Below are 55,912 nucleotides of genomic sequence, written 5' to 3' on the forward strand. Positions count from 1 at the left end.
CTCCCGGCGCATGCGCGGCGGCGAAGGCCTGCTGCCCACCCGGGCCGCCCATCGGCGCGGCCGGCGGCGGCGCACCCCGGTAGTCGTTATGCACGTAGCTGCGGTTGTCGTAGTGGTTGTTGATGATGGTGGTGCGCGGCGCGTACACGCTGTTGCGGTAGACCACGTAGTTCGGCGCCGACGGCGGTGCGTTCCAGTTCACCCCCCAGTTGTTCCAGCCCCAGCTGTGCCACGGCGGTGCCGGTTCCAGCCAGCCGAACACGCTGTGGTGGTGATGTTCGAGCGCGTCGCCGACCAGCACGCCGACGCCGAAGGAAATGATGCCGGCGGTGACCAGGTCGCCGGTGTCGTAGTAGGGGCGCGGCGGGCGGTAGCGGTACTCGCGATAGACGTTGACCGGTGCGCCGTAGACCACGTCAGGGTCGTAGCGCGGCACGTAGACCACGTCGGGCTGCGCCGGTTCGATCACGATGGTGCGGGTGGGCGGCGGCACGGCGTCGGCATAGGCGGGCGCCGGCTCCACCACGGTGCGCTGCACCACCTGCACGCGCTGCTGCGGGGTGCTGCGCAGGTGGCCCTGCGCCTGCGCGCGCTGGCGCATCACCTGCACCGCGTCCAGCACCTGGTTGGGATCGTGGGCGTAAGCGTCGCCCAGCGCGCGGGTCCAGTCGCCGTTGCCGGCCAATTGATCGACCACGTCGGGGAAGGCGGTCAGCGCCTTGACGCTGGGATCCCAGGGCTGCGCCGCGGCCGCCTGCAGGCGGTCGGTGGCGGACAGGCTGCGGTTGTTGCGCAGCCAGTCCTGCGCCGACACCACCTGGTCCGGATACACCGAGGCGGCCAGCGTCTGCGCCAGCAGCTTGTCCGGGAACAGCGCGATCGGTGCGACCAGTTGATAGAGCTGGTCGGCGGTGGGTGCCACGTAGGGCGCAGGCGCGGGTGCTGCAGCGGGGGCGGGCGCATCGGCCTGGGTCGCGGGCGATGGCGTGTCTTGTCGCTGGCAGGCACTCAACGCCACCACGCTCAGCGCGGTGAACAGGGCCAGCCTGGCCGGGGGCAGGGGGCGGAGATCCATGCGACACCTCATCGGAGCGGGGCGAAGGTGGCCGCAGCATGCGCCGCCTTGGGTGTCTGCGACCTTTCTGCGCGGCGTTGTCGCACGGGCCAGCGAGCGCGCGTTCAGCCGGCGCCGGCGGCCGCCATCAGACCGGCGCGGACAGCCGGAACAGCACCAGGCTGAGCGCCAGCGTGGCCATGCCCGCGACCAGGCCGTACACCGTCTCGTGTCCTTGCGCATAGCGCTTGGCGGCCGGCAGCAGTTCGTCCAGGGCCAGGAACACCATCACCCCGGCGATCAGCCCGAACACCGCGCCGAACACCGCCTCGGACAGGACGCGCGCCAGCGCGACATAGCCGATCAGCGCGCCGATCGGCTCGGCCAGGCCGGACAGCAGGCTGGCGGCGAAGGCATAGGACTTGCGCCCGGTGGCGTAATGCACCGGCACCGCGATGGCGATGCCCTCGGGAATGTTGTGCACGGCGATGGCGAAGGCCAGCGGCATGCCCACCGCCGGGCTCTCCAGCGTGGCGAAGAAGGTGGCCAGTCCCTCGGGGAAATTGTGCGCGGTGATCGCCACCGCGGTGAGCAGGCCGACGCGCTTGACGTAGGCGCGGTTGTCGTCGCGAAACAGCGGATCGCGGCTGTTGAGGCTTTCGTGCGGATTGGGCACCAGCCGGTCGATGACTACGATCAGCACCATGCCGGCCAGGAACGCCAGGGTGGCGTAGGCCTGGCCCAGGCGCGGATCGAAGGCGGCGCTGAAGGCGGCGATCGACTTGCCGAGGATCTCGGTCAGCGACACGTACACCATCGCGCCGGCGGAAAACGCCAGGCCGAAGGCGAGCAGGCGCGGATTGGGTCCCTTGCTGAACAACACCAGCACGCTGCCCAGGCCGGTGGCCAGGCCGGCGGCGAGGGTCACGCCGAGCGCGACCAGGACATTGTGCAGTGGGATCTCCAGCATGCGCCGGCGGCTCCTGGGAAGAGGCGTCGATCAAACCCGGCGCGTTGCGGGTGTCGCGTGAAGGCGCGCTGCGTGCGCCCGTGGCTCAACCGGCCTTGTGCGCCTGCGCGTCCAGCGCGAAGCAGCGGTCCGGGCGCGGCTGCGGCGGATTGAAGTTGACCGGCACCTGGATGGTCCACGGCACCGCCTGGCCGTTGCGGGTGGCCGGCTTGAAGGTCCAGCCGCGCACGGCTTCCTGCGCCGAGGCATCGAGCTTGGCCTGCCCGCTGCCGGTGACCACGTCCACCTCGGTCGGCTTGCCCTGCACGCCGACCACCACCTTCAGCACCACCGTGCCGCCGAGTCCGGCGCAGGCCACGTCGATCGGGTAATCCGGCGGCGGCGTCTTCACCGCGGCGACCTCGGTCGGCGGCTGCGCCACGGTGTGTGTCTGGGATTGCTGGGATTGGCCGCAGGCGCCGAGCAGCACGGCGCTCAGGCAGGCCAGGGGGAGTAGACGGCGGGCGGTAGCGGTCATCGGGATCATTCCGGAAGGGCGGACGCCTTGGCGGCGCAGATGAAGTCGTTCTCGCTGAGGCCGCCGACGTCGTGGGTGGAATAGCGCACCACCACGCGGTCGTAGTGCACGCCCAGGTCGGGGTGGTGGTCCTCGCGGTGCGCGATCCAGGCCAGCGCGTTGACGAAGGCCAGGGTGCGGTAATAGTCGGGGAAGCGGAAGGTGCGGCTGATCGCATTGCCGTTCTCCACGACTTCCCAGCCGGGCACCTGCGGCAGCAGTTCAGCGACGCGCGCCTGGGTCAGTTTGTATTCGCTGCCCTTGCAGGGCGAGCAATGGGCCTGGGCGAGGGGGATCAGGTCGTTCATGGAGGGTCTCTGCGGTGGAACGGACAAGGCCGATCAACATACCGCCCGCGATGAGCGCAGGGCGTGGAAGGGTCTAGAATACCCCGCATGATCCAGATCTCAGACAACGCACAGGCCCATTTCCGCAAGTTGCTCGAACGCGAGGCCGTGCCCGGCATGGGCGTGCGCCTGAGCGCGGTCGATGCCGGCACCCCGCGCGCCGACGCACGGCTGGAGTTCGCCGAGCCGGCGGACCTGGCCGGCGACGAATGGGCGATCGATTGCGCCGGCTTCACCTTGTACGTGGCGGCCGACAGCGTCGGCTGGCTCGACGGCGCGGAAATCGACTACGTCACCCAGGGCACCGGCCAGCAACTCACCATCAAGGCGCCGAAGATCAAGGGCGAAGCCCCGGGCGAGGCGGCCTCGCTGGTGGAGCGGGTGCGCTGGGTGGTGGAGAACGAGGTCAATCCGCAACTGGCCCAGCACGGTGGCCGCGTGGCGGTGCAGGAAGTGTCCGCCGATGGCGTGGTGCTGCTGCGCTTCGGCGGCGGCTGCCACGGCTGCGGCATGGCCGACGTGACCTTGAAGCAGGGCATCGAGAAGACGCTGATGGGCCGCGTACCCGGGGTGACCGCGGTGCGCGACGCCACCGACCACGACAGCGGCAGCGCTCCCTACATTCCGCGCGATTCGGCCGCCTGACCTTCCGCTGCCGGTGACGCGCGCCACCGACATCCTCGACGCGCTGTTGGCGCGCACGCCGCGCAAGCTGCTGCGCGATCGCCGCACCGGCCTGCCGTATGGGTGGGCGCACTGGATCGCCGCGCAACCCGCCGTGCCGCGGCCGTTCGCGGCCCCCGAACTGATCGCGGCAATGCCGCCGGTGCAGCCGCCTGCGACCACGCGCCTGCCGGCCTTGCCGCTGTGGCAGGCGTTTCGCCGGCTGTGGTGGCAGCACTGGGATCCGGCGCCCCACGACCAGCGCTGGTGGCGGCGCATCGCCGTGCTGCTCAGCCTGCTGCTGCATCTGCTGTTCGCGGTGTTCCTGCTGTGGGTGGCCTTCGTGCGCTGGCTGCCGCCGCGCACCGCCGCGGACCAGGCAGGACGCGTGCAGGTGGAATTCGTCGGCCGCGGCACGCCCGCCGAGAGTGGCGGCGGGGCGCCGGCCGAGGCGGCTGCATCGATGGATGCGGCGTCGCCGACCCCGCCACGTGCGCAGCGTGCCGCGTCCGCGCGGCCGCGCCCGACGTCGCCAGCCGCGGCAGCGCCTGCGCCGGCAGCGGCCGCAGCGCCGGCACCTGTTCCGCCGGTGCCCGCGCCGGCCACGGCCAGTGCGCCACCACCGCCGCCAGCGGAACAGCCGCTGCAGGTGACCGAAACGCCCACGCCCACGCGCGACTTCGTGCTGCCCCCGCCGCCGAGCGTGCGCGTGCCGGTGCCGACGCCGCGTGCGGTGGTGCCGCCCGACGTGCAGGTGCCGGTGCGCGAGGTCGAGGTGGTCACCGACGTGCCGACCGTGGCGCAACTGCGACCGCGCGACATCGCGGTGCCGCGCCCAGCCGCGCCGCAGGTGCAGGTGCGCGAACGCGAGGTGCCGGCAGCGCTGCCGCAGGTACAGATTCCCGCACCGCAGATGCGCACGCCGGCGCCGACGCCGGTGCTGCGCAGTGCCGAGGCGCCGCAGGTGCGTCAGATCGAAGTGCCGACGCCGAGCACCGCCACCGCGAGCGCACCCACGCCGGCACCGCCGGCTGCCACGGCCGCCAGTCCGGACACAGCGCCGCCAAGCGTGCCGACCCCGCAGCCGGCACCGGCCGCCGCTGCCGGCGCTGCGGCCAGTGCCTCCGCCAAGCCGACCGCGCCCGCGGCCGGCACCGCGCCGCCCGGCAGCCAGGCCGCAGCCCCCGGCAGCGGTCCGGCACCGGTCGCCCGCGACGGCGGCTGGGCCACGCCGCAGCGCGGCGACGACTGGGGTGCGGCCGCCCGCAACCGCCCCGGCGATGCCGGTGCGGGCGCCAGCAAGGGCGGCGGTCTGTTCAATGCCGACGGCAGCGTGCGTCTGGCCGATGGCCGCGGCAACGACCAGGCGCCGGCGCGCAGTGCCCCCGGCGCCGAGACCGACACCTGGACCCGCGAGCGCATCGAAAAAGCCGGTGAGTGGCTCAAGCGTCCGCCCTACGACTACACGCCGACCTCGTTCGACAAGTACTGGCTGCCGAACGCGACGCTGCTGGAAGAGTGGGTGCGGCGCGGCATCAAGTCGGTGAAGATCCCGATTCCCGGCACCACCAGCAGCATTTCCTGCGTGATCTCGATCCTGCAGGTGGGCGGCGGCTGCAGCATCACCGACCCCAATCTCAACGAGCAGCCGGCCGGCGCACGGCCGCCGCCGAACATACCGTTCAAGCGCGAGTTGCAGGAAGACAACGGGAGTCGCTGAGCGACGGATGCGGACGCAGTATGGCGAGAGGGCGCCGCAACTCGGCTGCTTTCGGTGCGCGCGAATCGGGCGCGGCTTGCCTTGAGTGCGCGGGCTTCAGCCCGCACGCCTTCGCTGGGGAGGACTCGTCGCGGCGAAAAGGCAGTTCCAAACACCCTGTCGCGCACGGCGTGCTGTTTCGTAGGAGCGGCTTCAGCCGCGACGGGCGTTCCCGATAAAGCCATCGCGGCTGAAGCCGCTCCAACGCGTGTGCCTCACGTCGCTGGATAGGGTCGGAGCGACACCGGATTGCGCACGACGCGAAAGTGGCGGCGAGCTGGTCACGCGTCGACGGTGGCGCATCCGGAGCGCGCGCTGTGCGCGGTCCCGTCGCCGCTGCTCAGCGCAGCGTGGTGGACGCGACCACGCACGTCGTCAGACATGCGTGGTGCGTCGGACGTCGCCCGCTCAGTTCACGCCGTGCAAATCGCGCAACTGGCTGCTGCGCGAGCCGAAGTAGGCGGCCAGGTCGGCGATGTCCTGGTCGCTCAGCTGCGCCGCCTGCGGGCTCATCAGCGGATGCGTGCGCGTGCCGCCGCGGTAGGCCTGCAGCGCGTGCGCGAGGTAGTCGCCGTACTGGCCGCCGAGCTTGGGATAGGTCGGGTCGATCGGCGCGTTGCCGTCGGCGCCGTGGCAGTCGATGCAGCTCTGCCCGGTGGCCTTGCCCTTGGCGTGAGCGAGCTTGTCGCCGGCCTCGATGCGCCCGCCGGGCAGGCCGGCGGAGGAGCCGGAACCGTGCTCGCCGCTGGCGTGGCCGGGGTCGCCGGCGGATTTGCTGGTGGATTCCACCTGCGATTGCGAACAGGCCCCCAGGCACAGGGCGGCAAGCAGGACGAGGGCGGGACGCAAGGCGTACGCGGCGTTCGGCATGGGAGGCCTACTTGAGGGTGGACAGGAAAGCGGCGATGTCGGCGATCTCCTGGTCGGAGAAGCTTTCCGCCTGGGCCTGCATGGTCGGATGCTTGCGCTTGCCGAGCCGGTATTCGGTCAGCGCCTGGGTCAGGTACTGCGCCGATTGCCCGCCGATCTTGGGGATGCGGTAGCTGGGATAGGCGTTTTTGTAGCCGGTGACGCCGTGGCAGCCCTGGCAGGTGTAGGTGAGCACCCGGCCGTTGGCGGCATTGCCCTGCACAGGGGCGGGCGCCGCGGCTGCGGCGGCGGGAGCGGCGGGCGCCGGCGCGGTCTGCGCCATGGCCGGGGCGGCCCCAACAGAAACGAGTACGGCCAGAGCAAAACAAGCGGCTAGCGGCTGCGTGCGCATGGTTTCGTGGTCCGGAGGACGGATTGGGGTTCCGGCGTGGGGGAACACGGAACGGCCCGAGTATAGCCTCACCTTTCGCGGCTCCGAAACTGGCGGCGGTGGGCGACCCGTGACCTTTGGGGCATACGGCACGACGTTGTTTGGTGATCTACTTATCTACAACACCATTCACGCCATCCACCAAGGACACGACGATGACGCGACCGCTCACGCGCCGCACTGCCACTTGCGCCGCCGCGCTGCTGGTCACCACCACGCTGCTGCTCGGCGCCTGCAAGCCGGCCGCGGAGGCCAAGGCCAAGGCGGCCGACAGCGAGAAGGCGCCGGAGGCGGTGCCGGTGGAAGTGGCCGCGGCCAGCCGCCGCGCGGTGGCGGCCAGCTACAGCGGCACCGCGGCGCTGGAGGCGCGCGCGGAGTCGCAGGTGGTCGCCAAGACCTCCGGCGTGGCCCTGGCGGTATTGGCCGAAGAAGGCCAGCAGGTGCGCGCCGGGCAACCGCTGGTGCGGCTGGACCCGGACCGCGCGCGCCTGGCGTTGGCGCAGAGCGAGGCGCAACTGCGCAAGCTGGAGAACAACTACCGCCGCTCGCAGCAGTTGGTGGGCCAGCAACTGGTCAGTGCCGCCGACGTCGACCAGATCAAGTACGACCTGGCCAACGTGCGCGCACAACACCAGTTGGCGTCGCTGGAACTGTCCTACGCCACGGTGGTGGCGCCGATTTCCGGGGTGATCGCCTCGCGCTCGATCAAGACCGGCAACTTCGTGCAGATCAACACGCCGATCTTCCGCATCGTCGACGATTCGCGGCTGGAGGCCACGCTCAACGTGCCCGAGCGCGAACTGGCCACGCTCAAGACCGGGCAGCCGGTGACCCTGCTGGCCGACGCGCTGCCGGGCAAGCAGTTCCGCGGCCGGGTCGACCGCATCGCGCCGGTGGTGGATGCCGGCAGCGGCACCTTCCGCGTGGTCTGCGCCTTCGACGAGGGTGCCGAAGCGCTGCAGCCGGGCATGTTCGGCCGCATCCGCATCGACTACGACCAGCGCACCGATGCGCTGGTGGTGCCGCGACTGGCGCTGCTCGACGATGGCGAGCCGGCGGTGTTCCGCGTGGTCGCCGGCAAGGTCGCGCGGGTGCCGGTGACGCTGGGCTATGCCGAAGGGCCGTGGGTGGAGATCCGCCAGGGCCTGCAGGCCGGCGATCAGGTGGTCACCGCCGGCAAGGTGGCGTTGCGCGACGGTAGCCGCGTGCAGGTGATCGCGCCGCAGCGCGAGGTTGCCGCGGCCGCTCCGACCGCCACCGCCGGAGCGCGCTGATGCACGGCGCCGGTCCCGACGCGCACGAACCTCCTCCGACTGCCGCTGCGCACGGCAGCGGCCTGGTCGAATTCGCCACCCGCCGCCGCGTGACCATCGCGATGATCACGCTGACGATGCTGCTGTTCGGCGCGATCGCGCTGCACGGGCTCAAGGTCAACCTGTTGCCGGACCTGAGCTATCCGACGCTCACCGTGCGTACCGAGTACGCCGGCGCCGCGCCGTCGGAGATCGAGACGCTGGTGACCGAGCCGGTGGAGGAAGCGGTCGGCGTGGTCAAGAACCTGCGCAAGCTCAAGTCGGTGTCGCGCACCGGACAGAGCGACGTGGTGCTGGAGTTCGCCTGGGGCACCAACATGGACCAGGCCAGCCTGGAGGTGCGCGACAAGATGGAGGCGCTGTCGCTGCCGCTGGAGGCCAAGGCGCCGGTGCTGCTGCGCTTCAATCCCTCCACCCAGCCGATCATGCGCCTGGTGCTGTCGAGCAAGACTGCCGCGCACAGCGACGCCGAGGCGGTGCGCGCGCTGACCCAGTTGCGCCGCTACGCCGACGAGGACCTGAAGAAGAAGCTGGAACCGGTGGCGGGCGTGGCCGCGGTCAAGGTCGGCGGCGGGCTGGAGGACGAGATCCAGGTGGATATCGACCAGCAGCGGCTGGCGCAGCTCAACATGCCGATCGACACGGTCATCGCGCGGCTCAAGGACGAGAACGTCAATCTCTCCGGCGGACGCCTGGAGCAGGGCTCGCAGCGCTACCTGGTGCGCACGGTCAACCAGTTCGCCGACCTGGACGAGATCCGCAACCTGTTGCTGACCACCCAGGGCGCCGGCGGCAACGCGGCCGACGCAGCCTTGCAGCAGATGTATGCGATCGCCGCCTCCACCGGCTCGGAAGCCGCGATCGCGGCGGCCTCGGCAGCGCAGAGCGCAACCTCCAGCACGACCACCACCGTCGCCGGCGGCATGCCGATCCGGCTCAAGGATGTGGCGCAGGTGCGGCAGGGCTACAAGGAGCGCGAGGCGATCATCCGCCTCGGCGGCAAGGAGGCGGTGGAGCTGGCCATCTACAAGGAAGGCGACGCCAACACCGTGGCCACCGCGGCGGCGCTGCGCAAGCGACTGGAACAGCTGCAGGCGCAGATTCCCGCCGACGCCGAACTGACCACGCTGGAAGACCAGTCGCGCTTCATCGAACACGCCATCGGCGACGTCAAGAAGGATGCGGTGATCGGCGGCCTGCTGGCGATCCTGATCATCTTCCTATTCCTGCGCGACGGCTGGAGCACGTTCGTGATCGGGCTGTCGCTGCCGGTGTCGATCGTGACCACGTTCTTCTTCATGGACCGGCTCGGGCTGAGCCTCAACGTGATGTCGCTGGGCGGGCTGGCGTTGGCCACCGGCCTGGTGGTGGACGACTCGATCGTGGTGCTGGAAAGCATCGCCAAGGCGCGCGAGCGCGGCCTGAGCGTGCTCGACGCGGCGATCGTCGGTACCCGCGAGGTGGGCATGGCGGTGGTCGCCTCGACCCTGACCACGATCGCGGTGTTCCTGCCGCTGGTGTTCGTGGAGGGCGTGGCCGGGCAACTGTTCCGCGACCAGGCGCTGACCGTGGCGATCGCCATCGCGATCTCGCTGGTGGTGTCGATGACCCTGATCCCGATGCTCAGCTCGCTGAAGGGCCGTGCGCCGCTGGCGTTCCCGGTGGAACCGGCGCCGTCACGCTGGCAGCCGCGGCACGGCTGGCTGAAGCCGCTGGCCTGGAGCCGGCGCGGCGCCGCTGCGGCGGTGCGCGGGGCGTTCTTCGGCGCGGCCTGGTTGGTCGTGCGGCTGTGGCGCGGTGCGGTGGCGGTGATCGCGCCGGTGATGCGCAAGGCCAGCGACCTGGCGATGGCGCCGTACGCGCTGGCCGAGCGTGGCTACCTGCGGCTGCTGCCCGGCGCGCTGGCGCGTCCGGGCTGGGTGCTGGGACTGGCGGCGCTGGCCTTCGCCGCGACCCTGGCGGTGGCGCCGCTGCTGGGCGCCGACCTGATCCCGCAGCTGGCGCAGGACCGCTTCGAGATGACCGTGAAGCTGCCGGCCGGCACGCCGCTGCGGCAGACCGACGCGCTGGTGCGCGAACTGCAGGAGGTGCACGGCAAGGACGCGGGGGTGCAGGCGCTGTACGGGGTCAGCGGCAGCGGCACCCGGCTCGACGCCAACCCCACCGAGAGCGGCGAGAACATCGGCAAGCTGACCATCACCATGGCCGGCGGCGGCAGCGCGCAGTTCGAGGCGCAGCAGAGCGAGCGCATGCGCGCGACGATGCGCAACCACCCGGGCGTGCAGGTCGGTTTCAGTCGGCCGGAGTTGTTCAGTTTCTCCACGCCGCTGGAGATCGAACTGCGCGGCCAGGACCTGCAGACCATCCAACACGCCGGGCAGAAGCTGGCGGCGCTGCTGCGCGGCAACGGCCACTTCGCCGACGTCAAATCCACGGTGGAGGAGGGCTTCCCGGAGATCCAGATCCGTTTCGACCAGGAACGTGCCGGCGCGCTGGGGCTGACCACGCGGCAGATCGCCGACGTGGTGGTGAAGAAGGTGCGCGGCGACGTCGCCACCCGCTACAGCTTCCGCGACCGCAAGATCGACGTGCTGGTGCGCGCGCAGCAGAGCGATCGCGCCAGCGTCGACAGCATTCGCCGACTGATCGTCAATCCGGGCAGCAGCCGGCCGGTGACCCTGGACGCGGTCGCCGACGTGGTCGCCACCACCGGCCCCAGCGAGATCCACCGCGCCGACCAGATCCGCGTGGCGATCGTCTCGGCCAACCTGCGCGACATCGACCTGGGCACGGCGGTGCGCGAGGTGGGCGAGATGGTGGCGCGCGATCCGCTCGGCGCCGGCGTCGGCATGCACATCGGCGGGCAGGGCGAGGAACTGGCGCAGTCGGCGCGCTCGCTGCTGTTCGCGTTCGGCCTGGCGGTGTTCCTGGTGTACCTGGTGATGGCCTCGCAGTTCGAGTCGCTGCTGCACCCGTTCGTCATCCTGTTCACCATCCCGCTGGCGCTGGTCGGTGCGGTGCTGGCGCTGCTGCTGACCGGCAAGCCGGTGTCGGTGGTGGTGTTCATCGGCCTGATCCTGCTGGTGGGCCTGGTGACCAAGAACGCGATCATCCTGATCGACAAGGTCAACCAGTTGCGCGAGGACGGCGTGGCCAAGCGCGCGGCGCTGATCGAAGGGGCGCGCTCGCGGCTGCGGCCGATCGTGATGACCACGCTGTGCACGCTGTTCGGCTTCCTGCCGCTGGCGATCGCCAGTGGCGAGGGCGCCGAGGTGCGCGCGCCGATGGCGATCACCGTGATCGGCGGGCTGCTGGTGTCCACGCTGTTGACCCTGCTGGTGATCCCGGTGGTCTACGACCGCCTGGATCGCCGCGCCGACGCGTACTACGCCGAGCGCGGGCGCCGCGCGCGGCAGCGCGAGCACGGCGAGCAGCGCCTGCAGGACGGTGAGGGCGCACCGGCATGAGCGTCGCCGAGTTCAGCATTCGCCGTCCGGTCACCACCATCATGTGCTTCGTGTCGTTGGTGGTGGTCGGGCTGATCGCCGCCTTCCGCCTGCCGCTGGAGGCCTTGCCGGACATCTCCGCGCCGTTCCTGTTCGTGCAGCTGCCGTACACCGGCTCGACCCCGGACGAGGTCGAGCGCAACCTGGTGCGGCCGACCGAGGAAGCGCTGGCGACGATGACCGGGATCAAGCGCATGCGCTCGACCGCCACCGCCGACGGCGCCAACATCTTCATCGAGTTCTCCGACTGGGACCGCGACATCGCCATCGCCGCCTCCGACGCGCGCGAGCGCATCGACGCGATCCGCGCCGATCTGCCGGCGGACCTGCGGCGCTACAACGTGTTCAAGTGGTCCAGCAGCGATCAGCCGGTGCTGAAGGTGCGCCTGGCCGGCGCGGCCGACCTGACCGGCGCCTACGACATGCTCGATCGCGAGTTCAAGCGCCGCCTGGAACGCATTCCCGGCGTGGCCAAGGTTTCGGTGTCCGGCGCGCCGCCGAACGAGGTCGAGATCGCCATCGCCCCGGACCGGCTCAGCGCGCACAACCTCAGCCTCAACCAGCTCAGCGAGCGCCTGGGCAAGCTCAACTTCTCGCTGTCGGCCGGGCAGATCGACGACAACGGCCAGCGTCTGCGGGTGCAGCCGATCGGCGAACTGCGCGACCTGCAGGAGCTGCGCGATCTGGTCATCGACAGCAAGGGCCTGCGCCTGGGCGACATCGCCGAGGTACGGCTGAAGCCGACCCGGATGAGCTACGGCCGGCGCCTGGACGGGCGCCCGGCGGTGGGCCTGGACGTGTTCAAGGAGCGCAGCGCGAATCTGGTCGAAGTCTCGCGCGCGGTACTGGCCGAGGTCGAGCAGATCCGCAAGCAGCCGGCGCTGAGCGACGTGCAGATCAAGGTGATCGACAACCAGGGCAAGGCGGTGACCTCGTCGCTGGCGGAGCTGGCCGAAGCCGGCGCGGTGGGCCTGCTGTTGTCGGTGACGGTGCTGTTCTTCTTCCTGCGGCACTGGCCGTCGACCCTGATGGTGACCCTGGCGATCCCGATCTGCTTCGCGATCACCCTGGGTTTCATGTACTTCGCCGGGGTCACCCTCAACATCCTGACCATGATGGGCCTGCTGCTGGCGGTGGGCATGCTGGTGGACAACGCCGTGGTGGTGGTGGAAAGCATCTACCAGGAGCGCGAGCGCATGCCCGACCAGCCGCAGCGCGCCTCCATCGTCGGTACCCGCAACGTCGCCATCGCGCTGTCGGCCGGCACCCTGTGCCATTGCATCGTGTTCCTGCCGAACCTGTTCGGCGAGACCAACAACATCAGCATCTTCATGTCGCAGATCGCCATCACCATCTCGGTGTCGCTGCTGGCATCGTGGTTGGTGGCGGTGAGCCTGATCCCGATGCTGTCGGCGCGCATGCGCACCCCGGCCCTGCTGCATTCCCCGCATGGGCTGATCCCGCGCCTGCAGCGCCGCTACGCGCGGGTGCTGGCCTGGTCGCTGGCGCACCGCGGCTGGAGCGTGTGCGCGATCGTGCTGATCAGCGCGCTGAGCGTGATCCCGATGCTGCAGACCAAGAAGGACATGTTCGGCGGCGACGGCGGCGAGCAGGTCTTCATCGGCTACCAGTGGAAGGGCGCCTACACGCGCGAGCAGATGGCCGAGGAGGTGACCCGGCTCGAGCGCTTCATCGATGCGCGGCGCGCGCAGTACCACGTGACCCAGGTGTATTCCTGGTTCAGCGAGGAGGAGGGCAGCAGCACCACGCTGACCGTGGACCTGAAGCAGGTCCGCGACCTGCCGGCGCTGATGGAACGCATCCGCAAGGAGCTGCCGCGCTCGGCACGGGTGGATTTCCACGTCGGCAACAGCAACGGCGGCGATGGCGGCAACGGTGGCGGGCAGACCGTGCAGGTACAACTGGTCGGCGATTCCACCGAGGCGCTGCGCGCGCTCGCCGACGATGTGGTGCCGCTGCTGGCACGGCGCAAGGAACTGCGCGACGTGCGCGTGGACAGCGGCGACCGCAGCACTGAGCTGGCGGTGCGGGTGGACCGCGAGCGCGCCGCCGCGTTCGGCTTCAGCGCCGAGCAGGTCGCCAGCTTCGTCGGCCTGGCGCTGCGCGGCGCGTCGCTGCGCGAGTTCCGTCATGGCGACAACGAGGTGCCGGTGTGGGTGCGTTTCGCCGGTGCCGAGCAGACCTCGCCGGAAGACCTGGACAGCTTCAACGTGCGCACCCAGGACGGGCGCAGCGTGCCGCTGCTGAGCCTGGTCGAGACGCGGCCGCGCGCAGCCGCGACCCAGATCGCCCGCACCAATCGGCAGACCACGCTGACCATCACCGCCAACCTCGGTGCCAAGGTCACCGCGCCGGAAGCCAAGCAGGCGATCGAGGACACCCTCAAGGCGGTCGACTTCCCGGTCGGCTACCGTTACAGCTTCGACGGCGCGGATGGCCAGGACGACGACCAGGCGAGCAAGCAGATGCTGTTCAACCTGCTGATCGCGCTGGTGATGATCTACGTGGTGATGGCCGCGATGTTCGAGTCGCTGCTGTTTCCCGTGGCGATCATGAGCGGCGTGCTGTTCTCGGTGTTCGGCGTGTTCTGGCTGTTCTGGATCACCGGCACCAGCTTCGGGATCATGGCCTTCATCGGCATCCTGGTGCTGATGGGCGTGGTGGTGAACAACGGCATCGTGATGATCGAGCACATCAACAACCTGCGCCGGCGCGGCCTGGGCCGCACCGAGGCGCTGATCGAAGGTTCGCGCGAGCGTCTGCGGCCGATCATGATGACCATGGGCACGGCGATCCTGGCGATGGTGCCGATCTCGCTGACCACCACGCAGATGTTCGGCGACGGCCCGGCCTACTACCCGATGGCGCGCGCCATCGCCGGCGGCCTGGCGTTCTCGACCGTGGTCAGCCTGCTGTTCCTGCCGACCATCTACGCGATCCTGGACGATCTGAGCAATGGTGTGGCGGGCTTGGTGCGGCGCGCGCGTGGTGTCGCCGCACCGCAAGCCGCATGAGCTTTTCGTAGGAACGGCTTTAGCCGCGACAGGCGTCCCAGGGAAGGCCCGTCGCGGCTAAAGCCGCTCCTACGAGGTCAATGCCTTCGGCTGGTTTAACCCGCCAGCTTGCCGAAGATGCGGAAGCCGGCCAGCCACACGCCGAGCATGCTGCCCAGGTTGGTCAGCAGGAAGGTCAGCACCACCCGCGAGACGCGGTTGCGGTACCAGCCGCGCAGGTTCTGCGCGTCGTCGCGCAGCGCCAGGAAATCGCCATAAGCCGGCTTGCGCATGTGCACCTCGACCAGCGCGCTGAACGCACCGGCCGGCACGCCAGGGCGGAACGGCTTCAGCGGCGCGGCGATGGCGCCGGCTATCACGCTCAGCGGATGGCCGCCGGCCAGGATGCAGCCCAGCCCGGCCAGGCCGCCGGTGAACAGCACCCACTGCAGCAGCAGGTCGGTGCCCAGCGCGAAGCCGCCGTGCCAGTAGCCCCAGGCCACGCCGCCCAGCACCAGCGCGGTCAGGGTCAGGGTGATCCACGGCACCTTCTTCTTGGTCGGCACGTCTTCCAGCGCCTTGCGCAGCGTCGCCGGGTCGTCCTGGTCGCCTTGCAGATGCCGCGCCAGGCCGGCCAGGTGGCCGGCACCGACCACCGCCAACACTTCGCGCACGCCGGTCGGCTGCGCGCCCTCCAGCGGTTCGGCATTGCCGGTCAGCGGCAGCGCGCGCTGCTGCGCCTGTTCTTCGCGCAGGCGCGTGGCCATGTAGCGGTCGCGCTCGGCGATGATGGTTTCGTACAGCGCCGGGCTCTCGCTGGCGAAGTCGCCGAAGCTGGCTTCGAGCATGTCGCCCTGCTTGAGCTTCTCGATCTCCGCTTCGCCGACCTCGTCGGAGGCGAACAGGCCACCGAGCAGGCCGCTGGCCAGCTTCAGCTTGCCGAAGAAGCCGAGCCGGCTGGAGGCGCGCTTGAAGGTCAGGCCGACTTCGCGATCGACCAGGTACACCGGCAACTGCCGTTCGCGCGCCAGCAGCACCGCGCGCTTGAGTTCGGCACCGGGTTCGATGCCCAGTTGTTCGGCCAGGCGCCGCTGGTAAGCCGCCAGCGCCAGGTTGGCGGCGAACAGGGCCACGCGGCCCTTGCGGATCACCTGCACCAGGTCCAGCTTGGTCAATGCGTCGGGATCGGTCAGCGCCTGCAGGCGTTGCGGATCCAGTTCCACCGCCACCGCGTCGAAACGGCCGCTGCCGATCGCCCGTTCCACGGCGGCGACGCTGGCCAGGGACACGTGCGCGGTGCCGAGCAGGGTGTAGCGGATGCCATCGCGTTCGACGATGCGGTACGGCTGGCCGTCGAACAGCGCATCGTCGCCGTCGGCCTGGGAAAGTTCGTTCATTCCATCACTCATCGGAGGGCGCCTCGTCGGCGCCGGGGCTCAGCGGGCATGGGGGTGTGAGGGCATCGGCCGCGACGGGCGTGGGCGCCTGCGGCCGGGTCGCGCTGCGCCGCAGCCAGCGGCGCCGCACACGCACAGACCCGGCACGGCGCTGCGGGTCAGTCGATGTAGCGCTTCAGCAGGTCGCCGTAGGCATCGATGCGGCGGTCGCGCAGGAACGGCCAGATCCGCCGCACGTGCTCGCTGCGTTGCAGGTCGACGTCGCAGACCAGCACGGTCGGCTCGCCGCCGGCTTCGGCAATGAACTCGCCCTGCGGACCGAGCACATGGCTGTTGCCCCAGAACTGGATGCCCGACGCGCCCAGCGGCGACGGCTCGTGGCCCACACGGTTGCAGCTCAGCACCGGCACGCCGTTGGCCACGGCATGGCCACGATGGCTGAGGATCCAGGCATCGCGCTGGCGCTCCTGCTCGGCCTGTTCGTCGTTGGGATCCCAGCCGATCGCGGTCGGATACAGCAGCAGTTCGGCGCCGGCCAGCGCCATCAGCCGCGCCGCTTCCGGATACCACTGGTCCCAGCACACCAGCACGCCGAGGCGACCGACCGAGGTCTGGATCGGGGTGAAGCCCAGATCGCCCGGGGTGAAGTAGAACTTCTCGTAGAAGCCCGGATCGTCGGGAATGTGCATCTTGCGGTACTTGCCGAGCAGGCTGCCGTCCTTTTCGAACACCACCGCGGTGTTGTGGTACAGGCCGGCGGCGCGGCGCTCGAACAGCGAGCCGACCAGGACCACGCCATGGCGCTTGGCCAGCGCACCCAGGCGCTCGGTGCTGGGGCCGGGAATCGGCTCGGCCAGGTCGAATTCGTCCACCGACTCGTGCTGGCAGAAGTACGCGCCGTTGTGCAGTTCCTGCAGCAGCACCAACTGCGCGCCCTGCGCGGCGGCCTCGGCCACACGCGATTCGATCGCTGCCAGGTTCGCCGCGGCGTCGCCGTGGTTGCGCTCCTGGATCAGCGCGACGGAAAGAGTGTTTCGGCTCATTGCGGAATCAAGGTTCGCGGTAAACCGGCATGGTAGCGCGGATGGCCGCGCGGCAGGTTCCAGGGAGATGAATCCCGCGCCGCGCGTGGCGGCGGCACGGGCGTGGTCGGCGCTGCGCCGGCGTGCGGCGCAGCGGCGGCGGCTCAGTCCGCGAGCAGGCCGGCCGGCAGCTGCATGGTGATGCAGTGCAGGCTGCCGTTCTGCCAGATCAGCGCGCGGCAGGGAATCGGCACGATCTCGTGCTGCGGGAAGGCCTGCGCCATCACCGCCTGCGCCTGCGCGTCGGCCGCGTCGCCATAGGCCGGCATCAGCACCGCGCCGTTGACGATCAGGAAGTTGGCGTAGGAGGCGGCCAGGCGCCGCCCGTCATCGATCACCGGCTGCGCCCACGGTAGCGGGAACAGCCGATAGGGCGCGCCCTCGGCAGTACGCAACGCGGCCAGTTCGGCGCCCATCGCCTGCAGCTCGGCGTAGTGCGAGTCGCTGGCGTCGTCGCAGGCCTGGTAGACGATCGCGTCGGTTCCGGCGAAGCGGGCGAGGGTGTCGATGTGCGCGTCGGTGTCGTCGCCTTCCAGGTAGCCATGATCCAGCCACAGCACGCGCTGCTGCGCCAGCCAGTCGGCCAGGTCGTGGCTGAGCGACTCGCGGCTGCGCTGCGGGTGGCGCTCGTGCAGGCACTGCCAGGTGGTCAGCAGGGTGCCGGCGCCGTCGCAGTCGATGGCGCCGCCTTCCAGGGCGAAATCGATGCGGCGCACGTCGCTGTCGGCGAACAGGCCCTGCTCGGCCAGCACGCTCACCAACTGGTCGTCGCGGCTGGCCTGGAACTTGCCGCCCCAGCCGGTGAAGCGGAAATCCAGCAACTGGAAGCCGCCACCGTCGCGCGCCAGGGTGATCGGGCCGGAATCGCGCAGCCAGGTGTCGTCGTATTCGGCCTCGACGAAACGCACCCGCTGCATGTCCACCCGCGCCGAGCGCAGCCGCGCCTCGGCATAGATCTGCAGGTCGGCATCGGCCACGCAGATCAGCACCCGCTGGAAACGCACGATCGCCGCGACCAGGGCGATGTAGGTCTCCTCGACCTCGGCCAGGCGCTCGGCCCAGTCGGTGCCGGCGTGCGGCCAGGCGATCAGGATGGCGGACTGGGGCTCCCATTCGGCGGGAAGGCGAAGACGATCAGACATTGCGACCACTACTCACGTGCTGCCGGGGGAAACCCGGCGGTTATGTACGCCCCGCACAGGAATGTGCGGGTGTTTGCCCGGGACACGCGCTAGCGGATCGCCGGCTTCGGACCGATCTCGTTGGGGTCGGCCTTGTTGGCGACCACGTCCACCACCTTCTGCTTCTCGAAGTACACGGTGAAGGCCGGATAGACCCAGCGGTTGATGGTCGGCCATTGCCGCTTCTGGCCGCCGCGCGGCTCCAGCTTCTGCTGCGGGGCGCCGTAGCGCGCCTGCACCTGGGCCATGCTCAGGCCGCGGGTCGGGAGCGCCGCCGCGGGCTCTTCCTTGACCCGGTCGACCAGCAGGGTCTCGGCGTGGGCGCCGCCGGCCAGGCCCAACACGGCCAGCAGCGGCAGGACGGACAGACGATGCTTCATCACGTGTACTCCCCAGAGGACGAACGCCGATTACAGCAAACTTCGGCAACAAAAAACCGCCCGAAGGCGGCTTTCGTCGACGACCGGCCACCGCTGCGCGCAGCGCGGCAGGGCAGGCCGGGTCGGATCAGCGCTGACGCGCCTTGAAACGGGGGTTGGACTTGCAGATCACGAAGACCTTACCGCGGCGGCGGACCACCTTGCAGTCGCGGTGACGGGCCTTCGCCGACTTCAGGGAGGACAGGACTTTCATGGCACACCTCGGCGTAAACTTGTGGATTCGAAGGAGGGCGGCATGGCCGAAACCATGGCGCGGGATCAGTAAGCCGGCGATTGTAGCCTGGTTTTCTTCATGGTTTCAACTGCTTGCGCCAGCCGGGCCGGCGTCGGCGCTACAATGCGCCGCCCCCCGTCCGAGGAACCGCATGAACGAGCCCGCTCCCGTCCTGACCATTGATGGCCCATCCGGGGCCGGCAAAGGTACCGTCAGCCGCATCGTCGCCGCCCGCCTGGGCTGGCATTACCTGGATTCGGGGGCGCTGTACCGGGCGGTCGGGGTCGCGGCCAGCTGGGCCAATCTGGACATTTCCGACGCCGCCGCCCTGGTGCGCTGCACCTTCGACACCCGGGTGGACTTCGACGAGGTCGCCGGCGGCGGCCTGCGGGTCCGGATCAACGGCGCCGACGCCACCGACGAACTGCGCCTGGAGACCACCGGCGCGGTGGCCTCGGCGATCGCCGCCATTCCCGAGGTGCGCGCGGCGCTGAAGCAGCGCCAGCGGGCCTTCCGCACCCCGCCCGGGCTGGTCGCCGACGGCCGCGACATGGGTACGGTGATTTTCCCCGACGCCCCCTACAAGGTGTTCCTGACCGCCAGCGCCGAGGAGCGTGCCCAGCGCCGGCATAAGCAGTTGAAGGAAAAAGGGGTTTCGGTTATATTTGACGACCTGCTGCGCGAGATCATGGCCCGCGACGCACGCGATGCCCAACGCGCGGTGGCCCCGCTGAGGCCGGCAGACGATGCCGTCCTCCTCGATACCACCGGCATGGACATCGACCAGGTGGTGGGCCGCGTCCTGCAGTTGCTGCCGGTCTGAGTGGCACGCAGGGCAGGGCAGCAGAATGGCGGCATGCATGCCGCCGGTTCCTCGCAACACCCGCAACATCCATGTTCCATCGATAGCGTCAAAGGCTCCGCTGCGCAATCCCGCGCTGCGGTTTTTCCATTCCACACCCGGCCGCTGTTCGGGCCGACTAACAGGTGGGCAGTCGCTGTTTTCCAGAAGAAAACGCCCTGTCCGTGTGTCCACTAGAGTAATTTCAAATGACCGAATCTTTTGCCGAACTGTTCGAAGCCAGCCAGGCCAATCTGGCCAAGCTGAAGCCCGGCGCCATCGTCACCGGTACCGTCGTGGAAGTCCGCGGCGACGTGGTGGTGATCAACGCCGGCCTGAAGTCCGAAGGCATCGTGCCGATCGAGCAGTTCCGTAACGACGCTGGCGAAATCGACGTCGCCGAAGGCGACCTGGTCAAGGTCGCGCTCGACTCGCTCGAGAACGGCTTCGGCGAGACCGTGCTGTCGCGCGAGAAGGCCAAGCGCGCCATGGTGTGGGACGAGCTGGAAGAAGCGTTGGAGAAGAACGAGACCATCACCGGCCGCATCAGCGGCAAGGTCAAGGGTGGTTTCACCGTGGACATCAAGGATGTCCGCGCGTTCCTGCCCGGTTCGCTGGTGGATGTGCGCCCGGTGCGCGACCCGGCCTACCTGGAAGGCAAGGAACTGGAGTTCAAGCTGATCAAGCTGGACCGCAAGCGCAACAACGTGGTGGTCTCGCGTCGTGCCGTGGTCGAGAGCGAGCACTCGGAAGAGCGCGAGCAGCTGATGGACAAGCTGCAGGAAGGCGCGATCCTGAAGGGCGTGGTCAAGAACCTGACCGACTACGGCGCGTTCGTGGACCTGGGCGGCATCGACGGCCTGCTGCACATCACCGACATGGCCTGGAAGCGCGTGCGCCATCCGTCCGAAGTGGTCAACGTCGGCGACGAGCTGGACGTGCGCGTGCTGAAGTTCGATCGCGAGCGTAACCGCGTCAGCCTCGGCCTGAAGCAGCTGGGCGAGGATCCGTGGGACAACATCGCCCGCCGTTACCCGGCCAACAGCCGCGTGTTCGGCAAGGTCTCCAACGTCACCGATTACGGCGCGTTCGTCGAGATCGAGCCGGGCGTGGAAGGCCTGGTGCACGTGTCCGAGATGGACTGGACCAACAAGAACGTCAACCCGTCCAAGGTCGTGCAGGTCGGCGACGAAGTCGAAGTGATGGTGCTGGACGTGGACGAAGAGCGTCGCCGCATCTCGCTGGGCATGAAGCAGGTCGCCGCCAATCCGTGGGAGACCTTCGCCGCCACCCACAAGAAGAACGACAAGGTGTCCGGCCAGATCAAGTCGATCACCGACTTCGGCATCTTCATCGGCCTGGACGGCGGTATCGACGGCCTGGTGCACCTGTCCGACATCAGCTGGAACACCACCGGCGAAGACATCGTGCGCAACTTCAAGAAGGGCGACACGCTGGAAGCCGTGGTGCTGGCGGTGGACCCGGAGCGCGAGCGCATCAGCCTGGGCGTCAAGCAGCTGGAGCAGGATCCGTTCGGCCAGTACATGGCCGCCAACCCGAAGGGCTCGAAGGTCGAGGGCGTGGTGCGTGAAGTGGACGCCAAGGGCGCCACCATCGACCTGGCCGACGGCATCGAAGGCTACGTCGCCGCGCGCGACATCGCCAACGAGCGCGTCGACGACGCCAGCCAGCACCTGAAGGTCGGCGACAAGATCGAAGCCAAGTTCGTGGGCATGGACCGCAAGGGCCGCACCCTGCAGCTGTCGATCAAGGCCAAGGACGATGCCGAAATGCGCGAAGTGCTGGAGGAATACCAGTCCGCGTCGGGCGGCACCACCCAGCTGGGCGCGCTGCTGCGTGCGCAGCTGAACGGCAACAAGTCCGAGTAATCCGCCACACGCAGCGTTACTGGCACGGCCCGGTGTTCCCGGGCCGTGCCAGGTTGCGACCCCACTGCACGCATCCGTAAATGACCAAATCCGAGCTGATCGAAATCCTGGCGCGCAAGCAGGCGCATCTGAAGTCGGACGACGTCGATCTGGCGGTGAAGTCGTTGTTGGAAATGATGGGCGGCGCCCTGTCCGGCGGCGATCGCATCGAGATCCGCGGCTTCGGCAGCTTTTCCCTGCATTATCGGCCGCCGCGCCTGGGACGCAATCCCAAGACCGGCGAGTCCGTCGCGCTTCCCGGCAAGCATGTGCCGCATTTCAAGCCCGGCAAGGAGCTGCGCGAGCGCGTGAGCGGCGTCGTCCCGGTCGAATCCGACACGCCCTGAGCCCGGCGTCCGGCGCTTGCCGGAATCCACGCCTGTTCGGCTAATCTAGTGTCTCCCGACGCTGGAGTTGCTCATGAAGATTGCACGACTGCTGATCCTGCTGGTGTTGCTGTTGGCCGGCCTGGTCATCGGGTCGCTCAATTCGCAGCCGATCCAGATCAACTTCGTGTTCTCCAGCATCGCCACCACCTCCGGCATCGCCATCATCGTCTCGCTGTTCGCCGGCGTACTGATCGGCGCCTCGCTGGTGCTGGCGGCCCTGGTGATTCCCCTGTATGCCAAGCTGCGTCGCGCCAACAAGGCCGCGAACGCCGCTGCACCGGCCGTCGCGCCGGTCTCCCCCCACGCCCACCAGCCCTTGGACGGACGCTGATCTTCGATGGACTTTCTGACCGAGTGGTTCTGGTTCTTCCTGTTCCTGCCGCTGGCGGCGCTGAGCGGCTGGGTGATCGGTCGCCGTGGCGGCCAGCGTCATGGCGATACCCAGGTCAGCCGGCTCTCCAGCACCTATTTCCGCGGCCTCAACTATCTGCTCAACGAGCAGCCGGACAAGGCGATCGAGCTGTTCCTGCACATCGCCGAACTGGACAAGGAAACCTTCGAGACCCAGGTCGCGCTGGGCCACCTGTTCCGCCGCCGCGGTGAGGTCGACCGCGCCATCCGCCTGCACCAGGGCCTGGTCCAGCGCGGCGACCTGAGCGACGCGCAGCGCGTGCAGGCCTTGCTGGCGCTGGGCGAGGACTACATGAAGTCGGGGCTGCTGGATCGCGCCGAGACCGTGTTCACCGAACTGGCGCAGATCGACCAGCGTGCGCCGCAGGCGCTCAAGCATCTGATCGGCATCTACCAGGCCGAGCGCGACTGGGAAAAGGCCATCGACAACGCCACCCGCTACGAAGAGGTGACCGGCGAGCCGATGGGCAAGCTGATCGCCCAGTTCGAATGCGAATTGGCCGATCGCTATCGCGCCTCGGGCAAGAACGACCTGGCGCGCGCGGCGATCGCACGCGCCTACCAGGCCGACGCCAAGTCGGTGCGCGCCGGCATCCTGGAAGGGCGCATCGACGTCGACGACGGCAACGACGAGGCCGCCATCCGCGCCTTCGAGCGCGCCGCCCGCCACGACCCGGACTACCTGCCGGAGATCATGCCGGCGCTGATGGACTGCTACCGCCGCGGCAGCGATCTCAGCGGCGCGCGCGCGTTCCTGTCGGAGATGACAGAGCACTACCGCGGCATCGCCCCGGTGCTGGCGCTGACCCGCCTGATGGAGTCGCAGGAAGGCATTTCCGCCGCGCGCTCCTATCTGGGCCGGCAGCTCAAGGACCGGCCATCGGTGCGCGGCGAGTCCGCGCTGATCGACCTGACCCTGGCCGAGGGCGCCGATTCCACCGCGACCCTGCAGGACCTCAAGCACATCACCGACCAGTTGCTGGTGCGCAATCCCAGCTACCGCTGCACCCGCTGCGGCTTCGGCGCGCGCACCCACCACTGGCAATGCCCCAGTTGCAAGGAGTGGGGCACGGTCAAGCCCTTGCTCAACTACGCGGTGGTGTAGTGCCCATCGCAGCAGCCGCGCTGCTGTTGGCGCTCGGGGTGTTCAGCGCGGCCGGCACCTGGCTGTCGCGCCAGTACGCGCTCAAACGCAAGTTGATGGATGCGCCCGGCGAGCGGCGCAGCCACACCGTGGCGACGCCGCGCGGCGGCGGCGTGGCGATCGTGGCGGCGGTGCTGCTGGCCTGTGGCTGGGCGGCACTGCAATGGCCGCATCACGGCGCGGGCATCGCCACCGTCGCCGCGGGCCTGGTGCTGGTCGCCGGCGTCGGCTGGTGGGACGACCACCGTTCGCTGTCGGCGGCACTGCGATTGCTGGTGCACGCGGTGGCGGCGACCCTGCTCGCTGCACTTGTCTACAGTGCACGCCAACCGCTCTGGGTAGTCGCGCTGGTGTGGTTGGCAACGGTTTCGCTGATCAATATCTGGAATTTCATGGATGGCATCAATGGCCTGGCCAGTAGCCAGGCGATGCTCGCCGCCGTGGGATTCGCATGGTTGCTGCCGGCGCCGCTGCGTTGGCCGTGCTGGGTGCTGCTGGTGGCCTGTGCCGGATTCCTGCCGTTCAACTACCCCAGAGCGCGCATTTTCCTCGGCGATGTCGGCAGCGGCGCGCTCGGCTACCTGATCGCTGCGTTGTTCGCCTGGTGCATCGTCGCCGGCGGGCAGGCGCCCTGGCTGCCGGCATTGCCGCTGTCGGCCTTCGCCATCGACGCGGGCTTCACGCTCGCCGCGCGCATGCTCGCCGGCGAACGCTGGTGGCAACCGCATGCGCAACATTTCTATCAGCGTTGGGTACACACCGGCAGTAGCCATACTGTCGTCACGCTCGCCTACGGTCTGTTCAGCATTGTCGCGATTACAATTGCGCGGCTGGGCAGGCCGCTGGATGTGGGCTTCCAGGCCGGTCTGACGATCGCCTGGTTCTGTTCGGCAGGTGTGCTTTGGCTGGCTTTGCGCAACCGGATGCGCCGAACTCTTACGGATTACTGATGCTTTCCACGCGCGACCGAGTCACCGAGCTGTTTCCCAAGGCCTCCGTGGTCGTCCACGATCTGGCCATCGTCTGGGTCTGCTGGCAACTGCTGCACGCTGCGCGCTACACGATGCTCCCCGGCGAGCATCCGCTGCCTTTGTGGAACCTCAACACCGCCATCGTGCTGGTGGCGCAGGGGCTGGTGTTCTGGAAGGTCGGCCTGTACCGCGGCCTGTGGCGCTTCGCCAGCGTTCCCGATCTGCTCAATATCTTCAAGGCCAGCTTCTATGGCTTGGTGGCGATCGTGCTCGGGCTGGCCTACAGCCGCTTCGATGCGATCCCGCTGTCGGTGCTGATGGTGTATCCGTTCGCGCTGTCGGCGCTGCTGGGCGCGCCGCGGCTGCTGTACCGCGCCTGGAAGGACTACCAGATCGCGCATTCGGACGACACCGCACGGCGTGTGCTGATCGTCGGCGCCGGCCGTGCGGCCGAGGCATTGGTACGCGACCTGCGTCGCTCCGGTGCCTACCAGCCGGTGGGATTCGTCGACGATGCCGGCCATCTGCACGGCGCCAAGCTGCAGGGCCTGCCGATCCTGGGCCGCATCGACGAGGCCGGCGCGATCGCCAAGGAAACCGCGGCCAAGTTGCTGGTCATCGCGATTCCGTCGCTGGACGCGGCCGGCATGCAGCGCGTCGTGGCCATCTGCGAGAGCACCGGCCTGCCGTTCCGCACCGTGCCGCGCCTGCTCGACGTGCTCGACGGCCATTACCTGCCGGGCGAACTGAAGGAGGTCGCGATCGAGGATCTGCTCGGACGCAAGCCGGTGACCCCGGACTGGAAGCTGATCAAGGGCTGGCTGTCCGGGCGTACCGTGCTGGTCACCGGCGCCGGCGGCTCGATTGGCTCGGAACTTTGCCGGCAGTGCGCGCGCCATGGCGCACGCAAGATCGTGTTGCTGGAGATCAGCGAACTGGCGCTGATCACCATCCATGCCGACCTGCGCCGGACCTTCCCGGATCTGGAGATCTCCTGCGTGCTCGGCGATTGCGGCGATCCGGCGGTGATCCGCCACGCCATGCAGGTGGCCGAGCCGGACGCGGTGTTCCATGCCGCCGCCTACAAGCAGGTGCCGCTGCTGGAGCAGCAGTGTCGCGAGGCGGTGCGCAACAACGTGCTGGCCACCGAGAACGTGGCGCGCGCCTGCGTCGCCGCCAAGGTCTCGACCTTCGTGTTCATTTCCACCGACAAGGCGGTCAATCCGGTCAATCTGCTGGGCGCGTCCAAGCGCTATGCCGAGATGGTGTGCCAGTCGCTGGACGACCAGGCGGTAAATACGCGCTTCGTGACGGTGCGCTTCGGCAACGTGCTGGATTCGGCCGGCAGCGTGGTGCCGCTGTTCCGCGAGCAGATCCGCCAGGGCGGCCCGGTGACGGTGACCGATCCGCAGGTGACGCGCTATTTCATGACCATTCCCGAAGCCAGCCAGCTGATCGTGCAGGCCGCGGCGTCTGCGTCGCACGGTGCCATCTACACCCTGGACATGGGCGAGCCGGTGCCTATCCGCCTGCTGGCCGAGCAGATGATCCGCCTGGCGGGCAAGCAGCCCGGGCGCGACATCGCCATCGTCTACACCGGTCTGCGGCCGGGCGAGAAGCTGCACGAAACCCTGTTCTACGCCGACGAGAACTATCGGCCCACCTCGCATCCGAAGATCCTGGAAGCGGGCGTGCGCAGTTTCTCGCGCGAGGACGTGCTGCGCGGCGTGCAGCAGTTGCGCACCGCGGTGGCCGATTACGACAGCGACACCATCGAGAAGGTGTTGCGCATGACCATGCCGGAGTTCGCGCCCTTGCGTCAGCAAGACGGTCACGACGGCTCGGCTACCATCGTTCCATTCCCCGCACGCGAGGCCAGAAGGCTCTGATGAGCAAGAGAATCCGCAAGGCAGTATTCCCGGTGGCAGGTTTGGGTACCCGCTTCCTTCCCGCCACCAAGACGGTTCCCAAGGAAATGTTGCCGATCATCGATCGGCCGCTGATCCAGTACGCCGTCGACGAGGCGATCGAAGCCGGTTGCGACACCCTGATCTTCGTCACCAACCGCTACAAGCACGCAGTCGCGGATTATTTCGACAAGGCCTACGAACTGGAGCAGAAGCTGGAGCGTGCCGGCAAGCACGAACAGCTGGAAATGATTCGCCACGTGCTGCCAGAGGGCGTGCGCGCGATCTTCGTGACCCAGGCCGAAGCGCTGGGCCTGGGCCATGCGGTGCTGTGCGCCAAGTCGGTGATCGGCGACGAGCCGTTCGCGGTGCTGCTGCCGGACGACCTGATCTGGAACCGCGGCGACGGCGCGCTGAAGCAGATGGCCGATCTCAACGAGCGCAGCGGCGCCAGCGTGATCGCCGTGGAAGACGTGCCGCACGAGAACACCGCCAGCTACGGCATCGTCGCCACCGAGGCCTTCGACGGTCGCAAGGGCCGCATCGCGCAGATCGTCGAGAAGCCCAAGCCCGAAGACGCGCCGAGCGATCTGGCGGTGGTCGGTCGCTACGTGCTCAGCTCGAAGATCTTCGAACTGCTGGAAAGCACCGGCACCGGTGCCGGCGGCGAGATCCAGCTGACCGACGCCATCGCCGCGCTGCTGAAGAGCGAGGAAGTCGACGCCTACCGCTTCGAGGGTACCCGTTTCGATTGCGGCACCCATCTGGGCCTGGTCGAGGCGACCATCCGCTTCGCGCTGGAGAACAAGAAGCTGGCCAAGCCGGCGCGCGAGAAGCTGACCCAGATGCTCTCCGAGGAGTGAGCCGGGCACAGCGCGCCGCTGCAGGGGCGGTGCGCTGGCCGAGTTGCCGATCCAGTAGCATCAAGCAGTTGATGCGATCCGAATCGGTCGAATCGGATGACAAACAAAAAAGCAGCCGCGAGGCTGCTTTTTTTTGCGCTGCTCTGTGCGGCAACGCTTGATGCCGGACCCTCACCCCAACCCCTCTCCCGGTGGGAGAGGGGCTATTGTCCCGTTTGGGAGAAGGTGGCTGAGGGCAGGGCGCTGCCGCGCTTACAGCGCCTCGATGATGCCCGCGGCGCCCATGCCGGTGCCGATGCACATGGTGACCATGCCGTACTTCTGCTTGTGCCGGCGCAGGCCGTGCACCAGGGTCGCGGTGCGGATCGCGCCGGTGGCGCCGAGCGGATGGCCCAGGGCGATGGCGCCGCCCAGCGGGTTGACCTTGGACGGGTCCAGGCCGCTGTCGCGGATCACCGCCAGCGACTGCGCGGCGAAGGCCTCGTTGAGTTCGATCCAGTCCAGTTGGTCCTTGCTCAGGCCGGCCTGCTTGAGCGCCTTCGGAATCGCCTCGATCGGACCGATGCCCATCACTTCCGGGCGCACGCCGGCGACCGAGAAGCTGACGAAGCGGGCCAGCGGGGTCAGCCCGTAGTCCTTGATCGCCTGCTCGGAGGCCAGCAGCACCGCACCGGCGCCGTCGCTCATCTGCGAGGAGTTGCCGGCGGTGACGCTGCCGCCGAACTGGCCGTTGCGGAACACCGGGCGCAGCTTGGCCAGGCCTTCGATCGAGCTGTCCGGGCGCGGGCCTTCGTCGGTGTCGACCAGCTTCTTGCGCAGGGCGATGACGTTGCCGGCCAGGTCGGGCTGGTGCGAGACGATCTCGTAGGGGCTGATCTCGTCGCGGAACTCGCCGGCGGCGATCGCGGCGATGGCCTTCTGGTGCGAGGCGAGGGCGAAGGCGTCCTGGTCCTCGCGCGACACCTTCCACTCCTCGGCCACCTTCTCGGCGGTGATGCCCATGCCGTAGGCGATGGCGACGTGGTCGTCGGCGAACACGCTCGGCGACAGCGCGACCTTGTTGCCCATCATCGGCACCATCGACATCGATTCGGTGCCGCCGGCCAGCATCAGGTCGGCGTTGCCCAGGCGGATCTGGTCGGCGGCCAGCGCCACCGCCTGGATGCCCGAGGAGCAGAAGCGGTTGATGGTCTGCCCGGCCACCGAGTTCGGCAGGCCGGCCAGCAGCACGCCGATGCGCGCCACGTTCATGCCTTGCTCGCCCTCGGGCATGGCGCAGCCGATGATCGCGTCGTCGATGCGCGAGGTGTCGATCCCCGGCGCCTGCGCCACCACCGCGCGCAGCACGTGCGCCAGCATGTCGTCGGGACGGGTGTTGCGGAACATGCCCTTGGGCGCCTTGCCGACCGGGGTACGGGTGGCGGCGACGATGTAGGCTTCCTGGATCTGTTTGCTCATTTGGCTTTCTCCGAAAGCCGGGATTGGGGATTCGGGATTCGGGATTCGTCAGAGCGGATCCCGGCGTCGAATGCTTTTTTGCCCGGCTGATAAAGGGTGGGAGGCGAGGGTGGCATCAGGGATTGGAAATCCGCCGTAACGAATCCCCAATCCCGACTCCCGAATCTCAGTTCCTGAGTGGCTTACCCGTCTTGAGCATGTGCCCGATGCGCGCCTGGGTCTTTTCCTGCTGGGCCAGTTCGACGAAGTGCTTGCGCTCGAGCTTGAGCAGCCATTCCTCGTCCACCAGCGCGCCGCGGTCGACTTCGCCGCCGCACAGCACGGTGGCGATGCGGGTGGCGATCTCGTAGTCGTACTCGCTGATGAACCGGCCTTCCAGCATGTTGACCAGCAGCATCTTGAAGGTGGCGATGCCGACGTCGCCGGCGACCTGGATGCGGCGCGCCGGCAGCGGCGGGCGGTAGCCGCCCTCGGCCAGGGCGCGCGCCTCGGCCTTGGCGATGTACAGCGATTCGTAGCTGTTGAACACCACCTTGTCGGTGCCGCGCAGCAGGCCCAGTTCCTTGGCGTTGACCGCCGAGGTGGAGACCTTGGCCATGGCGACGGTTTCGAAGGTCTTCTTCAGTTCGGCGAACACGTCGCCGCCCGGGCCCGCGGCCTGCGCCGCGCGCACCGCGATCTCCTTGAGGCCACCGCCGGCCGGCAGCAGGCCCACGCCGGCCTCGACCAGGCCGATGTAGCTCTCCAGCGCCGCCACGGTCTTGGCGCTGTGCATCTGGAACTCGCAGCCGCCGCCCAGGGCCAGGCCGCGCACCGCCGCGACCACCGGCACCAGCGAATACTTGATGCGCTGGCTGGTGGCCTGGAAGTTGGCGACCATCGCCTCGAACGCATCGACCTTGCCGGCCTGCAGCAGGCCCAGCGCGCCGGCCAGGTCGGCGCCGGCGGAGAACGGCTCCTTGTGCTGCCACAGCACCAGGCCCTTGAAGTCCTTCTCGGCGCGGCCCACCGCCTCCTGCAGGCCGTCCAGCACCTGGTCCGAGACGGTGTTCATCTTGGTCTTGAAGCTGACCACGGCGATGTCGTCGCCGTCGTGCCACATGCGCAGGCCGTCGTTCTCGAACACGGTCTCGCCCTGCGCGAACTTCTCGCCCAGCAGCGGATCGGGGAAGCGCTGGCGCTTGTACACCGGCAGCGCCGAGCGCGGCAGCTTGGCGTCGCGCGCCGGGCTGTACGAGCCTTCGGCGGCGTGCACGCCGTCGCGGCCGTCGAACACCCAGTTCGGCAGCGGCGCGCTGCTCATGCTCTTGCCGGCGGCGATGTCGTCGGCGATCCACTGCGCGACCTGCTTCCAGCCGGCCGCCTGCCAGGTCTCGAACGGACCCAGCGCCCAGCCGTAGCCCCAGCGGATCGCCAGGTCCACGTCGCGCGCAGTCTCGGCGATGTCGGCCAGATGGTAGGCGCTGTAGTGGAACAGGTCGCGGAAGGTCGCCCACAGGAACTGCGCCTGCGGATGCTGGCTCTCGCGCAGCTTGGCGAACTTCTCGGCCGGGTTCTTGATCTTCAGGATCTCGACCACCTCCGGCGCGGCGGCACGGTCGGCCGGGCGGTAGTCCTGCTTCTGCAGGTCCAGCACCACGATGTCCTTGCCGACCTTGCGGAAGATGCCGGCGCCGGTCTTCTGGCCCAGCGCGCCCTTGCCGATCAGCGCCTCCAGCCACTTCGGCGCCTTGAAGAAGGCATGCCAAGGATCGTTCGGCAGGGTGTCGCCCATGGTCTTGATGACGTGCGCCATGGTGTCCAGACCGACCACGTCGGAGGTGCGGTAGGTCGCCGACTTCGGGCGGCCGACCAGCGGGCCGGTGAGGCCGTCGACCTCGTCGAAGCCCAGGCCGAACTGCTCGGTGTGGTGGATGGTGGACAGGATCGAGAACACGCCGATGCGGTTGCCGATGAAGTTCGGAGTGTCCTTGGCGTAGACCACACCCTTGCCCAGGGTGGTGACCAGGAAGCTTTCCAGGCCTTCCAGCACGGCCGGCTCGGTGTGCTTGGCCGGGATCAGTTCGGCCAGGTGCATGTAGCGCGGCGGATTGAAGAAGTGCACGCCGCAGAAACGGTGGCGCAGCTGTTCCGGCAACACGTCGGACAGGGCGTTGATGCCCAGGCCGGAGGTGTTGGAGGCCAGGACCGCATGGTCGGCCACGAACGGCGCGATCTTCTTGTACAGGTCCTGTTTCCAGTCCATGCGCTCGGCGATGGCTTCGATGATCAGGTCGCAGCCGCGCAACTGCTCCAGGCCGGAGTCGTAGTTGGCCGGGGTGATGGCCTCGGCCAGCGCGGTGCTGGCCAGCGGCGCCGGGCTGAGCTTGGTCAGGTTGGCGATCGCCTTGAGCACCACGCCATCGGCGGGGCCTTCCTTGGCGGGAAGATCGAACAGCACGGTGTCGACGCCGGCGTTGGTCAGGTGCGCAGCGATCTGCGCGCCCATCACGCCCGCGCCCAGGACGGCGGCACGGCGGACTAGCAGGGGATTGGACATAGCGATCAGCCTCTGTGGGTCAACGTTTGCGGGATCAGGGAGCCGAGTGGGCGAGGAAGCCGGCTTCGGCGAAACGGATGAGTTCGCGGGCGGCGAGGGCGCGGTGCGCGCCCTCGCTGACGCCGGCGGGGCGCTTGATCAGGCCGAAGTCGGCCATGGCGTAGGTCAGGGCGCCGGCGAGGAAGTCCAGGCGCCAGTACAGTTCCTGCTTGCTCAGCCCGGGCACGCAGGCGGCGATGGCCTTGCCGAACTCGCGCAGCACGTGACCATAGTGGTCGGACAGGAACTGGCGCAGGCTGTCGTTGTTCTCGGCGTAGGCGCGGGCGATCACCCGCACGAAGGCGCCGCCGCTCTGCCGCTCCTGGGCCATCGCCAGGGCCGGCTCGACGAAGGCGGCCAGCACCGGGCCGAGCTGGCCGGGATGCTGCCGCTGCGCGGCCTCCAGCTGCGCCATGCGCGCGGCGGTCATTTCGTCCATGCGCCGCCGGAACACCTCGTTGACCAGGTTTTCCTTGGACCCGAAGTGGTAGTTCACCGCGGCGATGTTGACGTCGGCCTGGCTGGTGACCTGGCGCAGCGAAGTGCCGGAAAAGCCGTGCTGCGCGAACAGTTCCTCGGCCGCGCTGAGGATGCGGTCCTTGGTCGAAAAGTGCGCTTGCTTTGCCATGCGGCCGCCAGAATCAATCAAACGATTGTTTGAGTCTAGGCCCGGGCGGGGAGGGCGTCATGCTGCTTTGCAGCACGATTCAGGCGCGGCCGTGCAAAGCCGGCGCCGATTGGATAGAATTGTCCATCGCAATTCTGGCTAAGCCCGCGTTTTGACGCGGGTTTTTTTCATGTTAACCTCGGGCCTTCAGTGGCCCGCCCAACGGAGAACTTTCCATGGCGCTGGAGCGCACCCTGTCCATCATCAAGCCCGATGCCGTCGCCAAGAACGTCATCGGCGAAATCTACTCGCGCTTCGAGAAGGCCGGCCTGAAGGTCGTGGCCGCCAAGTACAAGCAGCTTTCGCGCCGCGAGGCCGAGGGCTTCTACGCCGTGCACCGCGAGCGTCCGTTCTTCAACGCGCTGGTCGAGTTCATGATCTCCGGCCCGGTGATGATCCAGGCGCTGGAAGGCGAGAACGCCGTGGCCGCGCACCGCGACCTGCTGGGCGCCACCAACCCGAAGGACGCCGCGCCGGGCACCATCCGCGCCGACTTCGCCGATTCGATCGACGCCAACGCCGCGCACGGCTCGGATTCGGTCGAGAACGCCGCCAACGAAGTGGCGTATTTCTTCGCCGCCACCGAAGTGGTTTCGCGCTAAGCGAGGTCGTCGTGAACGAGGTCGTCCATCCTCCCTTGGCCATCGCCGATCCCGTGCGGAGCGGCGCGGCGGCCAAGCAGAATCTGCTCGACCTCGATCGCGAGGGGCTGGAGCGCTTCTTCGCCGAGACCCTCGGCGAAGCGCGCTACCGTGCCCACCAGGTGATGAAGTGGATCCACCACCGCTACGTCACCGACTTCGACCAGATGACCGATCTCGGCAAGGCGCTGCGCGCCAAGCTGCAGCAGCATGCCGAGGTCGTCGTCCCCAACATCGTGTTCGACAAGCCTTCCGCCGACGGCACCCACAAGTGGCTGCTGGCGATGGGCGTGGACGGCAAGAACGCGATCGAGACCGTGTACATCCCCGACAAGACCCGCGGCACGCTGTGCGTGTCCTCGCAGGTCGGTTGCGGCCTCAACTGCACGTTCTGCTCCACCGCCACCCAGGGCTTCAACCGCAACCTCTCCACTGCTGAGATCATCGGCCAGGTGTGGGTGGCGGCGCGGCATCTGGGCAACGTGCCGCACCAGATGCGCCGCCTCACCAACGTGGTGATGATGGGCATGGGCGAGCCGCTGATGAATTTCGACAACGTCGTGCGCGCGATGAGCGTGATGCGCGACGACCTGGGCTATGGCCTGGCCAACAAGCGCGTGACCCTGTCCACCTCGGGCCTGGTGCCGCAGATCGACCGCCTGTCCAGCGAGAGCGACGTGTCGCTGGCGGTATCGCTGCACGCGCCCAACGACGCGCTGCGCGAGACCCTGGTCCCGCTCAACAAGAAGTACCCGATCGCCGAGCTGATGGCGGCCTGTGCGCGCTATCTGCGCGCCAACAAGCGTCGCGAGTCGGTGACTTTCGAATACACCCTGATGAAGGGGATCAACGACCAGCCCGAACACGCGCGGCAACTGGCGCGGCTGATGCGCCAGTTCGACAACGCGGTGCAGGCGTCGAATGCCGGCAAGGTCAACCTGATCCCGTTCAATCCGTTCCCGGGCACGCGCTACGAGCGCTCCGGCGAGACCGAGATCCGCGCGTTCCAGAAGATCCTGCTGGACGCGCAGGTGCTGACCATGGTGCGGCGCACGCGCGGCGACGACATCGATGCGGCCTGCGGGCAGCTCAAGGGGCAGGTCATGGACCGCACCCGTCGCCAGGCCGAGTTCAAGCGCGAATTGCAGACGCGGGCGGATCGGGATGCGGCGGCGTAGTCAAGGGCGTTCCCTGGCGCTGGTGGCGATCGCAGTGCTGGCCTTGCCGGGCTGCAACTGGATCGCGGCCAAGACCGGCACGGTGCGCACCAGCGAGCAGGTGCAGCCGCAGTATTCCTTCCGCGACAACCGTGCGGTGAAGGCGCGGGTGGCCTTGCAGGAACAATTGGGCCTGGCCGCCAACGGGCTCGCCTCCGGCGACCTGGAGGCCGCGCAGACGCATGCGCGCAAGGCGTTGGCGCTGGACCCGAACTCGGTGGACGCGCTGACCGTGCTGGCGGTGCTCGCCGATCGCCGCGGCGATGCCGCGACCGCCGGCGGGTACTACCGCAAGGCCGCCGAGCTGGCGCCGAGCAACGGTGCGACCTTGAACAACTACGGCGCCTGGCTGTGCGCGAACGGCTCGCCGGCGGAGTCGCTGGCCTGGTTCGACCGCGCGCTCGCGCTGCAGGACTACGCCACGCCGGCCTCGGCGCTGGCCAACGCCGGCGGCTGCGCCTTGCAGGTCGGCCAGCGCGAGCGCGGCGAACGCGACCTGCGCAAGGCGCTGGATCTGGACCCGGACAACGCGTACGCGCTCGAGGCGATGGCCCGCAACGAGGTCGCGAACGGGCGCTTTTTCGAGGCGCGCGCCTTCGCCGAGCGGCGTCTGGCGGCTGCGCCTGCCACCGCTTCCGTGTTACAACTTGCTATTCAGATTGAGCAAAGGCTGGGCGACAAGGCTGCCGCCGGCCGTTACCAACAGCGGTTGCGCAAGGAGTTTCCCGACGCCGCGACCACGACACCCGGGGCTAGTGCATTGTGATCAGTGATTCCAATCCGAACGCTTTCGATGGCGCCAAAGGCTGCGGGCAACAGCTCCGCGAAGCGCGCGAAGCGGCGGGCCTGAGCATCGACGACGTCGGCAGCCGACTGCGCATGCCGGTGCATGTGGTGCAGGCACTCGAGTCGGAGCAGTGGCAGCGCCTCGGCGCGCCGGTGTTCGTCCGTGGGCAGTTGCGCAGCTATGCGCGCCTGCTCGGCGTCGATCTGGAGCCGTTGCTGCAGACCGCGCAGATCGCGCCGGTGCAGCCGGTCGAATTGATCAGCCACACGCATACGCCGCCGTTGCGGCGCATGCTCGAGAGCGCCACGCGGCGCATGGTCTACGTGGTGATCACCGCGGGACTGGCGGTGCCGGTGTGGTACGCCACCCGCAGCCATTTCGCCGACGACAACGGCCCCAGCACCGCCTCGCTGGATGTGGTGCCGGGCACGCCGGGTACGACCGCTGCTGCGACGGCGACGCCGGCCAACGGGGTCGCTGCGTCGGTCCCGGCCGCGCCGGCGGCCACGCGTCCGGCGCCAAGCGCCGCGCCGTACATCGCGTCGCTGACGCCGATGCCGCGTCCGGCGGCGGAGCCGGAGAAGAACAGCCTGAGCCTGTCGTTCCAGGGCGACAGCTGGGTGCAGATCCTCGCACCCGACGGCACGCCCCTCGAGAAGGCGCTGCTGAAGGCCGGCGAGACCCGCACGTATGCGCCGGGGCAGGTCGGACGCGTGGTGCTGGGCAATGCCTCCGCGGTCCAGGTTCAGCAATCCGGGAGTACCGTGGATCTGACCCCGTTCAGGCGCGCGAACGTGGCGCGCTTTGCGGTATCCTCTGACGGTTCCGTGGTGCCCGCCTCCGAGTGACGGCGGCGCGGTTCCTCATCTTCAACATTTCATGTCCCGTCGCAGCGGCGGGGCGAGAGTACGCATGGCGATTGACGACCTGCTCGACGAGCACGAACAAAGCGAACGCGTCCGCACTTGGCTCAGGAAGAACGGCGCCGGCCTGATCGGCGGCATCGTCCTGGGCCTTGGCGCGATCATCGGCTGGCAGTGGTGGACCAAGCAGCGGTCCAACGATCTGGCCCAGGCCAATACCCGCTACGAAGCGGTGCTCAAGAGCATCCAGGCCAATCAGCTGGACAAGGCGGCCAAGGACATGGCCGAACTGCAGCAGGGCTCGACCAACATCTACGCCGAACTGGCGGCGCTGCGCCTGGCCAAGGCGCAGGTCGATGCCGGCAAGGCCGACGCCGCGTTGACCACGCTGCGCGCGCTCAAGGCCGACGGCGAAATGAAGGTGCTGGTCGACCATCGCGTGGCGCGGTTGCTGATTTCCGGCGGCAAGCCGCAGGACGCACTGTCGCTGGTGGTCTCGGCCACCGATTCGCAGGGTCTGGAGATTCGCGGCGATGCGCTGATCGCGCAGGGCAAGCGCGACGCGGCGCGCGATGCGTACGCCAAGGCGCTGACCGGTCTGGACGTGGCCTCGCCGCAGCGGCGCGTGGTCGAAACGAAATTGATGGATGCGGGCGGCAGCGTGCCGAATGCCGCGGAGCCGATCTGATGAAGGTAGTCATGTTCAAGCGTGTCGCCACCGTGGCCCTGCTGGGTCTGGCCTTGTCGGGCTGCACCACCGTCAAGGGCTGGTTCGCCGGCAAGGATGCGGCCGCCAAGAAGGCCGCCGAGCCGGCCGAACTGGTGAAGTTCACCCCGTCGGTTAAGGTGGTGAAGCTGTGGTCCACCGACGCCGGCAAGGGCGAGCGCCAGATCGGCGTGCGCCAGCGCCCGGTGGTGGCCGACGGCAAGGTGTATGCGGCCGCGACCTCCGGCACGGTGTACGCGCTGGATCTGCAGACCGGCAAGACCATTTGGGAATACGACGCCAAGCAGGCGCGCAAGCAGCAGCTGTCGCAGGCCGAGGACCAGCCGAAGAGCCAGGTCGAGAGCGAGTCCGGCAAGAACCTGTCCAAGGACGAGCGCGCCGCCTACAAGCAGCGTCTGCGCAACGAGAAGCAGCAGGCCAAGGAGCGCAAGCGGCTCGAGAAGAAGCGTCCGCTGCCGCGCTTTGCCGGCGGCCCCGGCGTGGGCGACGGCCTGGTCGTCGTCGGTGCGCTGGATGGCGCCGTGATCGCGCTCGATGCCAGCAACGGCACCGAGAAGTGGCGTGCCAAGGTGCCCAATGAGGTGATCGCCGCGCCGGTGATCGCGCAGAACATGGTCTTCGTGCGCAGCAACGACGGCCGCACCACCGCCTTCGATGCGGCCACCGGCCAGCAGCGCTGGTTCAATGCGCAGGAACTGCCGAGCCTGACCGTGCGCGGCAACGCGCCGGTGGTGGCGGGTCCGGGCGTGCTGTTCATCGGCAACGACGACGGCACCCTGGCCGCGCTGGCGATGCAGGACGGCCGCGTGCTGTGGGAGCAGACCATCGGCACGCCGGAAGGCCGTACCGAACTGGAGCGCATGGCCGACGTCGACGGCGCCCCGGTGCTCGACGGCACCACGCTGTACGCGACCAGCTTCAAGAACCAGACCGTGGCGCTGGAAGGCCCGAGCGGTCGCCCGCTGTGGAACCGCGATCATGGTGGCGCCGGCGGTGTCGGCGTGAGTTCCGGCAACGTGGTGGTGGCCGACAACGCCGGCACCGTGTGGGCGCTGGACAAGGCCTCCGGATCGGCGATGTGGTCGCAGCCGGGGCTGGCGCGCCGCTCGCTGACCGGCGTGGCGATCCAGGGCGATTACGCCGTGGTCGGCGACTACAAGGGTTATCTGCACTGGCTGCGGCTCGACAACGGCGAGTTCGCCGCGCGCGAGCGGGTCGGGCGCAAGCCGCTGGTGGCGCAGCCGGTGGTCGCGGACGGGATCCTGCTGATGCAGAACACGAAAGGCGACCTGACCGCGTTCCGGTTGGGTCAATAACAAGAGAAGGATGTCGCGATGCTGCCGCTGGTCGCCCTGGTTGGACGGCCGAATGTCGGCAAGTCCACGCTGTTCAATGCGCTGACGCGCAGCCGTGACGCGCTGGTCCACGACCAGCCCGGCGTCACCCGCGATCGCCACTACGGGGTATGCCGGCTGCAGCCGGACACCCCGTTCGTGATCGTCGATACCGGTGGCATCTCCGGCGAAGAGGAAGGCCTGGCCGGCGCCACCGCCGAGCAGGCGCGCGCCGCGGCCGGCGAGGCCGACCTGATCCTGTTCGTGGTCGATGGCCGCGAGGGCTCGTCCGCGCTCGACGACGAGATCCTGGCCTGGCTGCGCAAGCTGGCGCGGCCGACCCTGCTGCTGATCAACAAGATCGACGGCACCGACGAGGACCAGGTCCGCGCCGAGTTCGCGCGCTATGGCCTCGGCGACGCCATCGCGGTCTCCGCCGCGCACCGTCATGGTATCGACGACCTGCTCGAGGAAGTCCTGGAGCGACTGCCGGAGGAGGGCGCCGGCGAGACCCTGGACACCGACCCGGCGCGCATGCGCATCGCCTTCGTCGGCCGCCCGAACGTCGGCAAGTCGACCCTGGTCAATCGCCTGCTGGGCGAAGAGCGCATGATCGCCTCCGAGGTTCCGGGGACTACCCGCGACTCGATCGCGGTGGACCTGGAGCGCGACGGCCGCCTGTACCGGCTGATCGACACCGCCGGCCTGCGCCGCCGCGGCCGCGTCGAGGAGGCGGTGGAGAAGTTCAGTGCGTTCAAGACGCTGCAGGCGATCGAGCAGTGCCAGGTGGCGGTGCTGATGCTCGATGCTGGCGAAGGCGTGACCGACCAGGACGCGACCGTGCTCGGCGCGATCCTCGACGCCGGCCGCGCCCTGGTGGTGGCGATCAACAAGTGGGACGGACAGAGCGACTACCAGCGCGCCCAGGCCGAAGACCTGCTGTCGCGCAAGCTCGGCTTCGTCAGTTGGGCCGAGGCGGTGCGCATCTCCGCCAAGCATGGCTCGGGCCTGCGCGAACTGTTCCAGGCGATCCATCGCGCGCACGCCTCGGCGGTGCGCGAGTTCAGCACCAGCGAAGTCAACCAGGCGCTGGAAATCGCCTACGAGAGCAATCCGCCGCCGAGCATCCGCGGCCACGTCTCCAAGCTGCGCTACGTGCATCCGGGCGGCAGCAATCCGCCGACCTTCATTGTCCATGGCACGCGCCTGAAGGTGCTGCCGGAGTCGTACAAGCGCTATCTGGAGAACTTCTTCCGCAAGCGCTTCAAGCTGGTCGGCACGCCGGTGCGCTTCATGTTCCGCGAAGGCGCCAACCCGTACGAAGGCAAGAAGAACGTGCTGACCGAGCGTCAGATCGCCAAGAAGCGGCGCCTGATGAAGCACGTCCGCGGCAAGTAGCCGCACGATGGACGCACGGCGCGCGATCACCCTCGGCATTCTCGCCGGTGGCCGCGCGCAGCGGCTGGGCGGATGCGACAAGGCCTGGCTGCAACGCGGCGGGCAGGCGCAGGTGCAATGGCTGGTGCAGGCATTGGCGCCGCAGGTGTCCGCGGTCCTGGTCAGCGCCAACCGCAGCTTGCCGCGCTATGCCGCCATCGGCCTGCAGGCAGTTCCGGACCGGGTCGCGGCGCCGCCCGACGCCGAACGTTCGCTGGGGCCGATCGCCGGATTGGATGCACTCGCCGCCGCCTGCGCCACGCCCTGGCTGCTGACTGTGCCGGTTGACCTGTGCCGGCTGCCGCCGGACCTGACTGCCATGCTGGTGGCAGCCGCTACGGACCATGACGGCGCCTGGGTCGAGGATGCCGCCGGCGCGCAGCCGTTGGTGGCGCTGTACCGGGTGGCCGCGCTGCGCCCGGCGCTGGCGGAGGCGCTGGCGGCGGGCCGGTATGCGCCGCGGGCCTTGCAGCAGCGCCTGCGGATGCTGTCGGTGGCGTTGCCCGAGATCGTGCTGGGCAATCTGAACACGCCGCAGGATCTGGCCGCAGCGGGTATCCTGCCGCCACCATGACCGACTATCCCTCCCGGATCGCCTACACCGACGCGCTGGCGATCGTCGCTGCCGCTGCGCGTGCCCGTCCCGTCAACAGCGAGCGCCTGGCGGCGTCGCGCGCCGATGGCCGCATCCTGCTCGAACCGCTGGATGCGCCGATCGACCTGCCGCCGTTCGCCAACAGCGCGATGGACGGTTTCGCGCTGCGCCACGCCGACCTGAGCCAGGGGGCGTCGACCGACTTGCGTCTGGCTGGCGAGCAGTTCGCCGGCGCCGATCGGCAACAGGCGCTCGCGCCCGGCGAGTGCCTGCGCGTGACCACCGGCGCGCCGTTGCCGGCTGGGGCGGATACGGTGGTGATCAAGGAGAACGTGCATGAGCGCGATGGCCTCGTGCAGGTGCCGGACGGGCTCGCCGCTGGCGCGCACGTGCGCGCGCGTGGCGAGGACGTGCGTGCCGGCGAGCGCGTGCTCGAGGCCGGCATGCTGCTGACGCCCTCGCGGATCGGCCTGGCTGCGGCCTTGGGCGTGGACCAGCTGACGGTGGCGGCGCGGCCGACCGTGGCGGTGTTCGCCACCGGCGACGAACTGGTCGAGCCGGGCCTGCCGTTGCAGCCAGGGCAAATCTACAACAGCAACCGCGACATGCTGATGGCGCAGCTGCGCCTGCTCGGCCTGGCGCCGACCGCCTGGCCGACCCTGCCGGACGATCCGCAGCGCATCCAGGCCATGCTCGCCGATGCGGCCTCGGCGTTCGACGTGGTGCTGACCTGCGGCGGCGTCTCGGCCGGCGAGAAGGACTACCTGCCGCGGCTGTTGGCCGAGCACGGCCGCATCCTGTTCTGGAAGGTACGCATGCGCCCGGGCATGCCGCTGCTGTTCGGCGAGTGGGATCGAGCCCTGTTCCTGGGCTTGCCGGGCAACCCGGTGTCGGTACTGGCGACCTTCCTGGCGATCGGACGGCCGTTGCTGGATGCGTTGCAGCGGCGCAGCGAACCGCACCGGGCCTGGCGTGCGCGGCTGGCGGCCGGCTGGGACAAGCGCCACGACCGGCTGGAATTCCTGCGCGGGCGCATGCGCTGCGACGCGCACGGCCAGCTGTGGGCGGAACCGAATCCCGCCGACGGCTCGCACCGTCTGCGCGGCGCCGCCGACAGCGACGTGCTGCTGCGGCTGGAGGAGGGCGCACGCCAGTTCCAGGCTGGCGACGTGGTCGAGGTGGTGCCGTACTGAGGGCATCCCCCACTCACCAATATCCGCCACCATCGAGGCGGATGTAGGTTGCCCCGTGGGAATGGCGCCAGCCGCGGAGGGGCGTTCGCGGTTAAGCGCGTCGCCGCTGAGACCGCTCTCACAGCTGCGGTGCCAGCCTCGTCGGAGGCCGCAGTGTGGGAGGGACTTCAGTCCCGACGCATGAAGGTGCCAGCCGGCTTTGGACTTCGCTCCTCGCGGCTACATGACAGTTGACTCCCACAGGAGGCTTCCGTCGTGATTGGAGGCACCCTTGAATCGCGCCACCGACGGCGGACGCCGGCCCGGTTTGCGCCGATAATGCGCGCATGGGCATTCGAGAACTGACTCCCGCACAGGCGCAGGCGCGGCAGGCGCAGGGCGCGCGCTTGATCGACATCCGCGAGGAGCACGAGCGTGCCACCGGCATGGCCGCCGGCGCGCAGGGCGTGGCCAGCGCGCAGTTGCAGGCCGACCCGGCCGCCTATCTCGGCGCCGACACCGAGGTGCTGTTGATCTGCCAGAGCGGCAGGCGCTCGCACGACACCGCCGTGTTCCTCGAGCAGGCCGGCTACTCGCAGGTCGCTTCGGTGCTGGGCGGCACGACGCGTTGGCAGCGCGAGGGCTTGCCGCTGCAGCGGCCGTCGCTGGAACCAGAGCAGGAAGACTTCTTCGACCGCTATTCGCGGCATCTGCGTCTGCCCGAGGTCGGGGTCGAGGGGCAGCGCAGATTGCAGGCCGCGCGCGTGCTGCTGGTCGGCGCCGGCGGCCTGGGCTCGCCGGCGGGCTTCTACCTGGCCGCGGCCGGGGTGGGGCAGTTGCGCATCGCCGACGACGACGTGGTCGAGCGCAGCAACCTGCAGCGGCAGATCCTGCACGGCGAGGCGCGGATCGGCCAGGCCAAGGTTGACTCGGCTGCGGCCAGCCTGGGGGCGCTGAATCCGGGCGTGCGGGTGGAGGCGGTGCGCGAGCGGGTCACCGCGGACAACGTCGAGCGGCTGCTGCAGGATGTGGACGTGGTGCTGGACGGCTCGGACAATTTCCCTGCGCGCTATCTGCTCAACGACGCCTGCGTGAAGCTGGGCAAGCCGCTGGTGTACGGCGCGGTGCAGCGCTTCGAGGGCCAGGTCAGCGTGTTCGACGCCGGGCGCCGACGCGGACAGGCGCCGTGCTACCGCTGCCTGTTCCCGGAGCCGCCGCCGCCGGCGTTCGCACCGAACTGTGCCGACGCTGGCGTTCTCGGGGTGCTGCCCGGCATCGTCGGGCTGCTGCAGGCCAACGAGGTGCTGAAACTGTTGCTGGAGATCGGCGAACCGCTGCGCGGCCGCCTGCTGCACTTCGACGCCCTGGCGATGCGCTTCCGCGAAACCCGCCTGTCCGCTGATCCGCAGTGTCCTTTGTGTGCGCCGGAGCGGCCGTTCCCTGGCTACATCGACTACGCGCAGTTTTGCGGGGCTGAGGGTTAGCTGCTACTAGGTGTCGCTGTTCGCGGCGGCACCCGGACCCTCATCCGCCCCTTCGGGGCACCTTCTCCCGGTGGGAGAAGGGAAGCGGGGTCTCGATGGCTGACGCAGTGTCGCGCCGCTCAAGCCCCTCTCCCTCCGGGAGAGGGGCTGGGGTGAGGGTACGGCGCGAAGCGCCTCGCAAGGTCTGGCTGCACTAGCCGTCGTTGGACGCTGCGGCGCCCGCACCCTCAACCGCCCCTTCGGGGCACCTTCTCCCGGTGGGAGAAGGGAAACGGGGTCTCGATGGCTGGCGCAGTGTCGCGCCGCTCAAGCCCCTCTCCCTCTGGGAGAGGGGTTGGGGTGAGGGTGCGGCGCGCAGCGACTCGCGATGCAAGGCTGCTCTGGCTTTCGCTGTACGTCGCTGCGCCCGCACCCTCATCCGCCCCTGCGGGGCACCTTCTCCCGATGGGAGAAGGGAAACGCGGTCTGCGCGTTGATCGCATGATTTTGACTGTCCGGCCTGCGACCAAATGCATGTCGTGCGAGGGGCGCGTTGCGCGCAGCACGCAGTGCACCGCGTCTCACCTCGCATCCCGCGCCATGGGGAGACTGCAGCCTTGTGCGTAGAATCGGCGCATGACCAGTCCAGCCGACAGCAGCGAATTGATCAAGGTGGTGGCGCTGCTTGGCGCCGCCGTGGTGGCGGTACCGGTGTTTCGCCGGCTCGGCCTGGGATCGGTGCTCGGCTACCTCGCCGCCGGCCTGGCGATCGGGCCGTTCGGCCTGGGGTGGTTCTCCGATCCGCAGGCGATCCTGCACGTCGCCGAACTGGGCGTGGTCATGTTCCTGTTCGTGATCGGCCTGGAAATGCGGCCATCGCATCTATGGAGCCTGCGCAAGCAGATCTTCGGCCTGGGCACTGCGCAGATCATCGTCTGCGCCAGCGTGCTGACCGGCGTCGGCCTGGCCTTCGGGTTCCCGCTGCCGGTGGCCTTCATCGCCGCTTCCGGCTTCGTCCTCACTTCCACCGCGGTGGTGATGCAGTTGCTCGGCGAACGCGGCGACATCGCCTTGCCGGCCGGGCAGAAGATCGTGGCGATCCTGCTGTTCGAGGACCTGTTGATCGTGCCGTTGCTGGCGGTGGTGGCCTGGATGGCGCCGGTCCCCGCGGATGCCTCGGCGCCGTCGCGCTGGGTCGGCATCGGTGTCGGCGCCGCGGCGATCGTCGGCCTGCTGGCGGCCGGACGCTGGCTGCTCAACCCGCTGTTCCGGCTGCTGGCCGCGGCCAAGGCGCGCGAGGTGATGACCGCGGCCGCCCTGCTGGTGGTGCTGGGTGCGGCGCTGCTGATGCAACTCGGTGGGCTGTCGATGGCGATGGGCGCGTTCCTGGCCGGCGTGCTGTTGTCCGAATCGACCTTCCGCCACCAGATCGAAGCCGACATCGAACCGTTCCGCGGCATCCTGTTGGGGCTGTTCTTCCTCGGTGTTGGCATGGCGCTGAACCTGGCGGTGGTGGCCGCCAACTGGGCGCTGATCCTCAGCGGTGTGCTCGCCTTCATGGCTGCCAAGGCCGCGTGCATCTACCTGGTCGCGCGGCTCACCGGCAGCGGCCATGCGCAGGCGCTGGATCGCGGCGTGCTGATGGCGCAGGGCGGCGAGTTCGCCTTCGTGCTGTTCGCCGCGGCCAGCGGCGCCGGGGTCATCGACGCGCAGATCAACGCCAACCTGACCGCCATCGTGGTGCTGTCGATGGCGCTGACCCCGTTGTTCGTGCTGCTGTACCGGCGCTGGGCACCAGTGGAGGCGCCGTCGATGGAAGGCGTGGATGCGGCCGACGGCCTCACCGGCAGCGTGCTGATCATCGGTTTCGGGCGCTTCGGCCAAGTCGCCAGCCAGTCGCTGCTGGCGCGCGACGTGGACGTGACCATCATCGACAACGACATCGAGATGATCCAGAGCGCGGCCAAGTTCGGCTTCAAGATCTACTACGGCGACGGCACCCGCCTGGACGTGCTGCACGCCTCCGGCGCGCACAGCGCCCGCGCCATCGCGGTGTGCGTCGACAATCGCGAGGCGGCCAACCGCATCGTCGAACTGGCCACCACCGAGTTTCCGCAGGCCAAGCTGCTGGTGCGCTCCTACGATCGCGAGCACGCGCTGGAGCTGATCGCCGCCGGCGTCGACTACCACATCCGCGAGACCTTCGAATCGGCGGTGGAATTCGGTCAGGCCGCGCTGATCGAACTGGGCATGGACGAGAGCGAGGCGCGTTCCATCGCCCGCGAGATCCGACGCCGCGATGCCGAGCGGCTGGAACTGGAGATCGCCGCCGGCGACGTGCGTGCCGGCAGGGGCCTGATGTACGGCAATATCACCCCGGTGGTGCCCACGCCGACCCCGTTCACGCCGCCGCGGCGCGAGAGCCGCACGCTGAATCCGGAAGGCGTGCCGGCGGAGGCTGGCGAGCAGCGTCGCGGCGATTAGCCACAGCTCGGCACCATGAATGCGCGGTGCCCGTGTGGGAGCTACGTCGGTCGCGACGATGCATTACCGGTAAAGCCCGTTGCGGCTGAGCCGCTCCCACAGAGACTTGCGGCGAGCGCGGCGGGTGCACTGTGGGAGGGACTTCAGTCCCGACGCATTGCGCCATCGGAATGCACCCGCCACTTCGTGCGCCGCGGCTGCATGACAGTTGACTCCCGCAATGACCTCTTGAGTACCCCCGTTCGAGCGTTGTCGCCTCAGCGCAGGAACGCCTGCAGCGCACGCATGTAGCACGGATCGTCGCTGATGTCGTTGTGGTCGGCCTGCGCGAAGGCGACCACCGTCGGGCGCTGCGGCAGGGCCTTGAGCAGGGCATCGGTGCTGGGTGGCGGCACCACCTGGTCGCGGCCGGCGCGGAGGATCAGCAGCGGGTCGCGGTAGTCGCGCAAGGCGCGCGCCGAGTCGTAGCGATCGCGCAGCAGCCAGCGCACCGGCGCCCACGGGTAGTGCGCCTGCGCCGCCGACACAAGGCTGTCGAACGGCGTCACCAGCACCAGCCGCGCCACCGCGCGGCGCGCCGCCAGTTGGCTGGCCACACCGCTGCCCAGGCTGCGTCCCATCGCCGCGATCTGTGCCTGCGGTTGCGCGGCGTGCACATGGTCGTACAGCGCCACGGCATCGCCGATCAACGCCGCTTCGGTGGGCTTGCCATCGCTGGCGCCGTAGCCACGGTAGGCGAGCAGGTAGAGGCTGTGGTCGGGCAGGGCGGCCTGCAGTTGCGCGCGTGCGAAACGCAGATCCTCGGCATTGCCGCCGAAGTACAGCAGCACCTTGTCGCGGCCGGCATTGACCTGCCAGCCGCGCAACTCCACGTTCGCGTCGCGCCGCAGCGCGAAATCGGTCTGCGCCGCTGCCACCCGCGTGCCTTGCGGGACATACAGCAGGTCGCGCTGGCCCAGGTAGAGCAGGGCGCAGACCACCAGGTAGGCCGCGGCCAGAATGGTCGCCGCGATCGCGGTGTAGCGCAGCATCGCTAGCCGTGCTTGCGCTGCGCCTCGGCGAAGGCGGCCAGTTGCTCCGGAGTGGCCTCGGCCTGGTGCTGCGCCTTCCAGTCGGCGAACGGCATGCCGTAGACGCGCTCGCGCGCCTGCTCCTTGCTGAGGTCCTCGCCTTCGGCGGCCGCGGCTTCGCGGTACCAGTCGGCCAGGCAGTTGCGGCAAAACCCGGCCAGGATCATCAGGTCGATGTTCTGCACGTCGGGGCGGTCCTGGTTGAGGTGCTGCAGCAGGCGGCGGAAGGCGGCGGCCTCGATGCGGGTGGTGTCGGTCATGGCGGAATCGGGGACAATGGACGTCCCCCGACTCTACACCCGCCCGCCCCGATGACCGATTCCGCGTCCGTCCCCTCCGTTCCGGCCCGCATCCTCGACGGGCGGCGCATCGCCGAAGACCTGCTCGACGAGCTGAAGGCGCGGGTCGACGCACGGCTGGCGGCCGGGCAGCCGCGGCCGGGGCTGGCGGTGGTGCTGGTGGGCGGCGATCCGGCCTCGGCGGTGTACGTGCGCAACAAGCGCCGCGCGGCCGAGAAGGTCGGCATCGAGGCGTTCGACTACGATCTGCCTGCCGGCACCAGCGAAGCCGACCTGCTGGCGCTGATCGACCGGCTCAATGCCGACCCCAAGATCCACGGCATCCTGGTGCAGTTGCCGCTGCCGGGCATCCCCGATGCCAGCCGGCTGATCCACCGCATCGATCCGCGCAAGGACGTGGACGGCTTCCATCCCGAGAACGTCGGCCACCTGGCGCTGCGCGAATTCGGCCTGCGCCCGTGCACGCCGCGCGGCATCGTCACCCTGCTGGCGCATACCGACCAGCCGGTGCGCGGGCGCAACGCCACCATCGTCGGCGTCAGCAACCACGTCGGCCGGCCGATGGCGCTGGAACTGCTGATCGCCGGCTGCACGGTCAGCTGCTGCCACAAGTTCACCCCGCCGGAGGTGCTGCAGGCGCGGGTGCGCGACGCCGACATCCTGGTGGTGGCGGTGGGCCGCCCGGGGCTGATCCCGGGCGAGTGGGTCAAGCCGGGCGCGGTGGTGATCGACGTCGGCATCAACCGCCTGGACGATGGCCGCCTGGTCGGCGACGTCGGCTTCGACGCGGCGGCGCAGCGCGCCAGCTGGATCACCCCGGTGCCGGGCGGGGTCGGGCCGATGACCGTGGCCACGCTGATGCAGAACACGATCGAGGCCGCTGATGCGGCCGGGATTCGGGATTCGGGATTGGGGATGCGTTGAACGCTGCGCGGGATTGGGGCTGTGGGATTCGGGATTCGTTAAAGGCAACAGCAAAAGCGCATGCCCGGCCTGTTCGGGGTGCTCCAGGGATCGGCAGGCGTCGAGATCGGCCTGCTGAAAGACAGGCAAACGGCCCGGCCGCGCGACGCACCGCTTTAGCGAATCCCCACTCCCGAATCCCCAATCCCCGCCCCAAATGCGTTAAAATGCCGCGCTTCCCCACACTCGGGTCCGCCGATGCTACGCATCCAGGCTGAAGCTCTCACCTACGACGACGTCTCGCTCGTCCCCGCCCATTCGATCGTCCTGCCCAAGGACGTCAGCCTGGAAACCCGGCTGACCCGCGACCTGCGCCTGAAACTGCCGATCCTATCGGCCGCGATGGACACGGTCACCGAGCACCGCCTGGCGGTGGCCATGGCCCAGCTCGGCGGCATCGGCATCATCCACAAGAACCTGACCCCGGCGCAGCAGGCGGCCGAAGTGGCCAAGGTCAAGAAGTTCGAGGCCGGCGTCATCACCGAGCCGTTCACGGTCGGTCCGGAGACCACCATCGGCGAGGTGCTCAAACTCACCCGCGCCCGCAACATCTCCGGCGTGCCGGTGGTGGACGGCAGCGAGCTGGTCGGCATCGTCACCAGCCGCGACATGCGCTTCGAGAAGAAGCTCGACGATCCGGTCCGCCACATCATGACCAAGAAGGATCGCCTGGTCACCGTGCGCGAAGGCGCCAGCGACGAGGAAGTGCTGCAGTTGCTGCACCGCCATCGCATCGAGAAGATCCTGGTGGTCAACGACGGCTTCGAGCTGCGCGGCCTGATCACGGTCAAGGATATCCAGAAGAAGACCGACAACCCCAACGCCGCCAAGGACGCCGCCACGCGGCTGCTGGTCGGCGCCGCGGTGGGCGTCGGCGGCGATACCGAACAGCGTATCGAACTGCTGGCCGCGGCCGGTGTGGACGTGGTCATCGTCGATACCGCGCACGGCCATTCGCAGGGCGTCATCGACCGCGTGGCCTGGGTCAAGAAGACCTACCCGCAGCTGCAGGTGATCGGCGGCAACATCGTCACCGGCGACGCCGCGTTGGCGCTGATGGACGCTGGCGCCGATGCGGTCAAGGTCGGCGTTGGCCCCGGCTCGATCTGCACCACGCGCGTGGTCGCCGGTGTCGGCGTGCCGCAGATCACCGCGATCGACATGGTCGCCGAGGCGCTGCAGGACCGTATCCCGCTGATCGCCGACGGCGGCATCCGCTATTCCGGCGACATCGGCAAGGCGCTGGTCGCCGGCGCCTCCACGGTGATGGTCGGCGGCCTGTTCGCCGGCACCGAGGAAGCCCCGGGCGAGGTCGAACTGTTCCAGGGCCGCAGCTACAAGAGCTACCGCGGCATGGGCAGCCTGGGCGCGATGGAGAAGGGCAGCAAGGACCGTTACTTCCAGGACGCTTCCGACGCCGACAAGCTGGTGCCGGAAGGCATCGAAGGCCGCGTGCCGTACCGCGGCCCGCTGAGCGGCATCATCCACCAGCTGATCGGCGGCCTGCGCGCGACCATGGGCTATGTGGGCTGCGCCACCATCGAAGAGATGCGCACCAAGCCGAAGTTCGTCACCATCACCGGCGCCGGCCAGCGCGAAAGCCACGTCCACGACGTGCAGATCACCAAGGAACCGCCGAACTACAGGATGGGCTGACGCCCATCCGGGAATGGGGAATCGGGAGTCGGGAATCGATGAACCAGCGTCTGCACTGCTTTGCCCATTCCCGATTCCCCGTTCCCGATTCCCGGCCTCAATGACCAACATCCACAGCGACAAGATCCTCATCCTCGATTTCGGTGCGCAGTACACGCAATTGATCGCGCGGCGCATCCGCGAACTGGGCGTGTACTGCGAGATCTGGGCGTGGGACCACGATCCGGCCGAGATCGCCGGCTTCGGCGCCAAGGGCATCATCCTCTCCGGTGGCCCGGAATCGACCACGCTGCCGGGCGCGCCCGCCGCGCCGCAGGAAGTGTTCGACAGTGGCCTGCCGATCTTCGGCATCTGCTACGGCATGCAGACCCTGGCCGCACAGCTCGGTGGCGCCACCGAAGCGGCGGACCAGCGCGAGTTCGGCCACGCCGAAGTCGAGGTGGTCGCCGCTGACGCACTGTTCTCCGGGCTGACCGATCACGCAGGCGCGTCGCGTTTGAACGTGTGGATGAGCCATGGCGACCACGTGTCGCAGGTGCCGCCGGGCTTCACCATCACCGCCGTCACCGACCGCATCCCGGTCGCGGCCATGGCCAACGAGGCCAAGCGCTGGTACGGCGTGCAGTTCCACCCGGAAGTCACCCACACCCTGCAGGGCCAGACCCTGCTGCGCCGCTTCGTGGTCGACGTGTGCGGCTGCGCCACGCTGTGGACCGCGGCCAACATCATCGACGACCAGATCGCCCGCGTGCGCGCCCAGGTCGGCGACGACGAGGTGATCCTCGGCCTGTCCGGCGGCGTGGATTCGTCGGTGGTCGCCGCGCTGCTGCACAAGGCGATCGGCGACAAGCTGACCTGCGTGTTCGTCGACACCGGCCTGCTGCGTTGGCAGGAGGGCGACCAAGTGATGGCGATGTTCGCCGAGCACATGGGCGTCAAGGTGATCCGGGTCAACGCCGCCGATCGCTACTTCCAGGCGCTGCAAGGCGTCAGCGATCCGGAAGCCAAGCGCAAGATCATCGGCAACCTGTTCGTGGAGATCTTCGACGAAGAGTCGAACAAGCTCAGCAACGCCAAGTGGCTGGCGCAGGGCACCATCTACCCGGATGTGATCGAGTCGGCCGGCAGCAAGACCGGCAAGGCCCACGTCATCAAGAGCCATCACAACGTCGGCGGCCTGCCCGAGCACATGAAGCTGGGCCTGGTCGAGCCGCTGCGCGAACTGTTCAAGGACGAAGTGCGGCGCCTGGGCGTGGAACTCGGCCTGCCGCGCAGCATGGTCTACCGCCATCCGTTCCCCGGCCCCGGCCTGGGCGTGCGCATCCTCGGCGAAGTGAAGCGCGAGTACGCCGAACTGCTGGCCAAGGCTGACGCCATCTTCATCGACGAACTGCGCAAGGCCGACCTGTACGACAAGACCAGCCAGGCCTTCGCCGTGTTCCTGCCGGTGAAGTCGGTCGGCGTGGTCGGCGACGCCCGCGCCTACGAATGGGTGATCGCACTGCGCGCGGTCGAGACCATCGACTTCATGACCGCGCACTGGGCGCACCTGCCGTACGACTTCCTCGGCACGGTGAGCAACCGCATCATCAATGAGCTGCGGGGTGTGTCGCGGGTGGTGTACGACATTTCCGGGAAGCCGCCGGCGACGATTGAGTGGGAGTGACGCGACGTCCTTCGTGGGCGGCAAAACTGCATGCCTTGGGCGGGCCGGTGAATGGCGACGTGCTGTCGTCGCCGGCGCTCATACTGCAGGTGATCGGCGCGATCCGGAAGCGGGCTTGGCATTGCGATAGCGCTCGGCTCGCCTTGCGCGGCCGTGCATGGTCCGCTACCCGCCACAGCTGGAGCGTTTAAAAACCACGTCGCCATCCCGGGTTGTGGTGGATCGCGGCCTTCATGGTGCAGCCTCTGCCTGGGTGGCTTCGACCGCCCCTGCGGCAGCCGCCAGTGCAGCGGCTGACTGCGTCTCCTTGCGCTCGCTGTAGCGGTCGACCAGGTAGTCGCTGCGGCCGCGCACCAGATAGGTGAACTTCACCAGTTCCTCCATGACGTCCACCACACGGTCGTAGTACGCCGATGGTTTCATGCGGCCATTGGCGTCGAACTCCTGCCAGGCCCTCGGAACCGACGACTGATTCGGGATGGTCACCATGCGCATCCAGCGCCCAAGCACGCGCAGCGCGTTGACCACGTTGAAGGACTGCGATCCGCCGCAGACCTGCATCACCGCGAGCGTGCGTCCCTGCGTCGGTCGGACGCTGCCTTCCTGCAGGGGCAGCCAGTCGATCTGGTTCTTGAAGGCCGACGACACTGCGCCATGACGCTCCGGGCTCACCCAGACCTGGCCTTCCGACCACAGCGAAGCGGCCCGCAGCTCCTGTACCTTCGGATGGTCCGGACCGACGGCATCGACCATGGGGAGGTCATGCGGATCGAAGACCCGCGTCTCGGCGCCGAAGTAGTCGAGCAGCCGTTGCGCTTCAAGCGCCAGCTTTCGACTGTAGGACTCCGGACGCAGCGACCCATACAGGATCAGAATGCGTGGCTTGTGCTCGGCATCGCCTGCGGCCAGGCGCGCGCGATCCGCTGCGGGGGCAAGCGATGTATCCAGATTGGGAAGTTCCATGAGCGATTGCCCGGGTTATTTAATTCGATTATTCTAAAATAATGGAACATTTGACCGCAACCAAGGCCTTGTCGGCATTGGGCCACGAGACCCGTCTGGCCATCTTCCGGCTGCTGGTCCAGGCCGGACCGGCGGGTAAGCTGGCGGGCGAGATCGCCAGCGCGCTGGCACTGCCGGGGCCAACCTTGTCCTTTCATCTGAAGGAACTGGCTGTTGCGGGAATGATCCGCGCCGAGCAAAAGGGCAGGACGGTCTGCTATCGCGCCGAGTTCGACACGATGACGCGCCTGCTCGGTTACCTGACCGAGAACTGCTGCGGAGGCGACGTGAGTTGCGGAGACAGGCCGACATGCTGACGTTGGCCATTCGATGCAGAACGGCTGCGACATGAGCGCCGGCACTGCTCATTCCACGCCGACGGCGCAGCGCCCGGCAGCCGCGCGCCACCGTCTGGTTCTTCTGCACATCCCGAGGTGATGTCGTGGACGTCGTGATCAGCCTGTCGCAGTTCGACCAGCAGACCGAAGAGCTGCTGCGCTCCTCGGGGTTGCCGACATCGGATCTGGTCGCCGGCCATGCGTCGCGACAGTTCCTTGCCGCGCGCCAAGGTGGGCTGTTAGGCACGGTGGCTGTCGAAGTCCACGGCGAACATGGCGTGCTGCGGTCGTTGTGCGTCGCGGAGGGGCATCGGGGGTATGGCCTGGGGCGTCGGCTGGTTCAGGGTGCCGAGCGCTGGGCTGTCCAGCGTGATGTGGTTGCCTTGTATCTGCTGACCACGACGGCCCAGGATGTGTTCGCAGCGCTGGGCTACGTACATTGCGACCGGCAGCAGGTGCCTCCGCTGGTCAGGGCGTCGCGTCAGTTCGAAAGCCTCTGTCCTTCCAGCGCCGTCTGCATGTCAAAGCGTCTGTGATCCAGGCCCTGCCTTTTCATCGACAAAAGGAGGTGCGCTACCGTGACAGCGATCGTCGTTCCGGCCAGTCCTGTGCATGCCCAGCGCATCGCGGACATCTACAACCACTACATCGCCAACACGTGCGTCACGTTCGAGCTGGATCCGGTGACGTCGGCCGACATGGCCAAGCGCATCGCAGACGTCCAGAGCATCGGCCTTCCGTGGCTGGTGGTGCTGGAGGGTGACGATGTTGCCGGGTATGCCTACGCCACGCAGTGGAGAGCGAGAAAGGCTTACCAGAGTTCGGTGGAATCCACGATCTATCTGGCTGACGGGCGTCGTGGGCGGGGGCTGGGCACTGTCCTGTATGGCGCGTTGATAGAAACGCTGCAACGGCTGGAGTTGCACGCGGTCATCGGCGGTGTCGCCCAACCGAACGATGCAAGTGCCCGGCTGCACGAGGCGCTAGGGTTCAAGAAGGTCGCACACTTCGAGCAGGTCGGTTACAAGCTCGGCCGCTGGGTGGATGTTGCTTACTGGCAGTTGCTTCTTCCAGTCGCGCTCCACGAAAACGGGGTTTGACTAGCGGCGCTGGTAGACGACGCCCTGGACCAAGACCTGGTCCTGCTCCGGCGCATCGTCGAAACGTCGATGCGCTTCGGCGATGGCGCGTTGGTTCTCGTTCGCCCAATCGACCAGCGCCATGACGGGCTTCAGTAGCGTGCGGCCAAGGTCGGTGAGCTCGTAATCCACGCGCGGCGGGATCGTCGGATACAGCGTGCGCGTGACCAGTCCGTCGCGTTCCAGGCCGCGCAAGGTCAGCGTCAGCATGCGCTGGGAAATGCCGTCGATGCCACGCTTCAATGCGTTGAAGCGCTGCGGGCCGTTCGCCAGCATGGCGACGATGTAGAGACTCCACTTGTCGCCGATGCGGTCGAGGATTTGACGGGTCGCCAGACAGCCGCCCGCGTCAGGTGCGGGCAGCTCGGCGGGCGGTCGCTCTATGTGACCAGGTGACATGTATGTGCCTTCTTGTGGGGCCGCGGCAGGGACCATACCATCCTTCGTATAGATTGGTAAGCAAGAATCTAATTATTACTTGGTTCTCATTTTATACCTAGGAGCCGTCATGAGCCACACGCTACTTGTCACGTCCAGTCCGCGCGGGACCGACAGCCTTTCCACCCGCTTCGCCACCGACATCGCCCACGGCATCCAGATCCGTACCGACGGTACGCTGACGGTGCGCGACCTCGCCGCGAATCCGCCGCCGCACATCACGTCGGCCTATATCCAGGGCCGGATCGCGTCGCCGGAGCAGCGCACGGCGGAACAGGTCGAGGCGGTGAACATCGCCCAGGAACTCGTCGACGAGTTGATGCGCGCGGACGTGATCGTGCTCGGTTCGGGCATGATGAACTTCGGCCCGCCCTCGCAGCTCAAGGCCTGGTTCGATCACGTCACTTGGCCACGCGTCACTTTCGGCTACGGCGACACCGGGCCGCAAGGACTGCTGACCGGCAAGAAGGTCTATCTCGTCGCGGCCACGGGCGGCGTGTTCTCCGAGGGCGCCTGGGCGCCATTCGATTTTCAGACCAACTATCTGCTGCACCTGCTCGGCTTCATCGGCCTGACCGATGTCGACGTGGTACGCGTCGAAGGCACGGTGCTCGGCCCGGATGCGGTGAACGCCGCCATCGACAAGGCCGCAACGGCGGTCGCTACCTTGTTGGCGAAAGCGGCGTGAGCGCATGATCGGGAACAAGACCATCGCCTTGTTCGGTGCGACCGGGCCGACCGGTCGGCACCTCATCGAGGAAGCCTTGCAGCGTGGCTATCGCCTGTCGGTCTACACGCGTGACGCCGGGAAGCTCGCCGCGTTCGCGGGAAAGGTCGACATCGTGGTCGGCGATCTGCAGGACCGCGGCGCCATTGCACAGTGCATCCGAGGGGCCGATGCAGTCATCAGCGCCCTTGGCCCCAACGGTTTCAAGGTGCAGGGCGACAAGCCGGTCATGCACGGCCTGGCCAACATCATCGCCGCGATGCAGCAGGCCGGCGTGCGCCGCCTCATCCAGATTTCCACCGCCGCCTATCGCGATCCCAAGGACGGGTTTGCCTTCGGCACCCACGCGTTCGCGCTGCTGTTCAAGCTGATAGCGCGCAAGGGCTATGAGGACATCCAGGCGACCGCCGCATTGGTCTCCGCTTCGGACCTGGACTGGACGCTGGTGCGCATTCCCAATCTCAAGGATGGCCCGGCCGACGGCGGCGTGGATGTGGGGTGGTATGGGCGGACCAGGCTCGGCACCAAGCTTTCCAGGGGCAATCTCGCCAAGTTCCTGGTCGACCAGGTGAGCGACACGCAATTCGTGCGTGCCGCGCCGGGCATCGCCGACCGTTGACGCAGAAATGCCCTCGCGCCCGAAAGGAACATGACTTGCGCGGTTCTTTCGTGATTCCCAATCAAACCATCGCGGAGTCTGCGCCATGAGCGGATTCACCAGTGCCGATGTCCCCGATCAATCGGGAAAGACCTTCATCGTCACCGGCGCCAACACCGGCATCGGGTTCGAAATCGCACGTGCGCTGGCCACGCGGCGTGCCAGGGTGCTTCTCGCTTGCCGCGACGAGCGAAAAGCGCAAGCTGCGATGAACCGGATTCGCGCGGAGACGTCTGGGGCGAATCTCGCCTTCCTGCCGCTGGACCTCGCGGATCTGACGAGCGTGCGCAATGCAGCAGCACTGGCTGGAAAGGAGCCGCGCATCGATGCGCTGATCAACAATGCGGGGGTGCAGGGGACGAAGCTGAAACGCACGAGGCAGGGCGTCGAGATGACGTTCGGCGTCAATCATCTGGGGTGCTTTGCGTTCACCGCGCTCATGCTGCCCAAGCTCGCGGAAACATCCGGGTCGCGCATCGTCGTCACCAGCAGCGGTCTGCACAAGGACGCGAAGATCGCGTGGGACGATCTCAATGCGGAGACGAGCTACAAGTGGATGCCGCGCTATGCGGCGAGCAAACTTGCGAATCTGCTTTTCGTCTTCGAGCTGGATCGGCGACTGCGCGCGGCCGGCATGCCCGTCACGGCCGTGGCCTGCCATCCGGGTCTTGCCGGCACCGATCTTGCGCGCGACAGCTGGTGGGGCAACATCGCCATGTCCTTGATCGGCCTGTTGTTCAATTCGCCGGCGCAGGGCGCCTGGGGCGCATTGCAAGCGGCGACCGGAAACATCAAGCCCGGTGGCTACTACGGGCCAACGAGAATGTCCGAATTGCGTGGCCCCTCCGGCGAATGCACCGCGTCCACGGAAGCGCGTAACCCGGAACTGGCGAGGCGACTCTGGGAGGTGTCGGTGCAACTGACCGGCATCGATGCCGAACTGCCTTCGCATTCATAGCCCGAACACAGGATCACGAGAACATGGCGATGCAGATCGACCTCTATACCGAGATCAGTTGTCCTTGGTGCTTCGTCGGCCATCACCGTCTCGACAAGGTGCTGGCAGAGCGTTTCCCCGACCTGGCCGTGGAGATCCGGCAGCATCCGGTCCTGCTGCTGCCGGATGCGCCCGCAGGCGGCCTCTACATTCCCGATTTGCTGCGTTTGCGCTACGGCATCACCGATCCGAAGGCCGCCTTTGCGCGCCCCGAGGCGGAAGCGCGCGCGTCGGGTTTCGACCTGGATCTCGGTCGCCAGCGCTGGGCCTATCCGACCCAGGCGGC

52 protein-coding genes (2 of these 52 cut by a window edge) are annotated in these 55,912 nt (G+C 68.4%); 34 read left to right on the top strand and 18 right to left on the bottom strand.

What is annotated here, in order from left to right; translation table 11 throughout:
• The 4 genes from PG878_RS09810 to PG878_RS09825 form a co-directional block, all read right to left on the bottom strand.
• On the bottom strand, positions 1-1,075 hold the 5' portion of the coding sequence (locus PG878_RS09810; RefSeq protein WP_209031366.1) for a DUF3300 domain-containing protein. It extends 767 nt beyond the left edge of the window; only the first 1,075 of its 1,842 coding nucleotides appear in the window; it begins with the start codon at positions 1,073-1,075; its stop codon lies beyond the left edge, outside the window.
• 127 nt (positions 1,076-1,202) lie between these two features.
• On the bottom strand, positions 1,203-2,024 hold the full coding sequence (gene zupT / locus PG878_RS09815) for a zinc transporter ZupT (protein WP_209031367.1): 822 nt from the start codon (positions 2,022-2,024) through the stop codon (positions 1,203-1,205).
• Between the two features lie 85 nt (positions 2,025-2,109).
• A complete protein-coding gene (locus tag PG878_RS09820) occupies positions 2,110-2,541 on the bottom strand; it encodes an energy transducer TonB (protein WP_209031368.1) in 432 nt (143 codons plus the stop codon).
• A gap of 5 nt (positions 2,542-2,546) precedes the next feature.
• On the bottom strand, positions 2,547-2,888 hold the full coding sequence (locus PG878_RS09825; protein ID WP_209031369.1) for a 4a-hydroxytetrahydrobiopterin dehydratase: 342 nt from the start codon (positions 2,886-2,888) through the stop codon (positions 2,547-2,549).
• 87 nt (positions 2,889-2,975) lie between these two features.
• Here PG878_RS09825 and PG878_RS09830 point away from each other — a divergent pair, with 87 nt between their 5' ends.
• Together PG878_RS09830 and PG878_RS09835 are read left to right on the top strand one after the other, a co-directional pair.
• Complete coding sequence (locus PG878_RS09830; RefSeq protein ID WP_010343876.1) at positions 2,976-3,572, top strand: NfuA family Fe-S biogenesis protein; 597 nt, start codon at positions 2,976-2,978, stop codon at positions 3,570-3,572.
• Positions 3,573-3,585: 13 nt separating this feature from the next.
• Positions 3,586-5,310 carry a transmembrane repetitive protein gene (locus PG878_RS09835; RefSeq protein WP_209031370.1) on the top strand — a complete coding sequence of 575 codons (1,725 nt, stop codon included), beginning with the start codon at positions 3,586-3,588 and terminating at the stop codon, positions 5,308-5,310.
• Positions 5,311-5,757: 447 nt separating this feature from the next.
• Here PG878_RS09835 and PG878_RS09840 read toward each other — a convergent pair whose 3' ends face one another.
• Positions 5,758-6,219: a c-type cytochrome gene (locus PG878_RS09840; protein WP_160960117.1), complete on the bottom strand. Its 462-nt coding sequence runs from the start codon at positions 6,217-6,219 to the stop codon at positions 5,758-5,760.
• Positions 6,220-6,226: 7 nt separating this feature from the next.
• Positions 6,227-6,610, bottom strand: coding sequence for a c-type cytochrome (locus PG878_RS09845; protein WP_026143839.1), 384 nt, complete (start codon positions 6,608-6,610; stop codon positions 6,227-6,229).
• A 194-nt stretch (positions 6,611-6,804) separates the two neighbouring features.
• On the opposite strand from PG878_RS09845, the gene PG878_RS09850 reads away from it, so the two are divergent.
• The 3 genes from PG878_RS09850 to PG878_RS09860 are packed head-to-tail and all read left to right on the top strand — an operon-like array spanning position 6,805 to position 14,503.
• Positions 6,805-7,923 carry an efflux RND transporter periplasmic adaptor subunit gene (locus PG878_RS09850; RefSeq protein WP_209031371.1) on the top strand — a complete coding sequence of 373 codons (1,119 nt, stop codon included), beginning with the start codon at positions 6,805-6,807 and terminating at the stop codon, positions 7,921-7,923.
• Entirely contained in the window at positions 7,923-11,429 is a 3,507-nt protein-coding gene (locus PG878_RS09855) for an efflux RND transporter permease subunit (protein WP_209031372.1), read from the top strand. The genes PG878_RS09850 and PG878_RS09855 overlap by 1 nt, the downstream gene beginning before the upstream one ends.
• Positions 11,426-14,503 (top strand): efflux RND transporter permease subunit, encoded by a 3,078-nt coding sequence (locus PG878_RS09860; protein WP_209031373.1) that lies wholly within the window; start codon positions 11,426-11,428, stop codon positions 14,501-14,503. Before PG878_RS09855 ends, PG878_RS09860 begins: the two co-directional genes overlap by 4 nt.
• A 95-nt stretch (positions 14,504-14,598) precedes the next feature.
• Here PG878_RS09860 and PG878_RS09865 read toward each other — a convergent pair whose 3' ends face one another.
• From PG878_RS09865 to ykgO, 5 genes are all read right to left on the bottom strand, one after another.
• Positions 14,599-15,891 (bottom strand): TraB/GumN family protein, encoded by a 1,293-nt coding sequence (locus PG878_RS09865; RefSeq protein ID WP_425510509.1) that lies wholly within the window; start codon positions 15,889-15,891, stop codon positions 14,599-14,601.
• Positions 15,892-16,037: 146 nt separating this feature from the next.
• Positions 16,038-16,922, bottom strand: coding sequence for a carbon-nitrogen hydrolase (locus tag PG878_RS09870; RefSeq protein WP_160947823.1), 885 nt, complete (start codon positions 16,920-16,922; stop codon positions 16,038-16,040).
• Between the two features lie 143 nt (positions 16,923-17,065).
• Positions 17,066-18,103: an agmatine deiminase family protein gene (locus PG878_RS09875; RefSeq protein ID WP_209031375.1), complete on the bottom strand. Its 1,038-nt coding sequence runs from the start codon at positions 18,101-18,103 to the stop codon at positions 17,066-17,068.
• A gap of 89 nt (positions 18,104-18,192) precedes the next feature.
• Positions 18,193-18,522 carry a hypothetical protein gene (locus PG878_RS09880; RefSeq protein WP_010342886.1) on the bottom strand — a complete coding sequence of 110 codons (330 nt, stop codon included), beginning with the start codon at positions 18,520-18,522 and terminating at the stop codon, positions 18,193-18,195.
• A gap of 127 nt (positions 18,523-18,649) precedes the next feature.
• The gene (gene ykgO, locus PG878_RS09885; protein ID WP_010342887.1) at positions 18,650-18,775 is read right to left on the bottom strand and encodes a type B 50S ribosomal protein L36; all 126 of its coding nucleotides are present in this window, start codon (positions 18,773-18,775) and stop codon (positions 18,650-18,652) included.
• Positions 18,776-18,947: 172 nt separating this feature from the next.
• On the opposite strand from ykgO, the gene cmk reads away from it, so the two are divergent.
• The 8 genes from cmk (at position 18,948) to galU (ending at position 27,250) form a co-directional block, all read left to right on the top strand.
• A complete protein-coding gene (cmk, locus tag PG878_RS09890; protein WP_017913728.1) occupies positions 18,948-19,619 on the top strand; it encodes a (d)CMP kinase in 672 nt (223 codons plus the stop codon).
• Between the two features lie 227 nt (positions 19,620-19,846).
• The gene (gene rpsA / locus PG878_RS09895; RefSeq protein WP_010342889.1) at positions 19,847-21,526 is read left to right on the top strand and encodes a 30S ribosomal protein S1; all 1,680 of its coding nucleotides are present in this window, start codon (positions 19,847-19,849) and stop codon (positions 21,524-21,526) included.
• A gap of 80 nt (positions 21,527-21,606) precedes the next feature.
• Positions 21,607-21,912 (top strand): integration host factor subunit beta, encoded by a 306-nt coding sequence (locus PG878_RS09900; protein ID WP_010342890.1) that lies wholly within the window; start codon positions 21,607-21,609, stop codon positions 21,910-21,912.
• Between the two features lie 73 nt (positions 21,913-21,985).
• On the top strand, positions 21,986-22,285 hold the full coding sequence (locus tag PG878_RS09905; protein ID WP_010342891.1) for a LapA family protein: 300 nt from the start codon (positions 21,986-21,988) through the stop codon (positions 22,283-22,285).
• Positions 22,286-22,291: 6 nt separating this feature from the next.
• The gene (gene lapB / locus PG878_RS09910) at positions 22,292-23,470 is read left to right on the top strand and encodes a lipopolysaccharide assembly protein LapB (protein ID WP_209031376.1); all 1,179 of its coding nucleotides are present in this window, start codon (positions 22,292-22,294) and stop codon (positions 23,468-23,470) included.
• On the top strand, positions 23,470-24,459 hold the full coding sequence (locus tag PG878_RS09915) for an MraY family glycosyltransferase (protein ID WP_209031377.1): 990 nt from the start codon (positions 23,470-23,472) through the stop codon (positions 24,457-24,459). Before lapB ends, PG878_RS09915 begins: the two co-directional genes overlap by 1 nt.
• Positions 24,459-26,369 (top strand): polysaccharide biosynthesis protein, encoded by a 1,911-nt coding sequence (locus PG878_RS09920; protein WP_209031378.1) that lies wholly within the window; start codon positions 24,459-24,461, stop codon positions 26,367-26,369. The genes PG878_RS09915 and PG878_RS09920 overlap by 1 nt, the downstream gene beginning before the upstream one ends.
• Positions 26,369-27,250: a UTP--glucose-1-phosphate uridylyltransferase GalU gene (gene galU / locus PG878_RS09925; protein ID WP_209031379.1), complete on the top strand. Its 882-nt coding sequence runs from the start codon at positions 26,369-26,371 to the stop codon at positions 27,248-27,250. The genes PG878_RS09920 and galU overlap by 1 nt, the downstream gene beginning before the upstream one ends.
• A 252-nt stretch (positions 27,251-27,502) precedes the next feature.
• Here galU and PG878_RS09930 read toward each other — a convergent pair whose 3' ends face one another.
• The 3 genes from PG878_RS09930 to PG878_RS09940 form a co-directional block, all read right to left on the bottom strand.
• Positions 27,503-28,708 (bottom strand): acetyl-CoA C-acyltransferase, encoded by a 1,206-nt coding sequence (locus tag PG878_RS09930; protein ID WP_010342896.1) that lies wholly within the window; start codon positions 28,706-28,708, stop codon positions 27,503-27,505.
• Between the two features lie 166 nt (positions 28,709-28,874).
• Complete coding sequence (locus PG878_RS09935; RefSeq protein ID WP_010342897.1) at positions 28,875-31,247, bottom strand: 3-hydroxyacyl-CoA dehydrogenase/enoyl-CoA hydratase family protein; 2,373 nt, start codon at positions 31,245-31,247, stop codon at positions 28,875-28,877.
• A 34-nt stretch (positions 31,248-31,281) separates the two neighbouring features.
• Positions 31,282-31,914, bottom strand: a complete 633-nt coding sequence (locus PG878_RS09940; RefSeq protein ID WP_209031380.1) for a TetR/AcrR family transcriptional regulator — start codon at positions 31,912-31,914, stop codon at positions 31,282-31,284.
• Between the two features lie 215 nt (positions 31,915-32,129).
• Between PG878_RS09940 and ndk the strand changes: the two genes are divergently transcribed.
• From ndk to PG878_RS09995, 11 genes are all read left to right on the top strand, one after another.
• On the top strand, positions 32,130-32,555 hold the full coding sequence (gene ndk / locus PG878_RS09945) for a nucleoside-diphosphate kinase (protein ID WP_002812972.1): 426 nt from the start codon (positions 32,130-32,132) through the stop codon (positions 32,553-32,555).
• 11 nt (positions 32,556-32,566) lie between these two features.
• Positions 32,567-33,772: a dual-specificity RNA methyltransferase RlmN gene (gene rlmN, locus PG878_RS09950; protein ID WP_420009757.1), complete on the top strand. Its 1,206-nt coding sequence runs from the start codon at positions 32,567-32,569 to the stop codon at positions 33,770-33,772.
• 13 nt (positions 33,773-33,785) lie between these two features.
• Positions 33,786-34,577, top strand: coding sequence for a type IV pilus biogenesis/stability protein PilW (gene pilW / locus PG878_RS09955; protein ID WP_209031469.1), 792 nt, complete (start codon positions 33,786-33,788; stop codon positions 34,575-34,577).
• Positions 34,574-35,446 (top strand): helix-turn-helix domain-containing protein, encoded by an 873-nt coding sequence (locus tag PG878_RS09960; RefSeq protein WP_209031381.1) that lies wholly within the window; start codon positions 34,574-34,576, stop codon positions 35,444-35,446. Before pilW ends, PG878_RS09960 begins: the two co-directional genes overlap by 4 nt.
• A gap of 64 nt (positions 35,447-35,510) precedes the next feature.
• Positions 35,511-36,149 carry a YfgM family protein gene (locus tag PG878_RS09965; protein ID WP_209031382.1) on the top strand — a complete coding sequence of 213 codons (639 nt, stop codon included), beginning with the start codon at positions 35,511-35,513 and terminating at the stop codon, positions 36,147-36,149.
• Complete coding sequence (gene bamB / locus PG878_RS09970) at positions 36,149-37,504, top strand: outer membrane protein assembly factor BamB (RefSeq protein ID WP_425611770.1); 1,356 nt, start codon at positions 36,149-36,151, stop codon at positions 37,502-37,504. The genes PG878_RS09965 and bamB overlap by 1 nt, the downstream gene beginning before the upstream one ends.
• A gap of 18 nt (positions 37,505-37,522) precedes the next feature.
• Positions 37,523-38,920 carry a ribosome biogenesis GTPase Der gene (gene der, locus PG878_RS09975; protein WP_209031383.1) on the top strand — a complete coding sequence of 466 codons (1,398 nt, stop codon included), beginning with the start codon at positions 37,523-37,525 and terminating at the stop codon, positions 38,918-38,920.
• Positions 38,921-38,927: 7 nt separating this feature from the next.
• Positions 38,928-39,533 carry a molybdenum cofactor guanylyltransferase gene (gene mobA, locus PG878_RS09980; protein WP_209031384.1) on the top strand — a complete coding sequence of 202 codons (606 nt, stop codon included), beginning with the start codon at positions 38,928-38,930 and terminating at the stop codon, positions 39,531-39,533.
• Positions 39,530-40,747 carry a molybdopterin molybdotransferase MoeA gene (locus PG878_RS09985; RefSeq protein WP_209031385.1) on the top strand — a complete coding sequence of 406 codons (1,218 nt, stop codon included), beginning with the start codon at positions 39,530-39,532 and terminating at the stop codon, positions 40,745-40,747. The genes mobA and PG878_RS09985 overlap by 4 nt, the downstream gene beginning before the upstream one ends.
• A gap of 326 nt (positions 40,748-41,073) precedes the next feature.
• On the top strand, positions 41,074-42,210 hold the full coding sequence (gene moeB / locus PG878_RS09990) for a molybdopterin-synthase adenylyltransferase MoeB (protein WP_209031386.1): 1,137 nt from the start codon (positions 41,074-41,076) through the stop codon (positions 42,208-42,210).
• A gap of 615 nt (positions 42,211-42,825) precedes the next feature.
• Positions 42,826-44,673, top strand: a complete 1,848-nt coding sequence (locus tag PG878_RS09995; RefSeq protein ID WP_209031387.1) for a monovalent cation:proton antiporter-2 (CPA2) family protein — start codon at positions 42,826-42,828, stop codon at positions 44,671-44,673.
• A gap of 257 nt (positions 44,674-44,930) precedes the next feature.
• Here PG878_RS09995 and PG878_RS10000 read toward each other — a convergent pair whose 3' ends face one another.
• Positions 44,931-45,704, bottom strand: a complete 774-nt coding sequence (locus PG878_RS10000; RefSeq protein ID WP_209031388.1) for an alpha/beta hydrolase — start codon at positions 45,702-45,704, stop codon at positions 44,931-44,933.
• Positions 45,705-45,706: 2 nt separating this feature from the next.
• Positions 45,707-46,003, bottom strand: coding sequence for a DUF1244 domain-containing protein (locus PG878_RS10005; protein WP_017913743.1), 297 nt, complete (start codon positions 46,001-46,003; stop codon positions 45,707-45,709).
• Positions 46,004-46,054: 51 nt separating this feature from the next.
• Between PG878_RS10005 and folD the strand changes: the two genes are divergently transcribed.
• The 3 genes from folD to guaA all read left to right on the top strand — a co-directional run bounded on the left by folD (position 46,055) and on the right by guaA (position 50,327).
• Positions 46,055-46,966 (top strand): bifunctional methylenetetrahydrofolate dehydrogenase/methenyltetrahydrofolate cyclohydrolase FolD, encoded by a 912-nt coding sequence (gene folD / locus PG878_RS10010; RefSeq protein WP_209031389.1) that lies wholly within the window; start codon positions 46,055-46,057, stop codon positions 46,964-46,966.
• 237 nt (positions 46,967-47,203) lie between these two features.
• A complete protein-coding gene (gene guaB, locus PG878_RS10015) occupies positions 47,204-48,661 on the top strand; it encodes an IMP dehydrogenase (RefSeq protein WP_010342915.1) in 1,458 nt (485 codons plus the stop codon).
• A gap of 100 nt (positions 48,662-48,761) precedes the next feature.
• The gene (gene guaA / locus PG878_RS10020; RefSeq protein WP_160963521.1) at positions 48,762-50,327 is read left to right on the top strand and encodes a glutamine-hydrolyzing GMP synthase; all 1,566 of its coding nucleotides are present in this window, start codon (positions 48,762-48,764) and stop codon (positions 50,325-50,327) included.
• 231 nt (positions 50,328-50,558) lie between these two features.
• On the opposite strand, the gene arsH is transcribed toward guaA, so the two are convergent.
• Positions 50,559-51,290: an arsenical resistance protein ArsH gene (arsH, locus tag PG878_RS10025; protein WP_209031390.1), complete on the bottom strand. Its 732-nt coding sequence runs from the start codon at positions 51,288-51,290 to the stop codon at positions 50,559-50,561.
• A 41-nt stretch (positions 51,291-51,331) separates the two neighbouring features.
• On the opposite strand from arsH, the gene PG878_RS10030 reads away from it, so the two are divergent.
• The 3 genes from PG878_RS10030 to PG878_RS10040 all read left to right on the top strand — a co-directional run bounded on the left by PG878_RS10030 (position 51,332) and on the right by PG878_RS10040 (position 52,767).
• Positions 51,332-51,646: an ArsR/SmtB family transcription factor gene (locus PG878_RS10030; RefSeq protein WP_209031391.1), complete on the top strand. Its 315-nt coding sequence runs from the start codon at positions 51,332-51,334 to the stop codon at positions 51,644-51,646.
• A 125-nt stretch (positions 51,647-51,771) separates the two neighbouring features.
• Positions 51,772-52,203 (top strand): arsenic resistance N-acetyltransferase ArsN2, encoded by a 432-nt coding sequence (arsN2, locus tag PG878_RS10035; RefSeq protein ID WP_209031392.1) that lies wholly within the window; start codon positions 51,772-51,774, stop codon positions 52,201-52,203.
• Between the two features lie 42 nt (positions 52,204-52,245).
• Entirely contained in the window at positions 52,246-52,767 is a 522-nt protein-coding gene (locus tag PG878_RS10040) for an arsinothricin resistance N-acetyltransferase ArsN1 family B (RefSeq protein ID WP_209031393.1), read from the top strand.
• Here PG878_RS10040 and PG878_RS10045 read toward each other — a convergent pair whose 3' ends face one another.
• Positions 52,768-53,205 carry a winged helix-turn-helix transcriptional regulator gene (locus tag PG878_RS10045; protein ID WP_244672614.1) on the bottom strand — a complete coding sequence of 146 codons (438 nt, stop codon included), beginning with the start codon at positions 53,203-53,205 and terminating at the stop codon, positions 52,768-52,770.
• Between the two features lie 109 nt (positions 53,206-53,314).
• Here PG878_RS10045 and PG878_RS10050 point away from each other — a divergent pair, with 109 nt between their 5' ends.
• The 4 genes from PG878_RS10050 to PG878_RS10065 all read left to right on the top strand — a co-directional run.
• Entirely contained in the window at positions 53,315-53,932 is a 618-nt protein-coding gene (locus tag PG878_RS10050; RefSeq protein WP_209031395.1) for an FMN-dependent NADH-azoreductase, read from the top strand.
• 4 nt (positions 53,933-53,936) lie between these two features.
• Positions 53,937-54,590, top strand: coding sequence for an SDR family oxidoreductase (locus PG878_RS10055; protein WP_209031396.1), 654 nt, complete (start codon positions 53,937-53,939; stop codon positions 54,588-54,590).
• A gap of 85 nt (positions 54,591-54,675) precedes the next feature.
• Positions 54,676-55,587 carry an oxidoreductase gene (locus tag PG878_RS10060; protein ID WP_209031397.1) on the top strand — a complete coding sequence of 304 codons (912 nt, stop codon included), beginning with the start codon at positions 54,676-54,678 and terminating at the stop codon, positions 55,585-55,587.
• Between the two features lie 23 nt (positions 55,588-55,610).
• On the top strand, positions 55,611-55,912 hold the 5' end (the start) of the coding sequence (locus tag PG878_RS10065; protein WP_209031398.1) for a DsbA family oxidoreductase. 340 nt of this gene lie beyond the right edge of the window; only the first 302 of its 642 coding nucleotides appear in the window; the start codon lies at positions 55,611-55,613; its stop codon lies beyond the right edge, outside the window.

This window comes from Xanthomonas hawaiiensis, from assembly GCF_031834635.1.
Taxonomy (GTDB): Bacteria; Pseudomonadota; Gammaproteobacteria; order Xanthomonadales; family Xanthomonadaceae; genus Xanthomonas_A; species Xanthomonas_A sacchari.

What these genes read in the sequence shown, in the direction of transcription:
- zupT (WP_209031367.1), bottom strand. Translation starts at nt 2,024, where the DNA reads ATGCTGGAGATCCCACTGCACAATGTCCTGGTCGCGCTCGGCGTGACC.
- PG878_RS09820 (WP_209031368.1), bottom strand. Translation starts at nt 2,541, where the DNA reads ATGACCGCTACCGCCCGCCGTCTACTCCCCCTGGCCTGCCTGAGCGCC.
- PG878_RS09825 (WP_209031369.1), bottom strand. Translation starts at nt 2,888, where the DNA reads ATGAACGACCTGATCCCCCTCGCCCAGGCCCATTGCTCGCCCTGCAAG.
- PG878_RS09830 (WP_010343876.1), top strand. Translation starts at nt 2,976, where the DNA reads ATGATCCAGATCTCAGACAACGCACAGGCCCATTTCCGCAAGTTGCTC.
- PG878_RS09840 (WP_160960117.1), bottom strand. Translation starts at nt 6,219, where the DNA reads ATGCCGAACGCCGCGTACGCCTTGCGTCCCGCCCTCGTCCTGCTTGCC.
- PG878_RS09845 (WP_026143839.1), bottom strand. Translation starts at nt 6,610, where the DNA reads ATGCGCACGCAGCCGCTAGCCGCTTGTTTTGCTCTGGCCGTACTCGTT.
- PG878_RS09850 (WP_209031371.1), top strand. Translation starts at nt 6,805, where the DNA reads ATGACGCGACCGCTCACGCGCCGCACTGCCACTTGCGCCGCCGCGCTG.
- PG878_RS09855 (WP_209031372.1), top strand. Translation starts at nt 7,923, where the DNA reads ATGCACGGCGCCGGTCCCGACGCGCACGAACCTCCTCCGACTGCCGCT.
- PG878_RS09860 (WP_209031373.1), top strand. Translation starts at nt 11,426, where the DNA reads ATGAGCGTCGCCGAGTTCAGCATTCGCCGTCCGGTCACCACCATCATG.
- PG878_RS09865 (WP_425510509.1), bottom strand. Translation starts at nt 15,891, where the DNA reads ATGAGTGATGGAATGAACGAACTTTCCCAGGCCGACGGCGACGATGCG.
- PG878_RS09870 (WP_160947823.1), bottom strand. Translation starts at nt 16,922, where the DNA reads ATGAGCCGAAACACTCTTTCCGTCGCGCTGATCCAGGAGCGCAACCAC.
- PG878_RS09875 (WP_209031375.1), bottom strand. Translation starts at nt 18,103, where the DNA reads ATGTCTGATCGTCTTCGCCTTCCCGCCGAATGGGAGCCCCAGTCCGCC.
- PG878_RS09880 (WP_010342886.1), bottom strand. Translation starts at nt 18,522, where the DNA reads ATGAAGCATCGTCTGTCCGTCCTGCCGCTGCTGGCCGTGTTGGGCCTG.
- ykgO (WP_010342887.1), bottom strand. Translation starts at nt 18,775, where the DNA reads ATGAAAGTCCTGTCCTCCCTGAAGTCGGCGAAGGCCCGTCACCGCGAC.
- cmk (WP_017913728.1), top strand. Translation starts at nt 18,948, where the DNA reads ATGAACGAGCCCGCTCCCGTCCTGACCATTGATGGCCCATCCGGGGCC.
- rpsA (WP_010342889.1), top strand. Translation starts at nt 19,847, where the DNA reads ATGACCGAATCTTTTGCCGAACTGTTCGAAGCCAGCCAGGCCAATCTG.
- PG878_RS09900 (WP_010342890.1), top strand. Translation starts at nt 21,607, where the DNA reads ATGACCAAATCCGAGCTGATCGAAATCCTGGCGCGCAAGCAGGCGCAT.
- PG878_RS09905 (WP_010342891.1), top strand. Translation starts at nt 21,986, where the DNA reads ATGAAGATTGCACGACTGCTGATCCTGCTGGTGTTGCTGTTGGCCGGC.
- lapB (WP_209031376.1), top strand. Translation starts at nt 22,292, where the DNA reads ATGGACTTTCTGACCGAGTGGTTCTGGTTCTTCCTGTTCCTGCCGCTG.
- PG878_RS09920 (WP_209031378.1), top strand. Translation starts at nt 24,459, where the DNA reads ATGCTTTCCACGCGCGACCGAGTCACCGAGCTGTTTCCCAAGGCCTCC.
- galU (WP_209031379.1), top strand. Translation starts at nt 26,369, where the DNA reads ATGAGCAAGAGAATCCGCAAGGCAGTATTCCCGGTGGCAGGTTTGGGT.
- PG878_RS09930 (WP_010342896.1), bottom strand. Translation starts at nt 28,708, where the DNA reads ATGAGCAAACAGATCCAGGAAGCCTACATCGTCGCCGCCACCCGTACC.
- PG878_RS09935 (WP_010342897.1), bottom strand. Translation starts at nt 31,247, where the DNA reads ATGTCCAATCCCCTGCTAGTCCGCCGTGCCGCCGTCCTGGGCGCGGGC.
- PG878_RS09940 (WP_209031380.1), bottom strand. Translation starts at nt 31,914, where the DNA reads ATGGCAAAGCAAGCGCACTTTTCGACCAAGGACCGCATCCTCAGCGCG.
- ndk (WP_002812972.1), top strand. Translation starts at nt 32,130, where the DNA reads ATGGCGCTGGAGCGCACCCTGTCCATCATCAAGCCCGATGCCGTCGCC.
- PG878_RS09965 (WP_209031382.1), top strand. Translation starts at nt 35,511, where the DNA reads ATGGCGATTGACGACCTGCTCGACGAGCACGAACAAAGCGAACGCGTC.
- bamB (WP_425611770.1), top strand. Translation starts at nt 36,149, where the DNA reads ATGAAGGTAGTCATGTTCAAGCGTGTCGCCACCGTGGCCCTGCTGGGT.
- der (WP_209031383.1), top strand. Translation starts at nt 37,523, where the DNA reads ATGCTGCCGCTGGTCGCCCTGGTTGGACGGCCGAATGTCGGCAAGTCC.
- mobA (WP_209031384.1), top strand. Translation starts at nt 38,928, where the DNA reads ATGGACGCACGGCGCGCGATCACCCTCGGCATTCTCGCCGGTGGCCGC.
- PG878_RS09985 (WP_209031385.1), top strand. Translation starts at nt 39,530, where the DNA reads ATGACCGACTATCCCTCCCGGATCGCCTACACCGACGCGCTGGCGATC.
- moeB (WP_209031386.1), top strand. Translation starts at nt 41,074, where the DNA reads ATGGGCATTCGAGAACTGACTCCCGCACAGGCGCAGGCGCGGCAGGCG.
- PG878_RS09995 (WP_209031387.1), top strand. Translation starts at nt 42,826, where the DNA reads ATGACCAGTCCAGCCGACAGCAGCGAATTGATCAAGGTGGTGGCGCTG.
- PG878_RS10000 (WP_209031388.1), bottom strand. Translation starts at nt 45,704, where the DNA reads ATGCTGCGCTACACCGCGATCGCGGCGACCATTCTGGCCGCGGCCTAC.
- PG878_RS10005 (WP_017913743.1), bottom strand. Translation starts at nt 46,003, where the DNA reads ATGACCGACACCACCCGCATCGAGGCCGCCGCCTTCCGCCGCCTGCTG.
- folD (WP_209031389.1), top strand. Translation starts at nt 46,055, where the DNA reads ATGACCGATTCCGCGTCCGTCCCCTCCGTTCCGGCCCGCATCCTCGAC.
- guaB (WP_010342915.1), top strand. Translation starts at nt 47,204, where the DNA reads ATGCTACGCATCCAGGCTGAAGCTCTCACCTACGACGACGTCTCGCTC.
- guaA (WP_160963521.1), top strand. Translation starts at nt 48,762, where the DNA reads ATGACCAACATCCACAGCGACAAGATCCTCATCCTCGATTTCGGTGCG.
- arsH (WP_209031390.1), bottom strand. Translation starts at nt 51,290, where the DNA reads ATGGAACTTCCCAATCTGGATACATCGCTTGCCCCCGCAGCGGATCGC.
- PG878_RS10030 (WP_209031391.1), top strand. Translation starts at nt 51,332, where the DNA reads ATGGAACATTTGACCGCAACCAAGGCCTTGTCGGCATTGGGCCACGAG.
- PG878_RS10045 (WP_244672614.1), bottom strand. Translation starts at nt 53,205, where the DNA reads ATGTCACCTGGTCACATAGAGCGACCGCCCGCCGAGCTGCCCGCACCT.
- PG878_RS10050 (WP_209031395.1), top strand. Translation starts at nt 53,315, where the DNA reads ATGAGCCACACGCTACTTGTCACGTCCAGTCCGCGCGGGACCGACAGC.
- PG878_RS10055 (WP_209031396.1), top strand. Translation starts at nt 53,937, where the DNA reads ATGATCGGGAACAAGACCATCGCCTTGTTCGGTGCGACCGGGCCGACC.
- PG878_RS10060 (WP_209031397.1), top strand. Translation starts at nt 54,676, where the DNA reads ATGAGCGGATTCACCAGTGCCGATGTCCCCGATCAATCGGGAAAGACC.